This is a genomic window from Lysobacter sp. HA18, assembly GCF_054057595.1.
Genome location: NZ_JBSRZL010000001.1, coordinates 2959841 through 3015953, shown reverse-complemented (window position 1 = coordinate 3015953; position 56113 = coordinate 2959841). Strand labels below are relative to the sequence as shown.

At 67.2% G+C, this 56113-nt stretch carries 53 protein-coding genes and 2 pseudogenes (2 of these 55 cut by a window edge); 27 read left to right on the top strand and 28 right to left on the bottom strand.

Features of this window, described 5'->3' with window-relative positions; translation table 11 throughout:
- The 4 genes from ACVWWW_RS14690 to ACVWWW_RS14675 form a co-directional block, all read right to left on the bottom strand.
- On the bottom strand, positions 1 to 1578 hold the 5' portion of the coding sequence (locus tag ACVWWW_RS14690) for an EAL domain-containing protein (protein WP_051234641.1). Its footprint begins 669 nt before the window's first position; only the first 1578 of its 2247 coding nucleotides appear in the window; it begins with the start codon at positions 1576 to 1578; the stop codon falls past the left edge of the window.
- Positions 1579 to 1748: 170 nt separating this feature from the next.
- A complete protein-coding gene (locus tag ACVWWW_RS14685; protein ID WP_027081750.1) occupies positions 1749 to 2993 on the bottom strand; it encodes a multifunctional CCA addition/repair protein in 1245 nt (414 codons plus the stop codon).
- Between the two features lie 2 nt (positions 2994 to 2995).
- Complete coding sequence (locus ACVWWW_RS14680) at positions 2996 to 3370, bottom strand: PH domain-containing protein (RefSeq protein WP_027081751.1); 375 nt, start codon at positions 3368 to 3370, stop codon at positions 2996 to 2998.
- A 36-nt stretch (positions 3371 to 3406) separates the two neighbouring features.
- Complete coding sequence (locus tag ACVWWW_RS14675; RefSeq protein ID WP_051234744.1) at positions 3407 to 5413, bottom strand: lytic transglycosylase domain-containing protein; 2007 nt, start codon at positions 5411 to 5413, stop codon at positions 3407 to 3409.
- Positions 5414 to 5865: 452 nt separating this feature from the next.
- Here ACVWWW_RS14675 and ACVWWW_RS14670 point away from each other — a divergent pair.
- From ACVWWW_RS14670 to ACVWWW_RS14660, 3 genes and pseudogenes are all read left to right on the top strand, one after another.
- Positions 5866 to 6354 (top strand): annotated as a pseudogene (locus tag ACVWWW_RS14670) (TonB-dependent receptor plug domain-containing protein); the annotation flags it as partial.
- 253 nt (positions 6355 to 6607) lie between these two features.
- A complete protein-coding gene (locus tag ACVWWW_RS14665) occupies positions 6608 to 8767 on the top strand; it encodes a TonB-dependent receptor domain-containing protein (RefSeq protein WP_456998725.1) in 2160 nt (719 codons plus the stop codon).
- 272 nt (positions 8768 to 9039) lie between these two features.
- Complete coding sequence (locus ACVWWW_RS14660; RefSeq protein WP_155914084.1) at positions 9040 to 9837, top strand: hypothetical protein; 798 nt, start codon at positions 9040 to 9042, stop codon at positions 9835 to 9837.
- 9 nt (positions 9838 to 9846) lie between these two features.
- Here ACVWWW_RS14660 and ACVWWW_RS14655 read toward each other — a convergent pair whose 3' ends face one another.
- The 6 genes and pseudogenes from ACVWWW_RS14655 to ACVWWW_RS14630 form a co-directional block, all read right to left on the bottom strand.
- Positions 9847 to 10182, bottom strand: a complete 336-nt coding sequence (locus ACVWWW_RS14655; protein ID WP_027081753.1) for a zinc ribbon domain-containing protein YjdM — start codon at positions 10180 to 10182, stop codon at positions 9847 to 9849.
- Positions 10183 to 10231: 49 nt separating this feature from the next.
- Complete coding sequence (locus ACVWWW_RS14650; protein ID WP_027081754.1) at positions 10232 to 10969, bottom strand: endonuclease/exonuclease/phosphatase family protein; 738 nt, start codon at positions 10967 to 10969, stop codon at positions 10232 to 10234.
- Positions 10970 to 11000: 31 nt separating this feature from the next.
- Positions 11001 to 11864, bottom strand: a complete 864-nt coding sequence (locus ACVWWW_RS14645; RefSeq protein ID WP_155914086.1) for a thiol:disulfide interchange protein DsbA/DsbL — start codon at positions 11862 to 11864, stop codon at positions 11001 to 11003.
- A 98-nt stretch (positions 11865 to 11962) separates the two neighbouring features.
- Positions 11963 to 12670 (bottom strand): DsbA family protein, encoded by a 708-nt coding sequence (locus ACVWWW_RS14640; RefSeq protein ID WP_036140979.1) that lies wholly within the window; start codon positions 12668 to 12670, stop codon positions 11963 to 11965.
- Positions 12671 to 12694: 24 nt separating this feature from the next.
- Entirely contained in the window at positions 12695 to 13339 is a 645-nt protein-coding gene (locus ACVWWW_RS14635; RefSeq protein WP_027081756.1) for a thiol:disulfide interchange protein DsbA/DsbL, read from the bottom strand.
- Positions 13340 to 13603: 264 nt separating this feature from the next.
- A pseudogene (locus ACVWWW_RS14630) lies at positions 13604 to 14386 on the bottom strand (c-type cytochrome); the annotation flags it as partial.
- A gap of 164 nt (positions 14387 to 14550) precedes the next feature.
- Between ACVWWW_RS14630 and yihA the strand changes: the two are divergent.
- Complete coding sequence (gene yihA / locus ACVWWW_RS14625) at positions 14551 to 15180, top strand: ribosome biogenesis GTP-binding protein YihA/YsxC (RefSeq protein ID WP_027081757.1); 630 nt, start codon at positions 14551 to 14553, stop codon at positions 15178 to 15180.
- A gap of 6 nt (positions 15181 to 15186) precedes the next feature.
- Here the strand turns inward: yihA and ACVWWW_RS14620 are convergent, their stop codons facing one another.
- From ACVWWW_RS14620 to ACVWWW_RS14610, 3 genes are read right to left on the bottom strand one after another with little or no spacing between them, the layout of a single operon-like run.
- On the bottom strand, positions 15187 to 16107 hold the full coding sequence (locus tag ACVWWW_RS14620) for an ABC transporter permease subunit (protein ID WP_027081758.1): 921 nt from the start codon (positions 16105 to 16107) through the stop codon (positions 15187 to 15189).
- Positions 16104 to 16799 (bottom strand): VIT1/CCC1 transporter family protein, encoded by a 696-nt coding sequence (locus tag ACVWWW_RS14615; RefSeq protein ID WP_027081759.1) that lies wholly within the window; start codon positions 16797 to 16799, stop codon positions 16104 to 16106. Before ACVWWW_RS14615 ends, ACVWWW_RS14620 begins: the two co-directional genes overlap by 4 nt.
- A 5-nt stretch (positions 16800 to 16804) precedes the next feature.
- On the bottom strand, positions 16805 to 18478 hold the full coding sequence (locus ACVWWW_RS14610) for a peptide ABC transporter substrate-binding protein (RefSeq protein WP_036141202.1): 1674 nt from the start codon (positions 18476 to 18478) through the stop codon (positions 16805 to 16807).
- Positions 18479 to 18610: 132 nt separating this feature from the next.
- On the opposite strand from ACVWWW_RS14610, the gene ACVWWW_RS14605 reads away from it, so the two are divergent.
- Both ACVWWW_RS14605 and ACVWWW_RS14600 read left to right on the top strand, forming a co-directional pair.
- Positions 18611 to 19975 carry a glutamate--cysteine ligase gene (locus tag ACVWWW_RS14605; RefSeq protein ID WP_027081761.1) on the top strand — a complete coding sequence of 455 codons (1365 nt, stop codon included), beginning with the start codon at positions 18611 to 18613 and terminating at the stop codon, positions 19973 to 19975.
- Between the two features lie 42 nt (positions 19976 to 20017).
- Positions 20018 to 20743, top strand: a complete 726-nt coding sequence (locus tag ACVWWW_RS14600; RefSeq protein WP_027081762.1) for a hypothetical protein — start codon at positions 20018 to 20020, stop codon at positions 20741 to 20743.
- Between the two features lie 9 nt (positions 20744 to 20752).
- On the opposite strand, the gene ACVWWW_RS14595 is transcribed toward ACVWWW_RS14600, so the two are convergent.
- From ACVWWW_RS14595 to ACVWWW_RS14570, 6 genes are all read right to left on the bottom strand, one after another.
- Positions 20753 to 21139 carry a VOC family protein gene (locus tag ACVWWW_RS14595; protein WP_027081763.1) on the bottom strand — a complete coding sequence of 129 codons (387 nt, stop codon included), beginning with the start codon at positions 21137 to 21139 and terminating at the stop codon, positions 20753 to 20755.
- Positions 21140 to 21322: 183 nt separating this feature from the next.
- Entirely contained in the window at positions 21323 to 22768 is a 1446-nt protein-coding gene (locus ACVWWW_RS14590; RefSeq protein WP_027081764.1) for a dihydrolipoamide acetyltransferase family protein, read from the bottom strand.
- 25 nt (positions 22769 to 22793) lie between these two features.
- Complete coding sequence (locus ACVWWW_RS14585) at positions 22794 to 23168, bottom strand: cupin domain-containing protein (protein WP_027081765.1); 375 nt, start codon at positions 23166 to 23168, stop codon at positions 22794 to 22796.
- Positions 23168 to 24172, bottom strand: a complete 1005-nt coding sequence (locus tag ACVWWW_RS14580) for an alpha-ketoacid dehydrogenase subunit beta (RefSeq protein ID WP_027081766.1) — start codon at positions 24170 to 24172, stop codon at positions 23168 to 23170. The genes ACVWWW_RS14585 and ACVWWW_RS14580 overlap by 1 nt, the downstream gene beginning before the upstream one ends.
- Positions 24169 to 25242, bottom strand: coding sequence for a pyruvate dehydrogenase (acetyl-transferring) E1 component subunit alpha (gene pdhA / locus ACVWWW_RS14575; protein ID WP_027081767.1), 1074 nt, complete (start codon positions 25240 to 25242; stop codon positions 24169 to 24171). Before pdhA ends, ACVWWW_RS14580 begins: the two co-directional genes overlap by 4 nt.
- Before the next feature lie 136 nt (positions 25243 to 25378).
- A complete protein-coding gene (locus ACVWWW_RS14570) occupies positions 25379 to 28924 on the bottom strand; it encodes a lamin tail domain-containing protein (RefSeq protein WP_051234651.1) in 3546 nt (1181 codons plus the stop codon).
- 171 nt (positions 28925 to 29095) lie between these two features.
- On the opposite strand from ACVWWW_RS14570, the gene ACVWWW_RS14565 reads away from it, so the two are divergent.
- Both ACVWWW_RS14565 and ACVWWW_RS14560 read left to right on the top strand, forming a co-directional pair.
- Complete coding sequence (locus tag ACVWWW_RS14565) at positions 29096 to 29968, top strand: tryptophan 2,3-dioxygenase family protein (RefSeq protein ID WP_027081768.1); 873 nt, start codon at positions 29096 to 29098, stop codon at positions 29966 to 29968.
- A 260-nt stretch (positions 29969 to 30228) separates the two neighbouring features.
- Positions 30229 to 31740 (top strand): oligopeptide:H+ symporter, encoded by a 1512-nt coding sequence (locus ACVWWW_RS14560; protein ID WP_051234653.1) that lies wholly within the window; start codon positions 30229 to 30231, stop codon positions 31738 to 31740.
- A gap of 66 nt (positions 31741 to 31806) precedes the next feature.
- Here ACVWWW_RS14560 and ACVWWW_RS14555 read toward each other — a convergent pair whose 3' ends face one another.
- Positions 31807 to 32283, bottom strand: coding sequence for a MarR family transcriptional regulator (locus ACVWWW_RS14555; RefSeq protein WP_027081770.1), 477 nt, complete (start codon positions 32281 to 32283; stop codon positions 31807 to 31809).
- A gap of 96 nt (positions 32284 to 32379) precedes the next feature.
- On the opposite strand from ACVWWW_RS14555, the gene hppD reads away from it, so the two are divergent.
- The 6 genes from hppD to ACVWWW_RS14525 all read left to right on the top strand — a co-directional run bounded on the left by hppD (position 32380) and on the right by ACVWWW_RS14525 (position 38735).
- A complete protein-coding gene (gene hppD, locus ACVWWW_RS14550) occupies positions 32380 to 33453 on the top strand; it encodes a 4-hydroxyphenylpyruvate dioxygenase (protein ID WP_027081771.1) in 1074 nt (357 codons plus the stop codon).
- A gap of 61 nt (positions 33454 to 33514) precedes the next feature.
- On the top strand, positions 33515 to 34825 hold the full coding sequence (gene hmgA, locus ACVWWW_RS14545) for a homogentisate 1,2-dioxygenase (protein WP_027081772.1): 1311 nt from the start codon (positions 33515 to 33517) through the stop codon (positions 34823 to 34825).
- A gap of 61 nt (positions 34826 to 34886) precedes the next feature.
- Positions 34887 to 35642: a hypothetical protein gene (locus ACVWWW_RS14540; protein ID WP_081671912.1), complete on the top strand. Its 756-nt coding sequence runs from the start codon at positions 34887 to 34889 to the stop codon at positions 35640 to 35642.
- 9 nt (positions 35643 to 35651) lie between these two features.
- On the top strand, positions 35652 to 36617 hold the full coding sequence (locus ACVWWW_RS14535; RefSeq protein WP_027081773.1) for a sodium:calcium antiporter: 966 nt from the start codon (positions 35652 to 35654) through the stop codon (positions 36615 to 36617).
- Positions 36618 to 36648: 31 nt separating this feature from the next.
- Positions 36649 to 37872, top strand: a complete 1224-nt coding sequence (nhaA, locus tag ACVWWW_RS14530) for a Na+/H+ antiporter NhaA (RefSeq protein WP_051234655.1) — start codon at positions 36649 to 36651, stop codon at positions 37870 to 37872.
- Positions 37872 to 38735, top strand: a complete 864-nt coding sequence (locus tag ACVWWW_RS14525) for an NAD-dependent epimerase/dehydratase family protein (RefSeq protein ID WP_036141215.1) — start codon at positions 37872 to 37874, stop codon at positions 38733 to 38735. Before nhaA ends, ACVWWW_RS14525 begins: the two co-directional genes overlap by 1 nt.
- Here ACVWWW_RS14525 and ACVWWW_RS14520 read toward each other — a convergent pair whose 3' ends face one another.
- From ACVWWW_RS14520 to ACVWWW_RS14510, 3 genes are all read right to left on the bottom strand, one after another.
- Positions 38736 to 39644, bottom strand: a complete 909-nt coding sequence (locus tag ACVWWW_RS14520) for a DMT family transporter (RefSeq protein WP_051234657.1) — start codon at positions 39642 to 39644, stop codon at positions 38736 to 38738. It lies immediately after the preceding gene.
- Positions 39644 to 40120, bottom strand: coding sequence for an Mpo1-like protein (locus ACVWWW_RS14515; protein WP_027081775.1), 477 nt, complete (start codon positions 40118 to 40120; stop codon positions 39644 to 39646). The genes ACVWWW_RS14520 and ACVWWW_RS14515 overlap by 1 nt, the downstream gene beginning before the upstream one ends.
- A gap of 90 nt (positions 40121 to 40210) precedes the next feature.
- Positions 40211 to 41140 (bottom strand): phosphoribosylaminoimidazolesuccinocarboxamide synthase, encoded by a 930-nt coding sequence (locus ACVWWW_RS14510; protein WP_027081776.1) that lies wholly within the window; start codon positions 41138 to 41140, stop codon positions 40211 to 40213.
- A 115-nt stretch (positions 41141 to 41255) separates the two neighbouring features.
- Here ACVWWW_RS14510 and ACVWWW_RS14505 point away from each other — a divergent pair, with 115 nt between their 5' ends.
- The 7 genes from ACVWWW_RS14505 (at position 41256) to ACVWWW_RS14475 (ending at position 46927) form a co-directional block, all read left to right on the top strand.
- Positions 41256 to 41597 (top strand): J domain-containing protein, encoded by a 342-nt coding sequence (locus ACVWWW_RS14505; RefSeq protein ID WP_027081777.1) that lies wholly within the window; start codon positions 41256 to 41258, stop codon positions 41595 to 41597.
- Positions 41598 to 41611: 14 nt separating this feature from the next.
- Positions 41612 to 42289, top strand: a complete 678-nt coding sequence (gene rpe, locus ACVWWW_RS14500; RefSeq protein ID WP_027081778.1) for a ribulose-phosphate 3-epimerase — start codon at positions 41612 to 41614, stop codon at positions 42287 to 42289.
- A 289-nt stretch (positions 42290 to 42578) separates the two neighbouring features.
- Entirely contained in the window at positions 42579 to 44060 is a 1482-nt protein-coding gene (trpE, locus tag ACVWWW_RS14495; RefSeq protein ID WP_027081779.1) for an anthranilate synthase component I, read from the top strand.
- 117 nt (positions 44061 to 44177) lie between these two features.
- Positions 44178 to 44375, top strand: coding sequence for a hypothetical protein (locus ACVWWW_RS14490; protein ID WP_036140983.1), 198 nt, complete (start codon positions 44178 to 44180; stop codon positions 44373 to 44375).
- 177 nt (positions 44376 to 44552) lie between these two features.
- The gene (locus tag ACVWWW_RS14485) at positions 44553 to 44807 is read left to right on the top strand and encodes a hypothetical protein (protein WP_051234659.1); all 255 of its coding nucleotides are present in this window, start codon (positions 44553 to 44555) and stop codon (positions 44805 to 44807) included.
- 98 nt (positions 44808 to 44905) lie between these two features.
- Positions 44906 to 45580, top strand: coding sequence for a response regulator transcription factor (locus tag ACVWWW_RS14480; RefSeq protein WP_027081780.1), 675 nt, complete (start codon positions 44906 to 44908; stop codon positions 45578 to 45580).
- 3 nt (positions 45581 to 45583) lie between these two features.
- Positions 45584 to 46927 carry a sensor histidine kinase gene (locus tag ACVWWW_RS14475; RefSeq protein ID WP_051234662.1) on the top strand — a complete coding sequence of 448 codons (1344 nt, stop codon included), beginning with the start codon at positions 45584 to 45586 and terminating at the stop codon, positions 46925 to 46927.
- Positions 46928 to 46930: 3 nt separating this feature from the next.
- On the opposite strand, the gene fdhD is transcribed toward ACVWWW_RS14475, so the two are convergent.
- Both fdhD and ACVWWW_RS14465 read right to left on the bottom strand, forming a co-directional pair.
- Entirely contained in the window at positions 46931 to 47722 is a 792-nt protein-coding gene (gene fdhD / locus ACVWWW_RS14470; protein ID WP_036140985.1) for a formate dehydrogenase accessory sulfurtransferase FdhD, read from the bottom strand.
- A complete protein-coding gene (locus ACVWWW_RS14465) occupies positions 47719 to 49968 on the bottom strand; it encodes an FdhF/YdeP family oxidoreductase (RefSeq protein WP_027081781.1) in 2250 nt (749 codons plus the stop codon). Before ACVWWW_RS14465 ends, fdhD begins: the two co-directional genes overlap by 4 nt.
- Before the next feature lie 360 nt (positions 49969 to 50328).
- Between ACVWWW_RS14465 and ACVWWW_RS14460 the strand changes: the two genes are divergently transcribed.
- The 6 genes from ACVWWW_RS14460 to ACVWWW_RS14435 are packed head-to-tail and all read left to right on the top strand — an operon-like array spanning position 50329 to position 54577.
- Positions 50329 to 51108 carry an SIMPL domain-containing protein gene (locus ACVWWW_RS14460; protein WP_196804303.1) on the top strand — a complete coding sequence of 260 codons (780 nt, stop codon included), beginning with the start codon at positions 50329 to 50331 and terminating at the stop codon, positions 51106 to 51108.
- A 3-nt stretch (positions 51109 to 51111) separates the two neighbouring features.
- Positions 51112 to 51690: an aminodeoxychorismate/anthranilate synthase component II gene (locus ACVWWW_RS14455; RefSeq protein ID WP_027081783.1), complete on the top strand. Its 579-nt coding sequence runs from the start codon at positions 51112 to 51114 to the stop codon at positions 51688 to 51690.
- Position 51691: 1 nt separating this feature from the next.
- Complete coding sequence (gene trpD, locus ACVWWW_RS14450; RefSeq protein ID WP_027081784.1) at positions 51692 to 52723, top strand: anthranilate phosphoribosyltransferase; 1032 nt, start codon at positions 51692 to 51694, stop codon at positions 52721 to 52723.
- Positions 52720 to 53058 carry an antibiotic biosynthesis monooxygenase family protein gene (locus ACVWWW_RS14445; RefSeq protein WP_027081785.1) on the top strand — a complete coding sequence of 113 codons (339 nt, stop codon included), beginning with the start codon at positions 52720 to 52722 and terminating at the stop codon, positions 53056 to 53058. Before trpD ends, ACVWWW_RS14445 begins: the two co-directional genes overlap by 4 nt.
- A complete protein-coding gene (gene trpC / locus ACVWWW_RS14440; protein ID WP_027081786.1) occupies positions 53058 to 53846 on the top strand; it encodes an indole-3-glycerol phosphate synthase TrpC in 789 nt (262 codons plus the stop codon). The genes ACVWWW_RS14445 and trpC overlap by 1 nt, the downstream gene beginning before the upstream one ends.
- The gene (locus ACVWWW_RS14435) at positions 53843 to 54577 is read left to right on the top strand and encodes a haloacid dehalogenase-like hydrolase (protein ID WP_027081787.1); all 735 of its coding nucleotides are present in this window, start codon (positions 53843 to 53845) and stop codon (positions 54575 to 54577) included. Before trpC ends, ACVWWW_RS14435 begins: the two co-directional genes overlap by 4 nt.
- 6 nt (positions 54578 to 54583) lie before the next feature.
- Here the strand turns inward: ACVWWW_RS14435 and ACVWWW_RS14430 are convergent, their stop codons facing one another.
- The 3 genes in view from ACVWWW_RS14430 to crp are tightly spaced (at most 51 nt apart) and all read right to left on the bottom strand, a layout consistent with a single transcriptional unit that may run on beyond the window.
- Entirely contained in the window at positions 54584 to 54928 is a 345-nt protein-coding gene (locus ACVWWW_RS14430; RefSeq protein ID WP_027081788.1) for a GFA family protein, read from the bottom strand.
- A 51-nt stretch (positions 54929 to 54979) separates the two neighbouring features.
- Entirely contained in the window at positions 54980 to 55438 is a 459-nt protein-coding gene (locus ACVWWW_RS14425) for a GNAT family N-acetyltransferase (RefSeq protein ID WP_081671915.1), read from the bottom strand.
- 3 nt (positions 55439 to 55441) lie between these two features.
- Positions 55442 to 56113, bottom strand: partial view of a cAMP-activated global transcriptional regulator CRP gene (gene crp, locus ACVWWW_RS14420; protein ID WP_027081789.1) — the 3' portion only. 15 nt of this gene lie beyond the right edge of the window; only the last 672 of its 687 coding nucleotides appear in the window; the start codon falls outside the window, past its right edge; the stop codon is at positions 55442 to 55444.

The following is a 56113-nucleotide window of genomic DNA, read 5'->3' as shown; positions in this document are numbered from 1 at the left end:
TCGCGCGATCGCCAGCCTCAGATCGCCTTCGAGTGCGAGAAGTTCCAGCGCTTCGTGATGCAACTGTTCGTCGAACAGCTCGAACCCACCGCGCGCCTTTTCCTTGACGCGATACATGGCGATGTCGGCGTCGCGCAGCAGCTCCTCCGGCGACGTGTAAGCCTCACTGCTGACGGCAATGCCGACGCTCACGCCGCTGAAGAGCTCCTTGTCGGCAACACGCACCGGTTCGCGCAGTGCCTCGATGAGGCGTTGCGCAAGGCGCACCGGCGCTTCGTTTCCATCGATGCCATGCATGATCACAGCGAACTCGTCACCACCCAGGCGTGCGACGACGTCCGGCGGGCGCAGGCAGTCCGAGAAACGCTGCGCAACGATCTTCAGGAGCTCATCGCCGACCGCGTGGCCGACGCTGTCGTTGATGATCTTGAAGCGATCGAGGTCGAGGAACAGCACCGCGAAGCGCTGCGATGAATCGCGCACCTGCGTCGCCATCGCGCGGGCGAGGTGGTCGCGCAGATAGGCGCGGTTCGGCAGCCCGGTCAGCGGGTCGTGCAGCACCTCGTGCTGCAGTCGTTTTTCGATCGCCCGACGCACCGTGATCTGCTGCTCGAGCTCGGCGGTCTGGTGTTCCAGGCGCTCGAATGCGTGCTTGCGGTCGATCGCGGTCACGATGTGCGTGCCGACGTAGGCCAGCAGTTCGCGTTCGACCGCCGAATAAAGCCCGGCGGTTTCGTAGCTCTGCACCACCAGTGCGGCACGCACCTGACCGCCGCTGATGATCGGCACGCCGAGCCAGTCCTCCGCGCCCGGGCCAATCACTGCGAGTGGGCCGGACACGTCGCGATAGAGCTTCGACGTCGGACCCATCAACGGCTGCGCACCGCGGATGACGTGCCAGGTCAGGCTGCCTTCGACCTGCGACATCGGCTCGATCGCGTTCGGGTCCTGCCAGTCGTCATCGGCGACGTCGGCGAAATAGATGAAGCGGATGGTGTCGCTGTCGGCGTCGTACAGCGCGATGAAGAAATTCTCGGCGTACATCAGCCGGCCGACGATGCGATGCAGCCCGGCAAGCATCGTCGGCATGTCGAGGTCGGAGCTCGCCATGTCGGTGATTTCGTACAACGCGCGCTGCAGGCGCTCGGCCTGTTCCAGCCGCGTCACGGAGGCCTGCAGGTGTGCCTTGTCGAGGATGTTGGATATCAGCGGCTCGGCTGCAGTCGCCCATTGCATCAAGTCCGCGCGCACCGTGTCGCCATCGACGATGAGCGCCGCCCAGGGCGCTGCGTCATCGCCTGCCAGTTTCAGAACCGTGCCGCCCGATGAAAGGTTTGCGGTTTCACCGGGCCGGATCGCTTCGATGGCCGTGACGTCGTGCGTCAGCGACGGACGCGGTGGAACGCTTTCGACGTCAGCGGACACATCCAGTCGCCACACGAGCGTCGCAGTTGCGCCGGCGCGTGCACGAACGATTTCCGCCACAGCCTGCATGTCCGCCGCACGCAACAACGCCGGACCGTCTTGGCCCGGCGCCGGCAGGGACGCAGCTGACGCGCTGTCGATCGAAAGCTTCATGGATCGCGTGGATGACGCCCCGATGGGAAGACGAAATGCAGCCACGGCCGGAACCGGCGTGGATGGGCGTCCATTTCCCTGCATCAACCGTGCCGACGATAGGAGGCGGCGGGTCCGCTGTCCGTGACGCCGGCCTCCGTGCGCGCCGTGCCGGGCCGCGGACGGCTACTTCAGGGCTTCTTGCCGGTCGCCTGCACGATTGCGCGGATGCGCTCTCGACGCAGTGCTTCGCCCAAGGCAGGCCCGGTAATGCCACGCTCGGTCAGCGCATCCGTGCGTACCGCACGCGCGACCGCGAGTGCCTGAAGCAACCCCGCACGTGGCGGGTAGGGTTCGTTCTCGAGGCCCAGCCGCCCGCGCTTGTCGGCCTCGCACGCGATGCCGAGCTGTTCGATGCGCTGTGGATTGCGGAACCCGTCGCAGCGTTGCAGCAGGTCGTGCACGGTGCTCGCGCGCAGGTCGGCGAAGCGGTGTACGTTGAGATGTTCGCGACAGACGAGTGTTGCGAGCTGCCGATGCGCGGTCGGCACTTTCAGGCGGTCGCACAACTCGCGCAGTGGTGCGACGCCCGCCTGTTCGTGGCCGATGTGTTTGGGCAGCACGTCGTCGGGCGTCAGCGCCTTGCCGAGGTCGTGCGTCAATGCGGCAAAGCCGATGACGTCGTCGCCGGGCGCGAGCGTCGCCGCCATGTCGCAGACCATTTCTACATGTACGCCGGTGTCGACTTCCGGATGGTATTCGGCGCGTTGCGGCACGCCGTAAAGTGCTTCGACTTCGGGAAGAATCACCGCGAGCGCGCCGGCATCGTGCAGCGTGCGCAGGAACGCCGACGGCTTCGCGCTCGCCACCGAGCGCCGCAACTCCTGCCAGACGCGCTCGGGTGTGAGGTCGGCGAGTTCGCCCGATGCCGCCATCTCACGCATCAGCGCCATCGTTTCCGGCGCGACGGTAAAGCCGAGTGGCGCAAGCCGTGCCATGAAGCGCGCTGCACGCAATACGCGCAATGGATCTTCGACGAAGGCCTCGCCGACATGACGCAGCACGCGTCGCTCGAGATCGACCACGCCGCCGATGGGATCGACGATGTCACCCTCGCTGCCGTCGTCGCGAATCTCGCGTGCGATCGCATTGATGGTGAAGTCGCGACGTTGCAGGTCTTCTTCCAGCGTCACCGAAGGATCGGCGTCGACGACGAAGCCGCGATAGCCGCGTCCCGATTTGCGTTCGGTGCGTGCGAGCGCGTACTCCTCGCCGGTCTGCGGATGCAGGAACACCGGGAAGTCGCGGCCGACCGGCTTGTAGCCGGCGTCGAGCATCTGCTGCGGCGTGGCGCCGACGACGACGAAGTCGCGGTCGCCGGGCGTCGCGCCCAGCAACGGATCGCGCACCGCGCCGCCGACGAGGTAGACCTTCATGCTCAGCGCGTGGCCTGGGCGAGGATGGCGACGATGTCGCGCGCGCCGGTGCCGCGATCCAGTGCGCGCTTGATCGGTTCGGCTTGCCCCGACACCCAGATCGACAGGTCGCTCTCGAGGTCGAAGTGGCCGGCGGTCTCGACCGAGTACATCACGATCGCGCGATACGGAATGCTGAGGTAGCGCGTCTTCTTGCCGGTCACGCCTTCCTTGTCGACGATGATCATGCGTCGATCGGTGAACACGATCAGGTCGCGCACGAAGGCGAAGGCGCGCTGCAGAACTTCACCGCTGGCGAGCAGGGGGCCGAATTCTTCCTGCAGATCCGCGACGTCCTTTTCGCCGGCGCGGCCGAGCAATGTGTCGAGCAGTCCCATGGCGGTCTCCGTGCGTGGGGAACGCCTAAGGATGCCTCAGCCGCGACGCGATTTCGGCGGCAATGCCTGCGGCGCGGCCGGCGTGATCGCCAGCGGGCACGAGAACGAGGTGCGCTGCCCGCCGAAATTGCCGCGCATGCGGTCGCTGATGCGCAGCGCGTCGCCGGTCATGCGCCAGTCGTAGAGCACGCTGAAGGCGAGCACGCGCGCGACGTAATCGCGCGTTTCCTTGTAGGTGATCGTCTCGATCCAGAAGTCCGGATCCATGCCCGGATGCTGCGACTTCCAGCGCGCGAGCGGCGCGGGCCCGGCGTTGTAGCCGGCCAGCGTGTAGTACGGCTTGCCTTCGCCGTAGCCGTCGAGCAACTGGCGTAGGTAGGCGCTGCCGAGAATGATCGAGGTGTCGGGGTCGTACAGGCTCGATTCCCCCGACCACGGCATGCCGACGCGCGATGCGGTGGCCGCGCCGGTCGACGGAATCAGCTGCATCAGGCCGATCGCGTTCGCGCCCGATCGCGCCTTGGGATTGAACACGCTCTCGGCGCGGATCTCGGCGGCGACCCACGCCGGATCCAGGCCGTTCTTCTGCGCCTCGCGACGGATCGTCGCCTCGTGGTGGATCGGGAAGCGCAGCGTGTACAGGCGCAGCTCTTCCGCGTCCGGCTTGCCGAGCGAGAACACCGCGCGGTCATACCAGCCATGCTGCTGCGCGAGCTCGACCGCGGTGATACGACGCGACGCATCGAAGCGCGTCAGCGCGTCATTCCATTCGGCGGTCGCCCAGCCGGGGCGATCGATGTCCCACAAGGCGAGCGAACGCTGCAGCGCCGGATCCGCTGCGACGGCGGAGCGCACCGACGGCGAATCGCCCGGAATCCACGGGCACAGCGTGTACGACTGGCCGAGTCGATCGGCGGCGAGGAAGCCGTGGAATTCCGGCTTCGACGCGGCTGCGCGATACAGGCGCTGCGCGTTCGCACGATCGCCCTGCATCTCCGAAAGCCGCGCCTCGAAGTACTGCCAACGCGAATCGTCGCGCTGCGGCGACGGCATGGAACGGATCGCCGCGAGCGCGGCCGGCCAATCCGAACGCGACATCGCTTCACGCGCGCGCCATTCACGCAGGCGGTCGTCATATGCGGACGCCGGTACCGCGGCGAGCTTCTGCGCGGCGCCGGGCTCGAACGACGACGCGGTCCACAGCGCGGCCTGGTACAGCACGCGGCCACGCTCGACATCGGTGAAGCCCAGCGTCGGGCCGAACTTGTCGAGTTGCGCCTGCGCGTCCTGCGGCACCGACTTGGCGTAACGCGCAAGCCCGTACGACGCGATGCGACGGCTGCGGTCGGTCTTCGGCCATTGCAACGCGCGATTGTTGAGCGCTTCGACGAAGGACGCGTAGTCGTTGCCGAGCGCCGCCTCATCCGCGGGCAGACCGCGGGCGGCGGTGCGCATGACCGCCGGCTGCCACGCTTCCGCGGCCTTTTCGAGACGTTCCCAACGCAGTGCGGGCGTCAGGCCGCCACGCGCATCGAGCGCGGTGAACACCGGATCGCATTGCGACGGCAGCGACTCGGCGGCTTCGCGCCAGATCGTCTGCGCCTGCTGTGTCCATTCCGGCGTGGTGCGACCCAGCGCGGCCTGCGCCTGCAATCCGCTGCAGCGAAGGCCGACATCCTTGATCGTCGGTTTCCACGCGGCATCAACGGCCGCCCAGTCCTGACGACGCGTTGCCTCGGCGATCCAAACCGAACGAAAGGTTTCGCCGACCGCCTGGCCGCCGTAGCGGCTCAGGAAACTGTCGGCGCGCGCGCGGTCGAGCGAGCTCAGGTCGCGTCGCAGCGTCGCGTATTCGATCCAGCCGTACAGCGGATGACGCACGAGATCCGCATACGCAGCGGCGTCGAACGTGCCGGCTTCCGCGGCGGCAAGCGCTTCGCGCACGCGACCCAGCTGCGGGTCGATTCGCGGCGCGGGCAGTGAAGGCGAAACGGGCGCGATCGGCGTCGCCGTGCCCGCGGCTTTCGCGTCAGGCGGCGGCATTTGCGCGCAGGCCGGCATGGTCGCGGCCAGCACGCAGGCGAGGATCGATGACGTCGGCAGCAGGCGGAAATAGCGCATCGCCCGACTATAGCGATGCATTCTGAATTGGCCGTGCGCATCGGCTTCACGTAGCGCGGATCGATGAGCGAAGTCGCGGACGGCCGGTGCGCGAAGAGTGCATGCATCGACGCACGCATCCGGGAGCTTTCTGGCCGCATCGACGCAGCAAGAGACACGCAACGAACTCGCTAAACGCGCATCGCCAGCCGCGGCGGCCACAGCCGCTGCCGATCTGCACGGCCGCTCGCGAAACGCGCCGCTTATCGGCCGAACAGGGCAATGCTGAAGTTTGGCGCTTGTCGCAGGTTCACGAAACCTTTACAAGCACGTGACGTCGCAGGAACGAAGCGACGTAGCCCTGCTTTGTGCATTTCTTACGGAGAGAGAGATCGATGAAAGCGTTGCGGCGTCACTCATTGGCAAAAGCCATCCAGTTGTCCATCCTCGTCGCGCTGCCCGGCTTCGCCGCCGCCCAGACCGCGACGCCCCCGGCGACATCCCAGTCGCCCCAGCAGCTCGATACGGTAACGATCACCGGTTCGCGCATCCGCCAGACGGAAAAGGTCACCAGTCAGCCGGTCGCGGTCATCACCCGCCAGCAGATCGACCAGAGCGGCGCGACCTCGATCGGTGACTTCCTGCAGACGCTCACCGCCAGCGGTAAGGCGCTGAACGCCAAGTTCAATTCGTCCGGCAACTTCGGTTATCCGGCCAGCGGCGGCGGCATCGGCGCCGGTTCGGCGCAGGTCGACCTTCGCAACCTCGGCAGCCAGCGCGTGCTGGTGCTGGTCGACGGCATCCGCTGGGTCAACGAGTCCTCCGCCTCGGGCGTGAGCGGTTCGGCCGACCTCAACACCATTCCGCTCGCCATCGTCGAGCGCATCGAAGTGCTGGAAGACGGCGCGTCGGCGATCTACGGTTCCGACGCGATCGCGGGCGTGGTGAACATCATCACCCGCAAGAAGTTCGACGGCGTGCAGTTTCACCTGAAGGAAGGCAGCTACGGCCACGGTGGCGACGACACCGAAGCGGACATCACCGTCGGTGGCAGCAGCGACAACTTCAGCGGCGGTGCTGAGCGCGTCGTTCGTCGACCAGCGCGGCATCAGCTCGAGCGAGTGGGACCAGTCGTCGATGCCCGTTCCCGGCGCAGGCCTAGGCGCCGGCAGCTCGGCCGTACCGCAGGGTCGCTTCACGTTCTGCGATCCGCGCATCGCGACGCCGGGCACGCCGGGCTATTGCGACGCGGCAGGCGACGACTGGTTCGACCTGTCGCTCAACGGCGGCGCGCTGCCGAACTACAACGGCGGCAACCCGACCACCGCGCCGGGCACGTTCCACAACTTCACCAGCGCGGATCGCTTCAACTTCGCGCCGTACAACCTGTTGCTGACGCCGTCCAAGCGCAAGTCGCTGTTCGGTAGCGCGCGTTACGACATCAACGATTCGCTGTCGTTCCACGCCAAGGCGCTCTACAACAATCGCGTGTCGACCAACCAGGCTGCGCCGGAGCCGATCTTCGTCGGTCCGTTCACCGGGAGCGGCGGCATCGCGGATGGCATCTCCATCGCCGCGAACAACCCGTATAACCCGACCGGCATAACGCTGGATCCTGCCACGAACTTCGGCTGGGTGACCAAGCGTCCGCTCGAACTCGGGCCGCGCATCTTCCGCCAGGACGTCGACACCTGGTACGTGGGCCTGGGCTTCGACGGTGCGTTCCAGGCGGGTGGCCACAACTTCAACTGGAACTTCGACTACGCGCACTCGGAGAACAAGGCCGAGCAGCAGTTCCTCAACGGCTTCAACGTCGCCAAGCTCAAGCTCGCACTGGGCGACGTGAACGTCTGCGCGGCCGTGCCAGGCTGCGTGCCGCTCGACCTGTTCGGCGGCCAGACGCGTCCGATGACGCAGGCGATGCTCAATTACATCACCACCGATCAGCGCGATTCGTCCAAGCAGGTGCTCGACCTGTTCACGGCGAACATCACCGGCGATCTGTGGCAGATGGGCGATCGCAGCGCGGGCTTCGCGCTCGGCGCGGAACACCGCAAATACCAAGGTGAATTCAATCCCGATCCGCTGCGCCAGAGCGGCGAGTCTCAGGATTCGTTCGCGTCGCCGATCACTGCCGAATACACGGTCAACGAGATCTACGGCGAGTTGCAGGTGCCGTGGGCGGACGTGTTCAGCACCGACTTCGCGCTGCGCTATTCGGACTACTCGACCTTTGGCGGCGTAACGACGGGCAAGGTCGGCTTCAAGTGGCAGCCAATCAAAGACCTCGTCCTGCGCGGCACCTACTCGACCGGCTTCCGCGCACCGAACCTCGGTGAGCTCTACGGCCTGACGCAGTTCGGCGCGACGCTGGTCGACCCCTGCGGCCCGACCGGCAACCCGGGCGGCGAAGCGCAGTACCGCGCGGCGTGTACGGCGGCCGGCGTCTCGCCGAGCTTCGAGCAGGCGAACACGCAGATCACGACCTACACCGGCGGTAACAAGGCACTGCAGCCGGAGAAGTCGAAGAACTACAACCTAGGCTTCGTGTGGTCGCCCGCGTTCGCCAGCGAGTGGTCGTCGCGTTTCGACCTCGAGTCGAGCTACTTCCACTACACGGTTGACGATGGCATCCAGGCGCCGGACATCCAGGCCCTGCTCAACGGCTGTTACAGCGGCAAGATCAGCGGCGCCGCGTGCTCGGGCTTCACGCGCGGCGCGGGCGGGAACCTGAATCCGCCGACCGACTTCTTGTCCAACCTGGGCTCCATCACCACCAGCGGCGTCGACATCAAGGCGAACTGGGTCGGCCACGACATGAGCTGGGGCACGCCGAGCATCTCGCTGCAGGCGACCCACACCATCGGCTTCAGCGCGGTCGACAAGGACGGCAACAAGACGCAGCAGGAAGTGGGCATCGAGGTCAGCGACAGCGCGATTCCGTCGTGGCAGGCCAATACCCAGTTCGGCTGGAAGATGGGCGACTGGGACGTCAACTGGGCGGTGCGCTACATCAGTGACGTCGAGGAAGCCTGCGCCAACGCGGCGAAGACGCCGGCATCGGGTTGCCCCAGCGCGGCGGGCTTCAACCACCTCGGCGCGACGACGTACCACGACGTCCAGGCCGCGTGGAACCACGCGTTCGGTGCGGATGGCCTGAAGCTGACGTTCGGCATCAACAACCTGTTCAACAAGAGCGCGCCGATCTGCGTGACGTGCTCGCTGAACGGCTACGACGCTGGTACGTACGACCTGCCGTGGCGCTTCTGGTACCTGGATCTGGTCTACAAGTTCTGATCGAACGGGACCCGTTTCCCGCGGGATCGACGGCCGGTGGCTCGCCCACCGGCCGTTTTTTTATGCGCGTGATGCGCACGGCGGTGGTACCGGCCGACGACATTGCTGCCTTGGGAAAACGGTGTGCGACGCTGGCGTCGCACACCACGCCTTCCTGCTGCCGCTCGCACCCGCCGACGCACCGGTGGCGACGATCGCCTGATCGTTACCGTCGCGCGGATTGAGACGCGCGACGACGACACTGGCTCGACACTCCGAAGGTCGAGATACGCGTGTCCGCCGCTCCCGCCGAAGCCTCGCCGATGAGCGACGCGAAGATCACCGCCCACGACCTCTGCGTCGCCCTCAAGCTCGCGCATCCGGCCGACGAGTTCGTCACCGTATTCGAAGTGCGTGAGGCGACCGGCACCGTGCACGGTTCGCGCGCCGATGCGGTGGTGATGTCGCTGCATGCGTCGCGCGGGTTCGAACTCACCGGTTTCGAGTTCAAGTGCGCGCGCGGCGACTGGCTGGCCGAGCTGAAGAACCCGACCAAGGCCGATCGCATCGCGCGTTACTGCGATCGCTGGTGCGTGTTCGCGGCGCCGGGCGTGGTCAAGGAAGGCGAATTGCCGGTCGGCTGGGGCCTTTGGGAGCTGCGCACGGGCGGCGTCATCCATCGCCGCGTGGTGCCGGCCACGCGCGAACCCGAACCGATGCCACGCCCGTTCCTCGCGTCGTTCATGCGCGCACGTGCGAAGTTCGATACCGATGAACTCGCCGCGCTCGCCTCGCATTATCGTCGCGAGTTCGAACGTCAGCAGCGTGCGCGCGAAGAGGCCGCGGATGGCGATCCGGTGCTGCGTCGCGAGCGCGAGCGGCTGAGTGAAGGGCTGCGCAAGCTCGACGAAATCCGGCGCGCGACGGGCATCGATCTCGGCGACTACACGCCATCGCGGCGCTGGATCGAACGCATGCGCCTAGCCGACAGCCCGCGGCTGGAGCACGCGTTGAAGTTGTTGCGCGATGTCTTCGCGGACGACGAGCTGCGCAAGCGTGTCGACATCGCGATGCGTCGCGACGACGACTGAAGTCGCGCGTTACGCCTTTCGCACGAACTCCGACTTCAGCTTCATCGGGCCGAAGCCGTCGATCTTGCAGTCGATGTCGTGGTCTTCGTCGACCAAGCGGATGTTACGCACCTTGGTGCCGGCCTTGAGCGCGCTGCTCGCGCCCTTGACCTTCAGGTCCTTGATCACGGTGACCGAGTCGCCGTCGGCGAGGACGTTGCCGACCGCGTCGCGGTGCACGCGCGCTTCGTCCGACGCCTCCGCGGACAGAGTCCATTCGTGCCCGCATTCCGGGCAGACGTGCATCGCGCCGTCGACGTAGGTCAGCGCGGAGCCGCAGGCGGGGCAGTTCGGAAGGTCGGTCATCAGCGGCTCGTGTTGCGACATCACGATGGACGCCGCGGGTTCGCCTGCATCACTGCAGGCAGCGCTCCGGCACGTCGAGTTCGACGGACAGCGCGAGGTGATCAGAAAACGCGGCCGGCATCGCGCGCCGCTCGTGCTGGCGCAAGCCGTTGCCGACCAGGATGTGGTCGATCGCGCGTGCCGGCGCCCAGCTCGGGAACGTCGGAATCTCCTGCGGCGACGGCTGCAGCCGCGTGCGCTTGAACAGCACTTCCATTTCGGGCTGTTCGACCGTGCAGTTGAAGTCGCCCATCAGCACGGCGTGCGGATCGTCGGCGAGCAGCTCGGCGATGAAACCGAGCTGCGCGATCCGCGACGATGCGCCGAGCGAAAGATGCGCGACCGCGATCGTCAACGGCGTATCGCAACGGCCGAAACGCGCGAGCATCACTCCACGGCCTTTGACGCGGCCGGGCAACGAATGCACGACGACTTCGGTCGGCTCGAGCTTGCTCAGCAAGCCATTCGCGCTCGACGCCACGCCGCCGACGCGCCGGTTCGGCTGGTGGCTCCAGTAGGCGAAGCCGGCGCGCTGCGCGAGGTAATGCGTCTGGTTGGTGAAACCCGAGCGCAGGCTGCCCGGGTCGCTTTCCTGCAGGCCGACGATGTCGTGGCCTGCAGCAAGCTGCGCGATGGTGTCGAGCGCGGCGCGCTTGTCGCCCATCGGCAATACATGCGACCAGCTGCGGGCGACGTAGTCGTGGTAGCCGCGCGTGCTCGACCCGGCCTGGATGTTCGCACTCAGCAACTTGATCCGACGATCGCCCACGTCCTGTCCGTCAGCCGCCGGTGGCGGGCGCGGCGGGTGCAGCAGGCGCTGTGGCAGCGCCACCGCCCGACATCGCGGCGCGTTCCATCGCGATCAGGTGGTCGGCGATGCGCAACACGTCGTCGTAGCTCTTGCCGCCGGTGACGCGGTACTTGCCGTCGATCACGATGGTGGGCGTACCGGACACGCCGGCCTTGGTCATCCACTGACGGCCCTGGTTGACCTTCGTCGACACCGCGAAGCTGTGCATCATGTCGAGGAACTGCTTCGGGTTCGCGCCGTACTGCGCATAGAAGTTCGCGATCTTCTGCTCGTCCGGCGGGTCGCCTTCACCCGGCATGCTGTCCTTGACGTGGATCGCGTCGATCAGCGCCATGTGCGTCTTCTCGACCAGACCGAGCTGCTCCGACACGTAGTACGCCTTCGCGTACGGATCCCATTCCGGGCCGAACGGTGCGGGCACGTAATGGAAGTTGACGTCGGCCGGAAGCTTCATGTGCCACGGCTCGACGGTCGGCGCGAAGCGCGCGCAGGCCGGGCAGACGTAGCCGAACACTTCGACCACCTCGATCTTGCCCGGCTCGGGCTGCCAGGGCTGGCCGCCGGCGATCTCTTCGTAATCGGTGCCGAGCACCGGCGGCGGACCCTGCGGCGGCACGATCGGGCCGGGCTGGCGCGTCGGCGCGGGCGTAGCCGTGGTGGGTGTCGTCGTGGTGTTCGATGCGGTGGCGCTCGTCGCGGCCGAGTCCGCCGGGGTCGACGGCGTGGCCTGCGTCGCATCGCCGCCCTTGCCGCAGGCGGTGGCCATCAGCGCGACGGCGAGCACCAGCGGGTAGCGCAGCATCGCCAGGCGCGGAAGGGAACGGATGAGCATCGGGACGATCTCCTTGCGGAAGCGGCGGCCAAGGCGCGCCGGTCGAGGGGAACAGCATAGCCGCGGGCTCCGCGGCGATTGATTACGCGGCGACGACGTCAGTGCGCGGCGCGTTCGCGCGCGACGAGGGCGTCGGTGATGCGAAGCGCGTCTTCCTGCGAAGCGCCGAGCACGCGGTACTTGCCGTCGACGACGAGATTCGGCGTGCCATCGACGCCCGTGCGATCGATGAAGGCTTCGGCATTGCGCAGACGCAGCGCGACCGGCGCGCTTTCCATGCGGCGCATGAAATCGGCGGGATCCGCGCCGAAACGCGCATAGAACTGCGCGATCTGCGCATCGGTCGCGATGTTCGGCGCGCCCGGCAACGTCTTTTCTTCGTGGATCGCATTGAACATCGCGACGTGCGTCTTGTCGGCGAGGTCGAGTTCCTGCGCGGCGTAGTACGCCTTCGCGTACGGGATCCACCAGTTACCGAACGGCGCCGGCATCGCGACGAACTTGACGTCGTCCTGCTGCTTCGCGCGCCATGCATCGAGCATCGGCTCGAAGTGCGCGCAGTGCGGGCAGGTGTAGCCGAACACTTCGACCACCTCGATCTTTCCGGGCGTCGCCTCGAACGGCGCGCTGTCCTTGACCGTGACGAAGTCGCGCCCTTCCACGAGGTCGGTGGGCAAGCCGGGTGCTGCAGCCTGCTGCGCGCTCGGCGCAGCCGCGGGCTTCGCAGCCTTCGGCGGCACCTTCTCGCAACCGGTCAACGCGAACATGCCGACGAGGGCGAGGACAACAACGGAACGACGGATCATGCGCAGGCTCCGGATCGGAAAGGGTTATCGACGCGCGGACGCGGCGATCTCGCGATCGACCAGCCAGCGCGCAGTAGCGAGCTGGCCGTCGCGCGAGTTCGTGGTCACCCGGTAGCGGCCGGCGACGATCAGCGTCGGCGTGCCGTCGACCTGGCTGCGCACGATGAAGTCATGCGCCTGCGCCATCGCGGCGTCGACGGGACGCGAGTTGTAGGTGGCGAGGAAACGCGCCGGCGCGATGCCGTAGCGCTGGTAGAAGGTGGCGATCTCGTCCGGCGACGCGTCGCTCAACGGCACCGTCTGCTCGACATGCAGCGCGTTGTACATGTCGGCGTGCGAGCGCTCTGCGACGCCGAGGATCTGCGCGGCGAAATAGGCACGCGCGAACGGAATCCAGTCGCCGCGGAAGTCGGCCGGCACGGCGACGAAGTGCGCCTGCTTCGGCAGCGTGCGCACCCACGACTCGACCGCCGGCTCGAAATGCGCGCAGTGCGGGCACGGGTAGCCGAAGACCTCGGCGACCTCGACCTGGCCTTTGACGGCGTGGTACGGCGCGCCGCCGTCGATGACCTCGTAGTCCTCACCCTGCACCGGCGCTTTCGGTGCGGCGACGGTGGCCAGCGGAAGGGCGAGCAGCAGGGTGGCGGCGACGCGGAGCAGCAGATTCATCGGAAGCCCTGGAGTGCGGATACGAAAACGCCGACCGCGCAATGCACGGCCGGCGTCGAGGGTACGGTCAGCCGGTCACATCGGACCGTCGGGCCGGCGCGAAGTTCAGCCCTGCTTCGGCGTCGCGGCCGGCGTGGCGGCCTTCGAAGCCGGCTGCACCGGCGCGGTGGTCTGCGCCGGAACGCTGGTCGGCGCGACAGGCGTGGCGGCAGGCGCTGCCGGAGCCGAAGCCGCCGGAGCGGCCGGCGAGGCGTTCATCGCGACCGGCGCGGCGGCGCCCGACTGCGCACCGGCATCGTTGCCGCGGTTGTGCAGGCCCTGGATGTAGCTGGCGAGCGAACCGATCTCGTCGTCGGTCAGCTTGCCGGCGATCGTCGCCATGATGTGGAAGTTCTTGTACGTCGGCGGCGCGCCGGTGCCCGTGCGGTATTCCTCGAGGCGACGCTTGGCGTACTCGGCCTGCTGGCCGGCGAGTGCGGGGTAAGCCGGGCCCGGATTGCCCTGGCCGGCGCCACCGTGGCAGGCCATGCACGCAGGGATGCCGCGCGACTTGTCGCCGCCGCGGAACAGCGTCTCGCCGACCTCGTAGAACTTCTTGCCGGCGTTGGGGCCGGCCGCGATCGCGGTGTCGTCGGCGATGCCCGAACCGGCCTTCTGCGTCTGGAACCAGGCGCCGAGGTCGCGCATGTCCTGTGCGTTGAGCACGGCGGCGATCGGGTACATGACGGAGGCCATGCCGGTGGTGCGCTGCTGGCTCTTGAACAGGCCGAGCTGCTGGGCGACGTAGCGCTCGGGCATGCCGGCAAGGCGCGGATAGGTTGCGACCGACGGATTGCCATCCAGGCCGTGGCAGGCGGCGCAGGCGCCGGCCTTCTGCTGGCCGCGCTTGGGATCGCCCCACGTGGCGTGCTCTTCGGCCCCGGCCAGCGGCGCGACCTGCACGGGCGCCTTGTCCGGAACCGGGGTCACCGTGGTCTGGGCGACGGCAGCGGCGGCAACCGCGAGAGCGGCGAGGCCGACAAGGCCGTAGACGCGGGCATGGCGCATGCGAGGAAGCTCCGGAGTAACGCGAGGATGGCGCCGCGAACAGGCGCCGGAACCGCGGAATTATCGGCGCCGGCCGGGTAGCGGGTCAACGCGCGCGGCTGCGGTCCGGGTCGCCCGTCACCGCCGGAAGCGGCTCGAAGGGGCCGGCATGCGATCCTTGTCGCATGTCGAACCCCTTCCAGCGCGCCCGCTACATGCTGTCGGCGCACAACATGGCCCAGCTGCCGCCCGACGGCGGCTACGAGGTCGCCTTCGCCGGCCGCTCGAACGCCGGCAAGTCCACTGCGCTCAACGCCCTCTGCCAGCAGGGCAGCCTGGCGCGCGTCTCCAAGACCCCCGGCCGCACCCAGCAGCTGGTCTTCTTCGACTTCGAGCCCAAGCGCGACCAGCCGCCGTCGAACCGCTACCTGGTCGACCTGCCCGGCTACGGCTACGCGAAGGTGCCCAAGGACCTGCAGGCGCACTGGCAGGCCTTCATCGACCGCTACTTCACGACGCGCGAAGCGCTGAAGGGCCTGATGGTGATCATGGACATCCGCCATCCGCTCAAGGACTACGACCTGCAGATGCTCGGCTACGCGGTCAACCGCGGCCTGCCGGCGCATGCGCTGCTGACCAAGGCCGACAAGCTCGGTCGCGGCCAGCAGATGCAGTCGCTGCAGGCGGTGAAGCGCGAACTGACGAGTCGCTTCGGCGATACCGTCGGCGCGCAGGTGTATTCGGGCGAGTCGAAGCAGGGCGTTGACGAAGCGCGCGCAGTGGTCGCCAACTGGCTGCAGTTCGACGCCGGCTGATCCGCGTCAGTGTTCCGCAGCGAGCCGTGGATCGATCCACGCGCGTAGCGCATCGACTAGCGCATTGATCAGCACGATTGACGCACCGACCACCAGCACCACGCCGAGCACCAGCGTGTAGTCGCGGTTGAGCGCGCCCTGCACGAAGTAGCGGCCCATGCCGGGAATGCCGAACACCTGTTCGACCACCGCCGAGCCGGTGACGATGTTGATCAGTGCCGGCGACAACCACGCGACGACCGGCAGCAGCGCCGGTGGCATCGCATGCATCAGCAGCACGCGCGACCGTGAAAGCCCGCGCGAACCTGCCGCGCGCAGGTAGTCGGCCGATAGCGTTTCCAGAAGCGATGCACGCATGAGTCGCGCGCAGTACGCGATGTTCGGCAAGGCGAGCGCGATGACCGGTAACACGATGTTGCGCGTATCGCCCCAGCCACCCGCCGGCAGCCAGTGCAGCGTCACCGCGAACAGCAGCACCAGCATCGGTGCGACGACGAACTTCGGTACGGCAAGTCCCAAGCCCGCGACTGCCATCACCGAGCGATCGACGACGCCGCCCGCGCGCGTCGCCGCCAGCGTTCCCAGCGGAATGCCGAACGCCAATGCGAGCAACAATGCGAGCCCGCCGTTGAGCGCCGATACCGGCAACGCCTGCGCGACGAGTTGCGAGACGCGGTAGTCGGGGTACTGGAACGAGGGACCGAGATCGCCACGCACGACATCGCCCAGCCATGCGCCGTACTGCGCAATGGCGGGACGATCGAGCCGGTATTGCGCGGCGAGCGCGGCCTGCACTTCGGGCGGTGCGGATTTCTCGGTGTCGAACGGCCCGCCTGGCGCCGCATGCAGCAGCACGAAGCACAGCGTCGCCAGCAGCCACAGCGTGAGCAGTGCTTCGGTGAGCGCGCCCAGCAGGCGTCGTATCATGCGAAGTGCCCGGCGATTCGACCGATGAGCGACGCCGCGATCATCGCGACCGCGCCCCAGCCGACCACACGCAACGCGCCACGCAACGTCGATGCACCGCCGGCCGATGCCGCGAGCGCGCCTGAAAGCGTGAGCGCGAGCAGCGTCACCACGATCGTCACCACTTCGACCTGCGACGCCGGCGCGAACACGGTCGCGAGGATAGGCAATATCGCGCCGCTGATGAAGGCCGCGCCGGAGGCCAGCGCCGCCTGCAACGGACGCGCACGCAGCGTGTCGGTGATACCGAGCTCGTCGCGCGCATGGCTCGCGAGCGCATCGTGCGCCGTGAGTTGTTCGGCGACTTCGCGCGCGAGATCCGCCTCCAGCCCGCGACGTTCCCAGATCATCGCGAGTTCGCGCAGTTCGCTTTCCGGTTGCTCGTCGAGTTCGCGTCGTTCCTTGGCGAGATCCGCCGCTTCGGTGTCGGCCTGCGACTGCACGGACACGTACTCGCCGGCCGCCATCGACATCGCACCGGCAACGACGCCCGCGATGCCGCTCGCGAGAACCGTGTGCGGTGATGCACCGCTCGCGGCGACGCCCACGACGAGGCCCGAGATCGACACGATGCCGTCGTTTGCGCCGAGTACGGCGGCACGCAGCCAGCCGGCGCGGTGACTGCGATGGGATTCCGGATGTCGCGGTCGCATCGGCATCACTCCTGAAGTCGCATCCAGCGCGACGCGTGGTGGTCGAGCGCGTTCGCTTCGAAGCCGCGCACGTGCGAATCGACGAGGTGCTTCGACGTATAGAAGTACAGCGGAATCACGGCGTCGGCCTGTAGCAAGCGCGTCTCGGCAGCGTGCAGCCATGCATTGCGTGCGACTTCGCTGCGGGCGGTGTCTGCATGCGCGAGGCGATCAACGACGCCGGCATCCATGTAGCCCGTCCAGTTGAGCGGGCCATTGCTGCCGAACGCGGCGAGGAAGTTGCGCGCGTCGGGCACGTCGGCGATCCAGCCGCCGCGAAAGACCTGCGTGATCACGTGCTGCTTGCGATTGCCCACGAAGACCTTCCATTCCTCGTTGCGCAAACGCACATGCGCGCCGAGCACCTGTCGCCACATCGCGGCGACGGCAAGCGCGAGCCGGCGATGCGGCGTCGACGTGTTGTAGCGCAGTTCGATTTCCAGCGGATGCGCATCGCTGTAGCCGGCGGCGCGATACAGCAGGCGCGCCTGCCGCTCGCGTTCGGCCTGCGTCAATGTGGACCATGTGGTTGTAGCGGGCGTGTAGCCGGCGATGCCAGGCGGCACCACGCCATATGCCGCGCGCTCGCCAAAACCCGTGACGTGACGCACCAGCAGGTCGCGATCGACGGCCAGCGACAGTGCCCGTCGCAACGCATGGCCACGATCGAGACAGCCGTCGCGCAAGGGCGACAGTCCGCGCGACGCGTCGATACCGCGCGGCGTGTTGACGCGCACGCAGTCGCCATCCTTGAACGGCGCGACCGTCGTATTGATGCCCAGCCAGAACGCACCGAGATAAGGCGAAAGGCGCAGCTGCGATCCGAACCTTTTCTGCAGCGACGCCGTCGGCTGCGGCGGCACGACTTCGGTGATGTGCAGGTCGCCCGCCGCAAAGCGTTGCAGCTCGGCGGCGGCGTCTTCCGTCACCTGGAACCGCACGCGATCGATGGCGACGTTCGCGGCGTCATGGAAGCGCGCATTGCGTTCGACAACGAGGTTGGCCTGCGGCGTCCACGACGTGAGCACGTAGGCGCCATTGCTGACCAGCGCGCCGGGCCGCGTGTGCTGCGCACCGAGACGTTCAACCGCCGGCAGATACACCGGAAACGCGATCGGAAGCGTCAGCAGTGCCGGCAGCGGTGCGCTGCGGTCGAGATGGAAGACGACGGTGCGAGCGTCCGGCGCGTCGACACCCAGCGCTGTCGGCGCAACATCGCCCGCCTGCACCGCCTTCGCGTTATGTAGCGCGTCGAACAGCTCGCCGAACGGCGCCGCGGTCATCGGGGCGAACGCACGTCGGAAGCTCGCCACGATCTGCTTCGCGTCCAGCGCCTCGCCGTTGCTCCAGCGCAGGCCGTCGCGCAGCACGAAGGTCCAGGTGCGGCCGTCGGGTGATACCGACCAGCGCTGCGCCATGCCTGGCACCAGCCGGCCGGCGGCGTCTTCGGTGACCAGCCCTTCGTAGAGGTCGCGCAGCACATTGCCGCAGGCGACCTCCTGGCATTTGTGCGCGTCCAGCGTCGACGGCTCGGGGCCGTTGCCGCGTTCCAGCGTCGCGGCATGCACACCGCCCGCGACCAGCAGGGCGAGCAGCGCAGCCCACGGTCGGCATGGGCGAAGGAGAGACGGGCAGGGCATCACGGCCATTCTAGGCGGGGCGGCCGCCGCTCCATGCGCGCAACGCAGACGCCCTGCCGGCGCGACGTCGTCCGTCACCGCCCGCGGCTAGACTGGCCGCCCTCCCGCGCCGCGGGACGCGTCGAGGTGCATGTGTCCGGTCCCAGCCAGGTTGCCGATCTCGAGATCGAATCCCGCGCGCAGCTCGTGGATTTCCTCGCGTCCGGCGTGCGCCCGCGCGAGGCCTGGCGCATCGGCACCGAGCACGAGAAATTCGGCTTCCGAACCGACGACCTGCGCGCGCCCACGTTCGACGGCGATCGCGGCATCGAAGCGCTGCTGAAGGGTTTGACGCGCTTCGGCTGGGCGCCGGTCGAAGAGAGCGGCCGCGTGATCGCATTGATGCGCGATGGTGCGTCGGTGTCGCTGGAACCCGCAGGTCAGCTCGAACTGTCGGGGGCGGAACTCGAAACGCTGCACGACACCTGTCGCGAAACCGGCACGCATCTTCGTGAAGTGCGCGAAGTCGCCGAGCCGATGGGCCTCGGGTTCCTCGGCATGGGCTTCCAGCCGAAGTGGCGTCGCGACGAAATGCCGTGGATGCCGAAGGGCCGCTACAAGATCATGCGCGACTACATGCCGAAGGTCGGATCGCTCGGCCTCGACATGATGACGCGCACCTGCACCGTGCAGGTCAACCTCGACGTCGGCAGCGAAGCCGACATGGTGAAGAAGTTCCGCGTGTCACTCGCGTTGCAACCGATCGCGACCGCGCTATTCGCGGACTCGCCGTTCACCGAAGGCAAGCCGAACGGTTTCCTGTCGTATCGCTCGCACATCTGGACCGATACTGACGCCGAGCGCACTGGCCTGCTCGATTTCGTGTTCGAGGACGGTTTCGGCTACGAACGCTACGTCGACTACCTGCTCGACGTGCCGATGTACTTCGTCTACCGCGACGGCACCTACATCGACGCGAGCGGGCAGTCGTTCCGCGATTACATGGACGGCAAGTTGCCCGTTCGCCCGGGTTATCGCCCGACGATGAAGGACTGGGCCGACCACTCGACCACCGCGTTCCCGGAAGTGCGGCTCAAGAAGTACCTCGAGATGCGCGGTGCGGACTCCGGCCCGTGGAGCCGCATCTGTGCGCTGCCGGCGTTCTGGGTCGGCCTGCTGTACGACGATGCCGCGCTCGATGCCGCGTGGGATCTCGTCAAGGATTTCTCACTCGAAGAGCGTCATGCACTGCGTGACGGCGTGACACGCGACGCGTTGAAGCTGCCGTTCCGTGGTGGCACGGTGCTCGATCTCGCACGCGAAGCCGTGAAGATCTCCGCCGCGGGTCTGCGTCGTCGCGCGCGAACGAACGCAGAAGGTGCCGACGAATCGATGTTCCTCGCGCCGCTGGTGGAGATCGTCGAATCCGGCGTCACCGCGGCGGAGCGCAAGCTCGAGCTATTCCACAGCGAGTGGAATACGAGCGTGGATCCGGCGTTCCGGGAGTTTGCGTACTGACGTCGCTCGCGTGACGATGCGCGCTTCGTCAGGGGGAATGCGATGGATCCAATCAACTCGGCCGAGCCGCACGAAGGCGTCGTTGTCGACGCGCGCGGCCCTACGACCACAGGTGTGGTGCTGGCGATACTTGTGATTGTCGTCGTGCTCGGCGGCGGCGGTTACTGGCTGATCCGCGCAGGAAGTCAGCTCGACGCCGCGTCGCTCCCGCTAGCCCACGCGCCGACGAACAAGGCAACGCGCGAACTGCCGAGCGTGCCCGTGCAGGTAGACGCTGTCGCTCCTGTCGCGCCTTTATCCGCCGCGCCCAGGATGACGGCGGATGCGCCTTCTGTGATGCAGCCCGTGGTTGTGCCCGCGGTCGACGACATCGCGACTAAGCGCAAGCCGAGTCCCGTGGTAGCACCGGTCGCGCACGATCTGATTGCCATTGCATCGGAAACGCCACCCGCCGCCGGCCAGCAAGGCCTGGTCGACGCGATGCGAGCAGGCCGTCTTCGCCTTGCGTCCGATGCCGACATCCAGCAGTGGATCGCGCGCAGCAGCCGGCCGGTGTCAGTCGATCGAATGCATTTCATGGGTCGCTCGGGTACTTACGTAGTGACCGGCGACTTCGTCATGCCATCCGGCCTGACCGGCGCGCATTCGGCAGTTTTCCTGCTGCCGCAAGGTGTTCCGTTTCCGAAGGGCGACCCGGGGCATTCGATCATCCTCGACATGTCGTCCGGTGCATGCGCCGGTGTGACATGCGCGATGTTGCGCGACTGACCGTCGAGCTCACGCCCACTCGTTAGGTGCGCTGCGACCTTCGACTTCGCGCATCCGCACCACGCAGAATCGCTGCCCCGTCGGCGACTCCATCACCCACCAGCGTTTGACGAACGCGATCTTCTTCGCGCCCAGCGATTCGAGACGTGCGGCTTCAGCGTCGATGTCGTCCGACTCGATGTCGAGGTGCACGCGCGACGGATGATCGACCTTCTGCACTTCGATGTGCAGGCCGCCGGGCGTGTCGTTGAAGTTGACGTATTCGGACGTGGCGTCGCTGGCTTCTTCGGGATCGATCGCGCAACCAAGCGCCGCGCTCCAGAACTTCGCGGCGGCATCGAGATCGGGCGTGTTGCAGTCGATGATGAAACCGGCGAGGCGGCTGCGATGGGCCATGGCGGCGCTCCGTTGGGGGAATGCGGAGCGTAAGCGCGTCGATGCGGATCCTGCGTGTCGCTCGTCGTCCCAACGTGCTGCGATACGACGCGTGGCAAGCGTTCGATGCGCGGACGTTCCGCTGCGACTTCTTCAATGAAAACGGGCACCCGAAGGCGCCCGTCGATCGCGTTATCGATGCGATTACTGCGGCACGGACAGATCGTCCAGCAGCGCCTTGAGGAAACGCGCCGCTTCGCCGCCGGTGCAGGCGCGGTGGTCGAAGGTCAGCGAGATCGGCATGCGGCGGTGGACTTCGATGCCGCCCATCACCGCGACCACGTCGTGGCAGAGCTTGCCCGCGCCAACGATCGCGACGCACGGCGGCACCACGACCGGCGTCGCGTAGCGGCCGGCGAACATGCCGAAGTTCGACAGCGAAATCGTGTAGCCCGACAACTCGCTCGGCGGAATCGAACGATCGCCGACCTGCGCGCGAAGGCGCTGGATCGCGGTACGGATGCCGCCACCGTCGAGCATGTCGGCATTGCGCAGCGCGGGCACGAACAGGCCGTCGTCGGTGTCGACCGCGATGCCGATGTCGACGTGCGGATGCAGCGTGCGCGTCAGGCTCTCACCGTCGAACCAGGCATTGAGCGCCGGCACGGCCTTGCACGCGGCGACGATCGAACGCACCAGGCGTGCGGTGATGTCCTGCTTGCCGATCCACGCGTGCAGGTCGGCGTCGTCGACCAGCGTGGTCGGCACGACCTTGCTGTGCGCATCGGCCATGACGCGCGCCATGTTGCGGCGCACGCCCTTGAGCTGTTCCGGCTGGCCCGTCGCCGCGACGCCCGGCGGCTGCGTGCGCATCGGCTTGCCCGACTGCGACATCGTGCTGCGCTGCGCCTGCTGCTGCGGCGCCTGCATCTGCTGCGGCGACGTCGCGGCCGCGCGATCGGCTGCACGCGGTGCAGCACCACCTTGTCCCGCACGCGCCGAACCATCGGCCGCCGCGCGCTTCACGTCGTCCATGGTGACGACGCCTTCGGCGCCGCTCGCACGAACGCGGGAGAGATCGACGCCCATCTTGCGCGCGAGCGCACGCACCGCTGGCATCGCCTTGACGCCACCGACCGCGACCGCCGATTCACTGCGCACCGCATCCGAACTCTGCATCGCACCGACCACGGTGCCCGCGTCCGCGCGCTCGCTGCCGGCCTCGCCCTTCGCCGCCGGCTTGGCGTCGTCGCGCAGCACGCCGCCTTCGTCGGACGCGATGACCTTGTGGCCCGGGCCCGGCTCGGCCGTTTCGGTACCGGCGCCGCCGTGCGTCTGCGTCGCTGCGTGACCGCCGCCGTGGTGATGGCCGGTGTCTTGGCCTTCGGCGCGCTGCGGCATCGACGGATCGATTTCGAACACCGCCAGCATCGTGCCGGTGACGACGACATCGCCCGCGCCGCCCGAGAGCTTCACGACCTTGCCGGAGACGGGCGAGGGCACGTCGACGACGGCTTTCGCGGTTTCCATCGACACGAGGTTGTCGTCGAGGCGGATCACGTCGCCTTCCTTGACGTACCACTCGACGATGGTCGCGTCCGGCAGGCCTTCGCCGAGGTCGGGGAGCAGGAAGATCTTCTGATTGCTCATGGCGTTGCTCGTTCCGTAAGTAGGTTCAGACCCAGACGTCGTTCTGCGCCGTCAGGTCGCTGTCCGCGTCGCCGGTGTTCACGACGCCACGCGGCTCGATGATGAGCGCATGGCATTCGCGCGCGGCGCGGGTGATGTGTTCGACGCCGCGCGGGATGACGATCATCTCGCCCGCGCGCAGCGTCACCTCATGGTCGCGATAGCCGACCTGCATCTCGCCGTCGATCACGATGAACGTTTCGTCCGTCGCGTCGTGCGCATGCCAGACGAACTCGCCCTCGAGCTTCACGACCTTGAACTGCACGTCGTTCATTTCCGCAACGACGCGTGGCGACCAGTGCTCGCCGAATGCGGCGAGCTTGGCCTGCAGATCGATCGCTTCGCCCTTGGGCGTCGGCATCAGCCGGCGGCCATCGCGCGCTTGGCGGCGGTGACGATGCGATCCACGCTCGGCAGGTACTTCATCTCCAGCCGGAACAGCGGGATGTGCGTGTCGTAGCCGGTGACGCGCTCGACCGGCGCAAGCAGGTCGAACATCGACTCTTCCGCGAGGCGCGCTGCGATTTCCGCGCCGAAACCCGCCGTCTTCGGTGCCTCGTGCACGATCACGCAGCGGCCGGTCTTGGCAACCGACTCGGCGATGGTCGCGAAGTCCAGCGGGCGCAACGTAGCGACGTCGATCACTTCGCAGTTGATGCCTTCGCCGGCGAGTTTCTCCGCGGCTTCGAGCGTTTCCTTGACCTGCGCGCCCCACGTCACCAGCGTCAGGTCGGTGCCGTCGCGGAGCACGTAGCAGACGTCGAGCGGCAGCGCTTCGCCATCGTCGGCGACCACTTCCTTGTACTGGCGATAGATGCGCTTGGGTTCGAAGAAGATGACCGGGTCCGGATCGCGGATCGCCGACAGCAACATGCCGTACGCGCGCTGCGGCGACGACGGCATCACCACGCGCAGGCCCGGCACGTTGGTGAAGATCGCTTCGTTCGCTTCGGAGTGATGCTCCGGTGCGCGGATGCCACCGCCCCACGGCACGCGAAGCACCATCGGGCAGGTCAGGCGGCCGCGCGTGCGATAGCGCATGCGAGCGGCGTGGCAGACGATGAAGTCGACCATCGGATACATGAACCCGTCGAACTGCGCTTCGGCAACGGGCTTCATGCCCTGCGATGCGAGGCCGACGGTGAGGCCAGCGATCGTCGTTTCGTCGAGCGGCGTATCAATCACGCGCTGCGAACCGAACTGCGCATGCAGGCCGGCCGTGGCGCGGAACACGCCGCCGTTGACGCCGACGTCTTCGCCGAGCACCAGCACCGAGGGGTCGTTGCGCATCTCGTAGGCGAGCGCCTGCGTGATCGCTTCGATCAGGGTAATGGCGTTTTCGGTGGGTTTGATCTGTGCGTTCATCGACGGCCCTCCAGGCTCAGCGCGTATTCGCGTTGCGCGCGAAGGTCCTCGGGCATGTCGGCGTAGAGGTAGTCGAACATCGCTTCAACCGGTTGCACCGGGCATTCGAGGTAAGCATTGATCTCGACGTCGATGAGCTTGCCGCATTCCTCGATCCATTCCTTTTCCTGCGCCTCGTCCCACAGCTTCTGCGCGACGAGGTAATTGCGCAGGCGGATGAAGGGCTCGCGCGTCCAGGCGTCCTTCACTTCCTGCTCGCCGCGGTAGCGACGCGCGTCGTCGGCGGTGGTGTGGTCGTGCAGGCGGTAGGTCATGAACTCGATGACGCTGCCGCCCTGGCCGCTGCGTGCGCGCTCGGTGGCGCGGCGCATGGCTTCGAGCACGGCGATGAGATCGTTGCCGTCGACCTGCAGGCAGTACAGCCCGCCGGCCAGACCCTTCTGCGCAAGCGTCTTGGCACCGGTCTGCGCGCCGCGCGGCACGCTGATCGCCCAGCCGTTGTTGATGACGCAGAGCACCAGCGGCGAGGTGAACGCGCCCGATGCATTGAGGCCGGCATAGAAGTCGGTCTTGGACGAGCCGCCGTCGCCGCAGCAGGCCACCGCGACGCGCGGTTCGTTGCGCAGCTTGAACGCAAGCGCCGCGCCGGACGCCATCAGGCACTGCGTCGAAATTGGCACGCACCACGGGTAGTCGTTCTTCGGGCCTTCGAAGTCGTTGCCGCGTTCGTCGCCGCCCCAGTACATGAGGACGTCGCGCGGCTTCACTCCGCGCATGAACTGCGCGCCGTATTCGCGATAGCTCGGCGCGAACACGTCCTCGGGGCGCATAGCTGCGCCGATGCCGACGTGCGTGGCCTCGTGGCCGAGGCAGGCTGCGTACGTGCCGAGCTTGCCGGTGCGTTGCAGCGCGATCGCCTTGGTGTCGAACGTGCGCACGAACAGCATCTGCTTGAACAGCGGGACCAGCTGCGAGGCGTCGCGGAACGCCTCGGGAAGTTCGGCGACGGTCGAGCCGTCGGGGCCGATGTACTGCAGGTATTCGATTTCGAAACTCGCGGCGAGCGTCATCCGTGGGGTCCGGTGCGTCGGAAAGCGCCTGATTCTACCGGCGGGGTCGTTAAGCGGCATGGCGCGCTGCGTCACGCAGATGCGCGAAAGGCGCGACCTGGGCCGCGCCTTTCGGCAAAACCACCGCGGTGGCGGATCAGCGCGGCGAGCCGACCACCTTCACCGTCGCGGTCGACGCATCGTTGCCGGCGACCGGATCCAGGCTGGCCGCGGTGACCTGCGCGCGCAGCACGATCTGCGTCTGGTCGGCACGGGTCGGCGCCACCAGCCGCAGGGCGAAGCCGCGCATCGAGCGCGCGACCTGCGTGCCGGCCGAGCAGGTGGCGCGGAAGCCGGCGTCGGCGTCCACCACGTTGCAGGTCCAGCCGGCGGCCGGAGTCATCGTCGCCGACGCGGCCGGCACGTTGCCGGTGACCGTCAGTGTCGGCGCGATCGCGATGTCCGGGCCGAGGTTGACCACGCTCACCGCATACAGCGTCGGGCGGCCGCCGACCGCGACCGGCAGGCCGGACACCGTCGCGGCGAGGTCCGCCTTCTGCGTGATCGACAGCTGCGCGGACGCGGCGTTGTTCGACGTGTCCGGATCCAGCGAACGCGCGTCGGCCGAGGCGACCAGCAGCAGCGGTCGGCCACGAAGCGCCGGCGTGGGCTGCGCGGTGATCGCGAAGTCCGCATCGGCGTTGGCGGCGAGCGCATCGGCGCGGCAGTCGACAGACGTATGGCCCGACGCGATCACGTTCGGCGCGCAGGTCCAGCCCGCCGGGGCGGCGACCGCGAGGTCCGGCAGCTCGGCATCGAGCTCGAAGCCGATTTCCGGGAAGTCGGCCTGCTCCGGGCCGTTGTCGTGCAGGCGCACGTCGAAGCGCAGCGGCTGGCCGGGCACCACGGCGGCGGCGTGTGCGCTCACTACGAGATCCGCGCGACGACGCGGTACGAAGTAGGCGACGACCGGGTCGTGGTCGGACAGGCGCGACGGCGAGTTCGCATCGTTGCGGTTGGTTTCCGGGAAGTCCGCATTGATGCGCGCGTGGTCGACCTGCAGGTCGCGCGTGGCGACGACGAGGTCTTCGTTGACCAGCACGTGGTCCAGGCTCTGCGCGTTGCCGTCAAACGAGAACGAATAGCGCTCGTCCTGCGGCTCGACCGTGGTCAGGTTGACGAAGTCCGGATCGACCAGATCGTTGCCATCGCCATAGACCGCGGTTTCCGCGTCCGGTGCCGGCTTGCCGATGGTGGTGCCCATCGAATCGGTGAAGCCGTCGTTGAACTCGAACGCGTTGAAGTCGCCGAGCACCACCACGCGCGTGTCCGGTGCTTCGTGCTGCCGCGCGTTGAGATAGGCCGCGAGGAATTCGGCCTGGCGCTGGCGCTTGCTGCGGATGCGGTCGCCTTCGTCGTCGGCCGTTTCCGCACCGCTGAGCGAACGCTGGTGCGCGATCACGACGTTGATCGGGAACGCGCGGCCGTCGGCGTAATGCACCACGGCCTTCAGCGCGAGCGGCGGACGATCGTTGAGTAGGCTGGTCGAACCGTTCGGCGCAGTGAACGTCGTGTCCTTGCCGATCTGCTGGACGTCGACGACTTCCACGCGCGGCGTACCGCCGGCGACTTCCACCGTCTTGATCAGGAAGCCGACGTCGATGCCGCCGACGTCATTGCCTTCGACCAGATACGGCACGTAGTTCGGATTCGGCTGGCCCGCGGCGACCGCATCGTTGTTCACGCGATCGGCGATGCGCTGCAGCACCGACAGGTTTTCCATCTCGACCACGCCGAGGATGTCCGGCGCGCGCAGCGATTCGCGGATGCCGATCGAGGCCTTCGACAGGCGACGCTCCAGCGCGGCGGCGCTGAGGCGCACGTCGCTCTTGCCCGGGTCGTCGACGTCGTCGAAGAAGCGCTCCATGTTGTAACCGGCGACCGAGAACGCATCGGCCGGTGCTTCCTTCGCGGCGCGCGGCGCCGGACCCGGCGTCAGCGTGCCGGTCGAATCCGGCAGGATCTGCCAGCGACGGAAGCTGTAGTTCAGCGGGCCGGTGAGGTCGGCGATGTGCGCGCCGGCGGCAACGTCGAGCATCGCGCCACCGAGCGCATCGCTGTCGACCGACATCACTTCCGGGTTGAAGTCCCACTGCGGGATCGGCGGAATCGTGCCGGCGGGCGGCGCGTCCGGCGCCTGGATGCCGGGCTCGCGGAACGGACGTGGCACGCCGGCGACGGTGCCGTAGAACAGGCCGTTGCTCGCGCTCGTGGCCTGCGCTTCGTTGACGAAGCCGTCGGTGGGTGCGGTGGCGACGAAGTCATGCACGATCACGCGCATCGACTCGACGCGCTCGAGCTGCTCGAGACCGCCGTGCGGGTCGGGGAACGTCGCGGTCAGTTCGACCGGCGCGGGTAGCGGATACGTCGCGTCGTCGACCGGAGCGACGACGATCGCGCCGCCCATTTCGGTCAGCGGCTGCTGGCCGGGATCGGTGGACGGAACGAACTCGGAGATCGTGCCGCGCGTGACCACCCAGCGGCCCACCTGCGCGGACGCCGGCGGCGCGCTGCTGGTGAACACGAAGATGCCTTCCGACGTCGACGCATCGGCGTCGGCATCGACGTCGCGACTCTGCAGGAAGAAGCCCTTCGACGTGCGCCCGGTGACGATGCCGCGCGTCGCGACCACCTGGCCCGCCAGCGGCGAACGCGCGCCCGAGCCCTGGATCTGCGAGATCGGGATGATCTGGAAATCGTCGTTGACGATCGTGCCGAGGCCGTCGACGTCGCCGGCTTCCGCGCCGACGAGGTTCGACACGACGACATGCAACGTCTCGTCGTTCTCGATCGCGTCGTCGCCATTGACGGTGACGGTGATCTGGGTGCGGTCGCTGCCCGCGGGGATGGTCGCGGTCGCGTCGGTCACGCCGACGAAATCGCTGCCCGCGGTCGCGGTGCCGTCGACGGTCGACCAGCGAAACGTCACGCCGCTCGCGCCTGCGGGCTGGGTGAGCTTGACGGTGAACACCAGCGACGCCGTGCCCGCATTGCCTTCGTTGACCGACACGTCGTCGATGCTGGCGAGGGTCTGCGTGGCGCCGCAGAGGTGCGCTGCGCTCGAACGGTTGCGCGGGTTCGGCGCGGCGACGCTGAAGTCGCCCGCGTTGTTGTTGCCGTCCACGCAGTCATTCGTGCGGATCGCGGCGGTGGTATTGCTCAGCGTTGCAGTGGGGCCGGTGCCTTCGGCGCAGGTGCTGCCGCTGCCGTACGCGACCACGTCGACCGCGGCGCCCGGGCAGCCGGCGGGCAAGGTGGTGTTGCCGGCGACCAGCGCGATCTTGCCGGCGGTGCCCGACATCGCGAGCGTGCCGGTCGCATCGGGCGTGGGGAGTGCGGCCTGCGTGCCAGCGCCGTCAGCTTCCTTGACCAGGTAGTACGCGCCCGCCGGGATCGAGCCGGACAGGTTCGTCTTCTGCCAGCTGGTGCCGGTGCTGGACGCGTACTGCACCGACCAGGTCGAGACGTCCACCGCGGACGTGCCGGTGTTGTGCAGCTCGATGAAGTCGCTCTTGAACGGCGCGCCGGAATTGCCGCCGCCGCCGTAGACCTGGCTGATGACGACCTGCGCCTGGGCAGGCGCGACGATGAGCACGCCGAGGGCGAAGCCGAGCGCCGCCAGACGTCGAAATGACCGATCCATGTTCTTTCCCCATGTGCCCGGGAGGCGACGCCTCCCGCATCCCGCGCACCGGCGCGGCCCCGGCCCCGCAGGCATGCCCGCGAAGCGGCCGGAATTGTGGCGCGAATACGTTGCCAAAGCGTGACGGCGGTCGCCTGCGCTACGCTGCCGGCCCGCACGGGGCCCCGACCGATGAGCATCGAGAACAACGAGCGTCCGCTGGAAAGCGGCGTCCACACCGACCTTGCCGGTCGACTGACCTACGGCGGCTACCTGCGCCTGGATCGCCTGCTGTCCGCGCAGGAGCCGCTGTCGGATCCGCCGCAGCACGACGAGCTGCTCTTCATCTGCCAGCACCAGGTCAGCGAGCTGTGGATGAAGCTGATGATCCACGAGCTGCGCGCGGCGGTCGGTTTCCTGCGCGCGGACGACGTCGGCGCCTGCCAGAAGGTGTTCGCGCGCTGCAAGGCGATCCTGCGCCAGCTCACCGAGATGTGGACGGTGCTGGAGACGCTCACGCCGGCCGACTACATGAAGTTCCGCGACATCCTCGGGCCGTCGTCCGGCTTCCAGTCCTTGCAGTACCGCGCGATCGAATTCCTGCTCGGCAACAAGAACGCGCGGATGCTCGAGGTGTTCGCACATGACGCCGACGCGCACGCGATGCTCGACGAACTGCTCCGCGCGCCCAGCCTGTACGACGAAGCGCTGCGCTACCTCGCCCGACATGGCCATCCGGTGCCGCCGCGCCTGCTCGAGCGCGACTGGACGGTCACGCACGTGTCCGATCCGGAGCTGCTTCCGGTGCTCGAAGCGATCTACGAGGACTCGACCACGCACTGGGTCGCGTACCAGTTGTGCGAAGACCTGGTCGACCTCGAGACGCAGTTCCAGCTCTGGCGCTTCCGCCACATGCGCACGGTGATGCGCATCATCGGTTTCAAGCGCGGCACGGGCGGTTCGTCGGGCGTGGGCTTCCTCAAGCAGGCGCTGGAACTCTCGTTCTTCCCGGAGCTGTTCGAGGTGCGTACGCGGATCGGCGTCGACCTCGCGCCATCGCCCTAAGCACGTCGCGTCGCCTCGCCGCTGGACGGATGCGCGGTGCTCACCCGTCAGGCGGAAGACTTCGCGCCGATCGCACCGGCCGCGAAGCCCTGTTCAGCCCATTAACGCTGCTGCATTGCAGCAACATGTCCGGTTTGACGCGTTGCGCGCCGTTCGGACATTCTCGGCCGGTTGCTCGCGCCCGCGAATTTCCGTGGGCGTCTCTTTTACGAAGCAGGAATCATCGAATGAGTGCGCAAGTACCCGACGCCGCAGAACCGATGGGCCCGCCGCTGCATGCGCCGGGCGGCCCGAACATCACGCCGCCCGAGTTCAACCAGGTCATGGGGCATCCGAAGCCGTTGTGGATGCTCTTCATGTCGGAGTTCTTCGAACGCTTCGCGTTCTACGGCATCCGCTGGGCGCTGGTGCTGTACATCGTCGCGCAGTTCCACGGCGGCAACGCCACCGGCGAGAAGCCGGCGAGCGAGCTGTACGGCGCGTACCTCGCACTCGTGTATGCCGGCGCGATCTTCGGCGGCTGGATCGCCGACAAGCTGGTCGGCTACCAGCGCTCGATCCTGCTGGGCGCGGCAATCATGGCGCTCGGCCTGTTCATGATCGCGGTGCCGAACGAGCAGATCTTCAAGCTCGGCCTCGCCACCGTCATCGTGGGCAATGGCCTGTTCAAGCCGATCATTTCGACGATGGTTGGCAAGCTCTATCGCGCTGAGGATCAGCGTCGCGATTCGGGCTTCACCATCTTCTACATGGGCATCAACCTCGGCGCGATGATCTCGCCGCTGATTACTGATGCGCTGGCGAAGCAGGTCTTCGGCACGACAGGCATGCCGTCCTACAAGGTCGTGTTCATCGCCGCGGGCGTGGGCATGATCCTGTCGCTGCTGTGGTTCTGGATTGGGCGTAGCCAGCTCAAGGGCATCGGTCTTCCACCTGCGGGCAAGGAGAGCATGAGTCGCACTGCGATGGTCGCGGTCGGCGGCCTGGTCATCGGCGTGCCGGCGTTCTACTTCCTGTTGACCATCAGCGCGCATGCGCTGCAGTACATCCTGATGGCGCTGATCATCGTGCCGGCGATCATGCTGCTGGTCGAAGGCATTCGCGAAGGCAAGGTCGCGCGCGACAAGGTGATCGCGATGCTGATCATCTTCGTGTTCAACGTGCTGTTCTGGGCGTTCTTCGAACAGGCCGGCAGCTCGTTCAACTTCCTCGCCGACAAGATCGTCAACCGCCAGTTCGGCAGCTGGGAATTCCCGGTCGCGTGGTTCCAGTCGGTGAACTCCGTTGCGATCATCACCCTGGCGCCGCTGATGGCGTGGATGTGGGTGGCGATGGGCCGCGCAAATCCGTCGATCCCGCGCAAGTTCGGCCTGGGCCTGATCTTCAACGGCCTCGCGTTCCTGCTGCTGATGTTCGCGCTGACCAAGCTGGTCGATCCGCAGAGCCTGAAGATCCCGTTCTGGACGCTGTTCGCGGTGTACGTGATCCAGTCGATCGGCGAGCTCTGCCTGTCGCCGATCGGCCTGTCGATGACGACCAAGCTCGCACCGGCACGTTCGGCCGGCTTCGCGATGGGCTGCTGGTTCCTGTCGATCGCGATCGGCAACAACCTGGCCGGCATCTTCGCGGGCGAGGCCAGCGGCGAAGGCGGCATGACCACCGCGTCCGCGCTGACGGCCTACACGACCGGCTTCTGGCTGCTCGCCGGCTCCGGCGTGCTGCTGTTCCTCATCGCGCCGCTGGTGCAGCGCCTGATGCACGGCATCAAGTAACTCGATCGTTCGATACGAAAAAGGCGGCCTCCGGGCCGCCTTTTTCTTTGCACGCTCGATGCGACGTCAGCGCGTACCGAGATCGGCTTCCGCGCGCAGTTCGAGTTCGTCCAGGCGATCGAGCAGGCGGAACAGCACGTCGCGTTCGTCCGCGGCCATGCCGTCGAGCAGGCGCTTCTCGAACGCGATGGCAAGCGGCGCGACCTGGTCGTGGATGTCGCGCCCCGCATCACTCAGCCGCAGCACCGACCGACGGCGATCGTCGTCGTGCGTCTCGCGCTCCACGCGTCCGGCTTCGACCAGCCCGGCGACGGCGCGGCTCACCGCCACCTTGTCCATCGCCGTGCGCTGCGCGACCTCGCCGGCCGACAGCTCCGGATAGCGGCCGAGCACGGCCATCACCCGCCATTCGGTGACGCCGAGATCGAAGCGCTCGGAGTACATCTGCGCGATCGCGCCGCTGACGCGGTTGCTCAGCACCGACAGCCGGTAGGGCAGGAAATGCTCGAGATCGAGGGTGGCGGCGTCACGGTTCAGGCTCATGCTGCGTCGCGCCTTGCAAGTAGTTTCATCTGAAACTATAAAGCTTCGACCCTGCGCCGCAAGCCCGGCGCGACTTCCACCTTCGAGGACTCCCCCATGAGCGCGCAACCGAATCTCGGCATGCAGGTCACCACGTTCGAGAACCCGATGGGGATCAACGGCTTCGAATTCGTCGAATTCGCCGCGCCCCAAGGCGAGGGCGAGGCCATGCGCGACTACCTGCGCCGCCTCGGCTTCAGCCCGGTCGCCAAGCACAAGAGCCGCGCGATCACGCTGTTCCGCCAGGGCGGCGTCAACTTCCTGCTCAACGAAGAGCCCGACTCGTTCGCGTCGAAGTTCGCGGCCGAGCACGGCCCGTCCGCCTGCGGCTTCGCGATCCGCTTTACGAAGCCGACCACCGAAGTGCTGCGCCACGTCACCGCGAACGGCGGCGAGGAAATCGACGGCGACGGCGCGGTCGGCGCGCTGAAGATCAAGGGCATCGGTGACTGCATGCTCTATCTCGTCGACGACGGCGCGAACGTCTACGAAGACTACGAAGCGATTCCCGGCGCCGACCAGAACCCGCGCGGTTTCGGCCTGACCTTCATCGACCACCTCACGCACAACCTGTTCCTCGGGAACATGCAGAAGTGGTCGGACTACTACGAGCGTCTGTTCAACTTCCGCGAGATCCGCTACTTCGACATCAAGGGCGCGAAGACCGGCCTGCTGTCGAAGGCGATGACCGCGCCGGACGGCATCGTGCGTATTCCGCTCAACGAGTCGAACGACGAGCGCAGCCAGATCAACGAATACCTGCGCGCCTACAAGGGTGAGGGCATCCAGCACATCGCGCTGTTCACCGACGACATCTACGAATCGATCGAAGCGATGCGCGAAGCGGGCGTCGCCTTCCTCGACACGCCGGATACCTATTTCGACGTGATCGACCAGCGCGTTCCGAACCATGGCGAGGATGTCGAGCGCCTGCGTCGCAATGCGATCCTGATCGACGCCGACCTCGAGACGAAGGAACGCAAGCTGCTGCAGATCTTCACCCAGAACGCGTTCGGCCCGATCTTCTTCGAGATCATCCAGCGCAAGGGCAACGAAGGCTTCGGCGAAGGCAACTTCCAGGCGCTGTTCGAATCGATCGAACGCGACCAGATGAAGCGCGGCGTGCTCTGACGCACCGATCCACCGGCCCCTGTTCGCAGGGGCCTTTCGCATCCGCGACAGGAACCCTGCGATGACGATCGAAAGCACCGGCTATCAGTCCGGCTTCGGCAACGAGTTCGCCACCGAAGCGCGCGCCGGCACGCTGCCGGAAGGCCGCAATTCGCCGCAGCGCGTCGCGCACGGCCTGTACGCGGAACAGATCTCCGGCACCGCGTTCACCGCGCCGCGCCATGCGAACCGTCGCAGCTGGCTGTATCGCATCCGTCCCGCGGCGATGCATGGCCCGTTCGCGCGCTACGAAGGCCCGGCGTCGACCACGTTCCACAATGATTTCGACACCGGCCCGGTCAGCCCCGACCAGATGCGCTGGAGCGCGATGCCGTTGCCGGGCGACGATGCGTCCGTCGATTTCCTCGATGGCCTGTTCACCATGGCCGGCAACGGCTGCGCGGCCTCGCAGTCGGGTATCGGCGTGCATCTCTACGCCGCTAATCGCGACATGCAGGGCCGCTGGTTCTACGACGCCGACGGCGAGCTGCTGATCGTTCCGCAGCAAGGCCGCCTGCACATCGAAACCGAACTCGGCGTGCTCGACGTCGAGCCGCAGCAGATTGCGGTGATTCCGCGCGGCATCCGCTTCGCGGTGAAGCTGCCCGACGGTGCATCGCGCGGCTACATCTGCGAGAACTTCGGTGCGTTCATGCGGCTGCCGGACCTCGGCCCGATCGGTTCGAATGGCCTCGCCAATCCGCGTGACTTCATGACGCCGAACGCCGCGTACGAGGATGTCGAAGGCGACTTCGAACTCGTCGCGAAATTCCAGGGCCATCTGTGGCGTGCGGACATCGGCCATTCGCCGATCGACGTCGTCGGCTGGCACGGCAACCACGCGCCGTACGTGTACGACCTTCGCCGCTTCAACGCGATCGGTTCGATCTCGTTCGACCATCCCGATCCGTCGATCTTCCTGGTGCTCACCAGCCCGAGCGACACGCCCGGCGTCGGCAACATGGATTTCGTGATCTTCCCGCCGCGCTGGCTCGTCGCGCAGGACACGTTCCGCCCGCCGTGGTTCCACCGCAACATCGCGAGCGAGTTCATGGGCCTGATCCACGGTGCGTACGACGCGAAAGCCGAAGGTTTCTCTCCGGGCGGTTGTTCGCTGCACAACTGCATGACGGGGCACGGGCCGGATGCGACGACGTTCGACAAGGCATCGAACGCGGACCTGTCGAAGCCCGACTTCATCAAGGACACGATGGCCTTCATGTTCGAAGCGCGCTTCGTGATCCGCCCGACGCAGCAGGCGATCGACGCGGCGCATCGCCAGCGCGACTACCAGGCCTGCTGGGCGGGGCTGAAGAAGAACTTCGCCGGCTGACGTTTCGCGACGGGTTCACGGCCGCCGGCTAGGCTGCCGCGAACCGACCGTGGAGCGCCCCATGAAGCACGTTGCATCGCTGATCCTCGTGGCCGGGCTGTGCGCCTGCTCCGGCCGACCCGCCAGTGATGCCACGTCTGCGACCTCGGATTCCGCAGCGTCGGCGCCTGCGGCATCGGGTACCGCACCAACTTCTGCAGACGCAGCGACGGCGGCGACGCCCGCATCGACCGACACGCCGGCCACCGCTGACGCATCGACAGGCGCGACCGCATCGACGCCGCCACCCGGCGCGCAGGGCATCGCCGTCGGCGAACCGAACCCGAGTGCACCCGGTGGCCTGCACACGCCGGCGAATGATCCCGCGCCGTCGACCGCCAACAGCCCGGCGCACTTCGACGGCTACGGCGACATGAAGTTCGGCATGACGGTCGACCAGGCCAAGAAGGCGTTCAACCGCGAACTCGGTGGCACTGTGAAAGCCGGCGAGTGCGGCTATCTCAATCCGGTCGGCGAACTCGGCGCCGCGGGACTTCGTTTCATGTTCGACGGCGGCAAGTTCGCGCGCTACGACGTCAGCAACGATCGCGCGGTCGCGCCGGGCGGCGGGCGCCGTGGCATGAGCATCGACGACATCCGTCGCCTGTACGCAGGTCGCGTGACCGAAACGCCGCACAAGTACGTCGACGGCGGCAAATACCTAAAGGTGTCGGGCAACGGCGGCGCGGTGGTGTTCGAAACCGATGCCGCGGGCAAGGTCACCGCATGGCATGCGGGTGTTGCGCCGCAGGTCGACTACATTGAAGGCTGTTCCTGAGGATCGACCATGCCCGACGTCACCGCTTCCGCGCTGTGGTTCCTGCTCGCCCTCGTGCTGCTCGCGCTGGGCGGCGATTCGATCGTTAGAGGCGCAGCAGGACTTGCGCGACGCTTCGGCTGGCCGCCGTTCGCGGTCGGTCTGGTGCTGGTCGCGTTGGCGACGTCCATCCCCGAGCTGGTCGTCAACTTCTATGCGGTCGCGAAAGGCGACGGTGAACTCGCGCTCGGCAACGCCGTCGGCAGTAACGTCGTCAATGTCGGCCTGACGCTCGCGCTCGCCGCGATCGCGGCTCCCGTGTTGGTGCGCTGGCGTTCGCTGTCGCATCTGCTGATCGCGTTGCTAGCGGCGACGGCGCTGGTGCTGGTGATGTCGCTCGACGGCCAGCTGTCGATGCTCGACGGCGCGATCCTTGTCATCGCATTCGTCGCGATCATCGCCTTCAAGGTCACGCGCAGCGCGGATGAATCGCCGGAAGTGCGCGCGGAGATCGAAGGCTTCACGCGCACCAGCGACATGCTCGCGCAGAACCTCGTGCGCATCGTGCTGGCGGCGGTGTTCCTCGGCTACGGCGCGCGGCTCATCGTGCAGCACGCGCCGGTGGTCGGCGAAGCGATGGGCCTGACGCCGCTGCTCACCGGCCTGCTGCCGGTCGCGATCGCGACCGCGCTGCCCGAAGCTGCGGGCGCGATCGGCGCGGCACGACGCGGGCAGGGCGACCTGGTCGCGGGCCACGTGATCGGATCGAGCCTGGTCAACATCCTGCTTGTGCTCGGTGGCATGGCGCTGCTCGCGCACGGGCTGGCGATCCCGGCATCGTTCGTGCGCTACGAGCTGCCGGCCGCATTCGTGTTCGGCGCGCTGATGCTGCCGGTGCTGCGTGGCGACATGCGCGTCTCGCGCAACGAAGGCATCGTGCTGTTCGTCGCGATGCTCGCCTGGATCGCCTTCGAGATCGTCCGCCTGCACCGCTGAGTCGCAGGACGCGGCCGATATACTCGGCCGCATGGATGGAATCCGCAGTCATTCGGCCATCGGGCTGCGCGCCGTGCGTGCACTGGCCGACTTCTTCCGGCTGGAGGCGGCCGGCGGCATCGTGCTGATCGCGGCCGCAGTGGTCGCGATGATCTGCGCGAATTCACCACTGTCGGGCGCATACGAAGCATTCCGCGAGATGCCGTTCGCCGTGCGCATCGGCGATGCGGAACTCGCGAAGCCGCTGCTGCTGTGGATCAACGACGGCCTGATGGCCATCTTCTTCCTGCTGGTCGCGCTGGAGATCAAGCGCGAGGCCACCAGCGGGCAACTCGCCGAACGCAGCCAGCTGGTGCTCCCGCTCGCATGTGCGATCGCGGGCGTCGCGCTGCCTGCGCTGATCTTCGTCGCGTTCAATCGCGGCGATGCCGGCGCACTGCGTGGCTGGGCGGTGCCGACCGCCACGGACATCGCATTCGCGCTCGGCGTACTCGCGCTGCTCGGCCCGCGCGTGCCGGTCGGCATGAAGCTGCTGCTGTCGACGATCGCGGTGGTCGACGACCTGATCGCCATCCTCATCATCGCGGTCTTCTACTCGCACGGCATGTCCCTGTTCGCGCTCGGGCTCGCGGCCATCGCGCTCATCGCGATGTTCGTGCTCAACCGCATGCACGTCACCGCGCTGACGCCGTACCTCGTGCTGGGCGCGGTGCTGTGGCTGTGCGTCTTGAAGTCGGGCGTGCACGCGACGCTGGCGGGCGTCGCCACAGGCCTGATGATTCCGCACGTCGACAAGCGCAACGACATCGACGACGAGATCGAGCATTCGGCACTCGAGACGCTCGAACACGCGCTGCATCCATGGGTCGCCTACGCGATCCTGCCGCTTTTCGCGTTTGCGAATGCTGGGCTCGCGGTGCGCGGAATGGCAGCCGGTGACATGTTCGATGCGCTACCGCTCGGTATCGCGCTGGGACTGGTGCTCGGCAAGCCGATCGGCATCGCCGGTGCGGCGCTCGGTCTGCGTGCGCTCGGCCTTGTACGCCTGCCCGAAGGCATGAATACGCGCTCAACGCTGGGGCTGGGTCTGCTGTGCGGCATCGGCTTCACCATGAGCCTGTTCATCGCCTCGCTCGCGTACGAAGACGTGCATCGTTACGAGGAAGCGGTGCTCGGCGTGCTGGCTGCGTCGGTGTTGTCGGCCGTGCTCGGCTACGCGTGGCTGCGGCCGGCACTCGCACGGAACGCTGCCTGATGCGTCATGCACTGGTGTTCGGCGGAACCGGGCAGATCGGCGAGCCGCTGATCGATCGCCTGCGCAATGCCGGCTGGCGCGTCACCGCGTTGTCGCGCAATGCGCAGCGCGACGAGCCCGGCCTCACCTGGTTGCAGGGTGCGTTCGATTCGATGCCGCCGCTGCCGGCGGAGGTCGATGCGATCGTGAGCTGCGGACCGCTCGATGCGTTCTCGCACTGGTATGCGCGCACTCCGCCGAAGACGGCTCGCTTGATCGCATTCGGATCGACCAGCGTGATGGTGAAGCAGCATTCGGTCGATCCCGAGGAACGCGACGTCGCGCAGCGCCTGCAACTCGCCGAAGATCGTTTGATGACGGCTGCGCGCGAACGCGGTGCCGCAACCACGATCCTGCGCCCGACGCTGGTCTACGGCGCCGCACGCGACGCCACGCTGAGCCGCATCGCCCGCATCGCGCATCGCATGCGCTGGTTTCCATTGCCGCGTCGTGCGACGGGCCTGCGCCAGCCGGTGCATGTCGTCGACCTCGCAGCTGCAGCGGTGGATAGCATCGGCGCGACCGCCGCGCACGATCGCGCCTTTGATCTGCCCGGCGGCGAAACACTGATGTATCGCGACATGGTGCGCCGCGTGCTGCGCGTGCTGGAACCGCCGGCGCACCTGATCGAACTTCCCTTGCCGGTATTCGAATTTGCGGTGCGCATGGCGCAGTCGCGTGGCATCGCGACCGGTTTCGGCGACGCCGCGATCGAACGTATGCGTCGCGACCTCGTATTCGACGCAGCGCCCGCACGCGAAGCGTTCGGTTACGGGCCGCGCGCGTTCACGCCCAAGGCGTCGATGTTTCCACGCTCGGGCTGATCAGATCTCGGCGGGTTCGCGCACGACGTCGCGCGATTTAGCGAGCGCGCGCAAGGCGATGATCAGCACGCCGCCCAGCACCATCGCGCCGCCGACCAGCAGTCGCGGCCCCGGGCGGTCGCCCCAGAACACGATGCCGAGGATCACCGCCAGCACCGGCGAGATGAGCAGCCACGGCGTGACCTGCGCGATCGGATGTCGCTTCACCAGCACGTAGTACAGACCGTGGCCGAGCAGAGACGACAGGAACGCTGCATACGCCGCGCCGACCCAGCCGACCCACGACACCTGCGGTAGTTTCGCGATCGCACCGGGCTCGATGAAGTAGCTTACGGCTAGCAGCGGCAACATACTGATCAACGCGATCCAGCCCTGCTGGCTGAAGACGTCGAGCCCCTTGAGGCGCTTCATCAGCACCGTCGCGAGCGCGAGGAATACCGCGGAGATCAGCATCGAAATCAGCGAGGCCGGATGGTCGAGCACGATGGGATCGAAGCCCAGCACCAGCACGCCGCCGAAGCTCACCGCGATCGCGAGTCCTGTCCGCCATCCGAAGCGTTCGCCCAATACGAACCAGCCGAGCAGTGCCGTGATCGGCACGTAGCTCTGCATGACGATCGCCGGCGACGACAGATCACCCGCGAGCTTGAGCGAGGTGAAACTGAGCCCGAAGTGCAGGACGCCGAGGCAGATCGCGACCGCGAACAGTCGCGGCCACTGACCGCGCGCCGGACGCTTCATGAAAGGCAGCAGCGCGCCGCCGAGAATCGCGAAGCGCAATGCGGTGAACAGGAACGGCGGAATCTCGCGCAGTGCGAGTGCGGACGTCAGGAAGTTGCCCGCCCACGCGAGGCAGATCAGCAGCACCAGTACGAGATCGCGGCCGCCGAGGCCGGCGTTGCGCGTCATCAGTAACCGATGCCCATGCGACGGAACAGCTTGGCCATCACCCAGGCCGGGCCGATCAGCAGGTAGGTGAGGTCGGTGAAGAAGCTCGGTTTGCGACCTTCGATCTTGTGGCCGACGAACTGCCCGATCCATGCGATGACGAACACCGCGACCGCGAGCGTCAGCAGACCCTTCGCGCCGAGCACGGCGAACAGCACGCGCGTCACCAGCCCGAGCACGACGAACAGGATCGCCATGCCGAGCCCGAGGCTGCGCGAGTGGCGGTAGTAGAACAGCGCCGCGAGCAGCATGGCCGCGCCAGCGAACACGCCATCGTTGAACATCGTCGTCGGCGACGGGATGCACCATAGCAGCGCGATCACGCTCCACAGGATCGCCGGCACGCACCACACGTGGATGTGCTGGTTGGTGTCGTTGCGATGGTCGTCGCTGTAGCTCGCGAACCAGCGGTCGATGGGACGGACGTCGGCGTTCATGGTCGCTCTCCGGCGAAGGCGATCATCATGCCGCAGCGTGTGCGCGCCCGGCGTTGCAACGGTGGGACGGCCGGTAGGCAGTCCGATGCCTCAGTCGACCGAAATGCCAGCCAGGCGATCGAGTGCTTCGGCGTACTTCGCCCGCGTCCGCTCGATGACCTCGTGCGGCAGCACCGGGCCGGGCGGTGTCTTGTCCCAGTCGATCGCTTCCAGGTAGTCGCGGACGAACTGCTTGTCGTAGCTCGGCGGGCTGGTGCCGACCTGGTACGAATCGGCCGGCCAGTAGCGCGACGAATCCGGCGTCAGCATTTCGTCCATGACGTAGAGGCGGCCGTCGGCATCGGTGCCGAACTCGAACTTGGTGTCGGCGAGCAGGATGCCGCGCTGCGCGGCGTAATCCGCGGCGTAGGCGTAGAGGCGCAGCGTCGCGTCGCGCACGGCTTCGGCCAGTTCGGCACCGCACAGGCGCACCGCGGCGTCGAAGTCGATGTTCTCGTCGTGGTCGCCGACCGCGGCCTTGGTCGACGGGGTGAAGATCGGCTCCGGCAGCTTCTCGGCCTGACGCAGGCCGTCGGGCAGGGCGATGCCGGAGACGCGGCCGGTGCGCTGGTAATCCTTCCAGCCGCTGCCGATCAGGTAGCCGCGCGCGATGCATTCGATCGGCACCGGCTTGAGGCGACGCGTGACCACCGCGCGCTTCGCGTACAGCGCGGCGTCGACGCCGGCGGGCAGCACGCTCCCGACGTCGATACCGGTGAGATGGTTCGGCACGATGTGCGCGGTCTTGCCGAACCAGAAATTGCTGATCTGGCAGAGCATCTCGCCCTTGCCGGGAATCGGGTCGGGCAGCACGACGTCGAACGCGCTGAGGCGATCGGTCGCGACCATGAGCAGATGGTCACCATCGTGTGCGACTTCGGGCGGCAGGCGATCGGCCGGCACGTCGAACACGTCGCGGACCTTGCCGCGGTGACGCAGGTGGAGCCCGGGCAGTTCGGACGTCAGCAGCGAAGGTCGCATGGGCCTGTCGAACACGGCCGCCGGAGGCGGCGGGCCGGGCAGTGTACGCCGGCCGCCGTCGTGCTGCAGGTACACTGCCGGCCCGATCTCCGACCCCGCAGGCAGGGCCCGCCGCGTGCGAACGACCCGGTGGTACGGCAAATTGCTGGGCTTCTTCGCGGGTGCCGCGCTGCTGCGCGCCGAGCCGCCGCTGGGCGCGCTGCTCGGGCTGCTGATCGGGCATGCGTTCGACGCCGACTGGTTCCGCCTGCGCGACGATCCCTACCGCATCCTCAAGGTGCCGGACGACGCCAGCGATGCGGACATCGACCAGGCCTACCGCCGGATGATGTCGCAGTACCACCCCGACAAGTTCGCGACCGCCGCACCCGAGCTGCGTCGTCGCGCCGAGATCAAGGCGCGCGACATCAACGGCGCCTACGACCGCATCCAGGCGCTGCGCAAGCCGCGTCGCTGACTTCAGAGACCGCCATGCAATCGACCGTCATCGCACCGTCCATCCTGTCCGCGAACTTCGCCAAGCTGGGTGAGGAAGTCGACAACGTGCTGAAGGCGGGCGCCGACTGGGTGCACTTCGACGTGATGGACAACCATTACGTGCCCAACCTCACCATCGGCCCGATGATCTGCGAGGCGCTGCGCAAGCACGGCGTCACCGCACCGATCGACGTGCACCTGATGGTGGAGCCGGTCGATCGCATCGTTCCGGATTTCGCGAAAGCCGGCGCGTCGATGATCACGTTCCACCCGGAAGCGAGCCGGCACGTGCATCGCACCGTGCAGCTGATCAAGTCGCTCGGTTGCCAGGCGGGCATCGTGCTCAATCCGGCAACGCCCGTCGACGTGCTCGACTACGTGCTGTCGGACATCGACATGGTGCTGCTGATGTCGGTGAACCCCGGCTTCGGCGGGCAGGCCTTCATTCCGTCCGCGCTCGACAAGCTGCGCCGCGTGCGGTCGATGATCGATGCGAGCGGCCGCGACGTGCGGCTGGAGATCGATGGAGGCGTCAAGGCCGACAACATCGCGGAGATCGCAGCGGCGGGCGCGGATACGTTCGTCGCGGGCTCGGCGATCTTCAACGCGCCGGGCTACGCCGACGTGATCGCGCACATGAAGTCCGCGGTGGACGACGCGCGCCGTCGCTGAAAAAGAAAAGCCGGTGTCCGAAGGCACCGGCTGGGGAATCAAGGAGGCATCCTGCCTCGCCAGTCGTCCCTGCGATGGCCTCCCATATTCCGGATGCGCGGTGACAGGTCGATGACACCGGGCGCGCTCATGCATGAATGCACCGCCGTTTCGCCCGCGACGCGCAAGCCGCTATAGTCCGGCCCCATGACTCCGCACACGCAATCGCATCGCCTCGCCACGGGTTGGCGATGGTGGCCCTGAGCCGCCGTCGTCCATCGCACCCGTCGTTCTTCCGAGGAGATTCCGCGTGACATCGTTCGAGTCGTTCCAGCAGCAGGCCGATGCCGGCCACAACCGCATTCCCGTCGTCCGCGAAGTGCTGTCGGATCTCGACACGCCGCTGTCGGTGTATCTGAAGCTCGCCGACGGCCCGCATACGTACCTGTTCGAGTCGGTCGAAGGCGGCGAGCGCTTCGGTCGCTATTCGATCATCGGGCTGCCGGCGCGTCGGGTGTACGCGTTCGCCGGCCACACGCTGTTCGTCACCGAGGACGGCGAGCTCGTCGAATCGCGCGACGTCGAGGATCCGTTCGCGGAAGTCGAGCGTTTGCGCACCGCGCATTCGGTGCCGCGCCTCGAAGGCCTGCCGGGCTTCACCGGTGGACTGGTCGGCTGGTTCGGTTTCGAGTGCATCGACTACATCGAGCCGCGACTCGCCGCCGGCGGACGCGGCAAGCGCGACGAACTTGGCACGCCCGACATCCTGCTGATGCTCAGCGAGGAAGTCGCCGTGTTCGACAATCTCAAGGGTCGGCTGTATCTCATCGTGCATGCCGATCCGTCGCAGCCGCATGCGTTCGCGCGCGCGAACCGTCGTCTCGACGAACTCACGCATCGGCTGCGCCAGGGCGGGCCGGGCTATCCGGAAACGCTGCACGCTGCCGCGCTCGACGAAGGCGACTTCGTATCGGGTTTCACCCGCGACGGCTTCATCGCCGCGGTCGAGAAGTCCAAGGACTACATCCGCGCCGGCGACATCTTCCAGGTGGTGCTGAGCCAGCGCCTGTCGGTGCCGTTCACTGCGCGGCCGGTCGACGTCTACCGCGCGCTGCGTGCGCTCAACCCGTCGCCGTACATGTACTTCCTCGACGTCGGCGACATGCAGGTGGTCGGCAGTTCGCCGGAAATCCTGGTGCGGCTGGAAGACGGCGAAGTCACCGTGCGACCGATCGCCGGCACGCGCCGTCGCGGTGCGACGCCCGAGGAAGATGCAGCGCTCGAAGTCGAGCTGCTGGCCGATCCCAAGGAACGCGCCGAACACCTGATGCTGATCGACCTCGGTCGCAACGATGTCGGCCGCGTCAGCGAAGCGGGCACCGTCGAAGTCGGCGAGCAGTTCGTGATCGAGCGCTACAGCCACGTCATGCACATCGTCAGCGAAGTGACGGGGCGCCTGAAGGACGGGCTGAGCTATGCCGACGTGCTGCGCGCGACGTTCCCGGCCGGCACGGTCAGCGGCGCGCCGAAGATCCGCGCGCTGGAAGTGATCCGCGAACTCGAACCGATCAAGCGCAACGTGTATGCCGGCAGCATCGGCTACATCGGCTGGCATGGCGATGCGGACACCGCGATCGCGATCCGCACCGCCGTCATCCAGGACGGTCGCCTGTACGTGCAGGCCGGCGCGGGCATCGTGTACGACTCCGACCCCGCCGCCGAGTGGGAAGAGACGATGAGCAAGGGACGCGCGCTGTTCCGCGCCGTCGCGCAGGCCGCCAAGGGCCTTTGACGGATTAAAAAAAATTCATGGACGGGCCACCTCCCGCGCAAGTGCGGCGAGGCACCGTGGGTTCGCGGACGGATTTGTCCGCCCGGTCGAACCCATCCCCTGTTCCAGGAGCTCACCATGAAGCTGCGCACCGCTCTGCTCGCCGTCGCCCTCACCGCCGTTGCCGGCGCCGCGTTCGCCCAGGACGCCACCCCGGCCACGCCGGCGACCCCGGCCGCCCCGATGAAGTCGGCCACGCACCATTCGAAGCACCACGCCAAGCATCACGCGAAGCACCACGCCGCGAAGAAGACCGAGACCGCGAACAAGGGCTGATCGCCCCCGCGATGTCGTGAAAAAGCCCCGCCAAGCGCGGGGCTTTTTCTTTGGCCGCTTCATTACCGAACTTTCATGACGCGGCCATCGCTGCGCCAAGCGGCGCGGCGCACTGTGGTCATCAAGGCGGCACCGCACCGCCGGCACTCCGCACCATCACTCGAGAGGAATACCGCCATGAACTTCCGCACCGCTCTGATCGCTGTCGCCGCCATCGCGTTCGCCGGTTCCGCGTTCGCCGGCACCACCGCGCCGGCCAAGGCCGAAGCGCCGAAGGCTGCCGCTGCCGCACCGGCCAAGACCGCCGCCGCTGCTCCGAAGGCCACCACCGCCAAGGCTGCTCCGGCCAAGGCGGCACCGGCGAAGTCGACCACCGCGTCCAAGGACGCGAAGAAGCCGGCCGCCAAGAAGGACGAGCCGAAGAAGGGCTGAGCACGACGTCCCCCGGGCCCGTAACCCCCGGGCCCGCGATACCCCGCCGGTCCCCGCCGGCGGGGTATCTTTTTTCACCGACGCCAGTCGTACCGCACATGCGCATCCTTCTCGTCGAAGACGACCTGCACACCGCCGCGTTCATCGCGAAAGGCCTCCGCGAGGACGGCCATGCCGTCGACCAGGCGGACAACGGTCGCGACGGCCTGTTCATGGCCACGACCGAGCCCTACGACGCGCTGGTGCTCGACCGCATGCTGCCGGGTGTCGACGGCCTGACCGTGCTCAAGACCATTCGCGGCGCCGGAAGCAAAGTGCCCGTGCTGCTGCTCACCGCACTGGGCGACGTCGACAATCGTGTCGAAGGCCTGCGTGCAGGCGCCGACGACTACCTCGTCAAACCCTTCGCGTATTCCGAACTGAGTGCGCGCCTGGATTCCATTGCGCGACGCGGCGGCGCGGGCGGCAGCGAGCCGACCAAGCTGCGCGTCGCCGATCTCGAACTGGACCTGCTGAGCCGCGAAGCGCGCCGTGGCGACAAACGCATCGAACTGCAGCCACGCGAATTCCGGTTGCTCGAATACCTGATGAAGCAGGCCGAGCGCGTCGTCACCCGCACCATGCTGCTGGAAGCGGTGTGGGACTATCATTTCGATCCGCAGACCAACGTCATCGACGTGCACATCAGCCGACTGCGCCAGAAGATCGACGCCGGGTTTCCAAAGCCGCTGCTGCATACCGTGCGCGGCGCGGGTTATCGGCTGGGCACCTGACGCGTGATCCTGCTGCTGCGATCGACCAGTGCCCGGCTCGCGATCGCGGTCACGCTGTCGTTCTTTGTGGCATTCGTGGTGCTCGGCGTCGGCGTGCGTTTCACGGTGTCGACGCTGCTCGACGGCGACACCCGCGACGTAGTGCGGGCCGACGAAGCGGGCCTGCTCGAAATCGCACGCGACGATGGTCGCAAGGATTTCATCGAGGAAGTGCGCAACCGCGTCGACTCCGACGACGATGCGGCCGTCTACGCACTGTTCGATCGCGCAGGGCGTCGCATCGACGGGCCACTCGCGCGCGTACCCGGTCCGCGCGATCCGCGCGGCTGGGTCGAGTTCGCACAGAACGACGACAGTGGCCCCGTGCGCGTGATCGCCCGCGTGCATCGCTTCAACGACGGCTGGACGCTGGTCACCGGCCAGCGCACGCGCTCGCAGGACCGCTTCCTCGCACTGATGCTGCGCACCGCGCTCGCCGCCGCGCTGGTCGCGCTCACGCTCGGTGCGCTTACCGGTGCGCTTACGTCACGCTGGGTATCGCGTCGCCTGCGTGATCTCGACGACACCGCTGCGCGCGTAGGCGACGGGCAACTCGGCCTGCGTGCGCCGGTCGACGGCAGCGACGACGCGTTCGATCGTCTGTCGCGACGCTTCAACGCGATGCTCGACCGCATCGAGGATCTTCTCGGCGGCGTGCGCCACGCTACCGACCACATCGCCCACGATCTGCGCACGCCGCTGACGCGCTTGCGCAATCGTCTGGAAGAGGCGCGCCATCGCGACGAGGAAGCACGCAGTCGTGCGCTCGATGCCGCGCTCGTCGAGACCGATCAGTTGCTGCAGGCGTTCGGCGCACTGCTGCGCTTGGCGCGGATCGAAGCACAGCCGGCCGTGGCGGACGAGCCTGTTCTCGACCTCGCCGAACTCGTCGCCGACGCCGCCGAGCTCTACACCCCGAGCGCGATGGAACGCGGACTCGAACTCGAATCGCGCGCGTCGTCATGCCTGGTGCGTGGCGATCGCGACCAGTTGTTTCAGGTCATCGTCAACCTGCTCGACAACGCGCTGAAGTACGCGCCGCAGCCGTCCTGTGTGCGCATCAGCCTTGCGCACGAAGACGGCGCTGCGCTGCTGTCGGTCGACGACGAAGGCCCGGGCGTGCCCGATACCGAACGCGAGCGCGTGTTCGATCGTTTCCAGCGCTTGGAAACCCACCGCGGTTCGCCGGGAATAGGGCTGGGCCTGAGCCTCGTCCGTGCGATCGTGCTGCGCCACGGCGGGCATGTGCGGCTGGCCGATCGTGGCCCTGGGCTGGGCGTGCGCGTAGTGCTGCCGCTCGCGGAGTAACCGTCAGCCGTCGATGCGCCAGCTGTGCGAGTAAACGTTCATCTGCTCGCCGCGTGCGAAGGCGATCAGCGTGATGTTGCTGCGCTCGGCGAGTTCGATGGCGAGCGTCGTCGGCGCGGAGATCACCGCGACGATGCCGATGCTCGCGCACGCGGCTTTGTGCACCAGCTCGTACGACGCGCGCGAACTCAGTGCGAGGAAACCGTCGTCGCGTGACGTGCGCGCCATCGCGCCGACCAGCTTGTCGAGCGCGTTGTGTCGGCCAACGTCCTCGCGAATGCACAGCGAACCGTGCGTCACCCAAGCCGCCGCATGCACGCCGCCGCTCTTGCGATTCAGCGGCTGCGCATCGTGCAGGCGGCGCATGCCTTCGACGATGTCGCCGATGCGGACGCGGTGTTCGTCAGTGACGACCGGTGCGGGGCGCAGCGTCTGTTCCAGCGATCCCAGCCCGCACAGTCCACATCCGCTCGCGCCGACGAATTGCCGATTGCGCGACGCGAGCCGGTCGAAACAGTGCTGCGGCACCGCCAGTTCCAGAGCGATGCCCTGCGCGTTGCGACGAATCTCGACGAGTTGCAGCTGCGACGCCTCGTCGACAATCCCTTCGCTCAACGAAAACCCGAGTGCGAAATCGTCGAGGTCCGTCGGTGTCGCCAGCATCACCGCATGCGCGATGCCGTTGTAGGTGAACGCGATCGGCGCCTCGACGATGACGCTGTCGTCGAACTCGCGTCGCTCGCCGCCGTCGATGCGCAGCGCGGCGATTCGTTGCAACCCGTCGGTGTCGCTCACGACGCCACGATGTCCGGTGCGCTCGGCGTCAGTCGCACATCGATCGATTTCGACGTCGGCGTACCGGCGCGTTCGGCCACGCTGCCCAGCGGCACTAGCGGGTTGGTCTCCGGGAAGTAACTGGCGAGGCAGCCATCAGGAATGTCGTACTCGACCAGCGTGAAGCCGTGCACCCTGCGTTCGCCGTCGTGCCAGACCGAGGTGATATCGACCAGCTGCCCCGCGCGCAGGCCGTGCCGCGCGAGGTCCGCCGCGTTGATGAAACAGACGCGACGCAGGCCAAGCACGCCGCGATAGCGGTCATCGAGCCCGTAGATCGTCGTGTTGTATTGATCATGCGAACGCACCGTCATCAGCTTGAACGGCGCGACCGTCGCGTCGTCCTGCAGTGCATGCACAAAGAAGCCTGCGCGGCCGGTCGCCGTCGGAAACACGCGATCGCGTGCCGGATGATGCAGGTGGAAACCACCGGGATGGCGCACTCGCTCGTTGAAGTCTTCGAAGCCCGGCACCACGCGGGCGATGCGTTCGCGGATGCCGTCGTAGTGCGAGACCAGCTCCATCCACGGCACGCGGGTGGACGGTAACGTCGCCACCGCGAGCCGTGCAACGATCGCCGGCTCCGACAGCAGATGTTCCGACGCCGGCGCCTTCATGCCGGACGACAGATGCACCATGCTCATCGAATCCTCGACGCTCACAGCCTGCCGCCCGCCCGCCTGTTCGTCGATCTCGCTACGGCCCAGGCACGGCAGCATCAGCGCGTCGCGGCCGTGCACCAGGTGCGAGCGATTGAGCTTGGTCGACACGTGCACCGTGAGCGCGCAATTGCGCAGCGCTTCTGCGGTACGCGCGGTATCCGGCGTCGCCGCGGCGAAGTTGCCGCCCATCGCGAAGAGCACCTTGGCGCGCCCGTCGAGCATCGCCTCGATACCGGTCACGGCGTCATGTCCATGCGCGCGTGGCGGCTCGAAGCCGAACTCGCTGGCGATCGCATCGAGGAATGCCGTCGACGGTTTCTCGTAGATGCCCATCGTGCGGTCGCCCTGCACGTTGGAATGCCCGCGTACGGGGCAGGGGCCCGCACCGGGTCGACCGATGTTGCCCTTGAGCAGCAGCAGCGCCATCAACATCTGGATCGTCGCCACGCTGCGGCGGTGCTGGGTGATGCCCATGCCCCAGCACACGATGCTCGCGCGGCTCGCGTCGTAGATCGCGGCGGCTTCTTCGAGCTGCGCGCGTGTCAGGCCCGACTGCGCTTCGATCGTGGCCCAGTCCTGCGCAGCGAGGTGCGCCGCGAACTCATCGAAACCGATCGTGTATGCATCGATGAATGCGGTATCGAGCGTGCCGCGTTCGATCAGCGCCTTTGCGATGCCGGTCAGCGCGGCGAGGTCGCCACCGATTCGCGGCGTGTAGTAGTCCGTCGCGATCTTCGTGCTGCCGCCGGTGAGCATCTCCGTCGGGCTCTGCGGATGCGCGAAGCGTTCCAGCCCGCGCTCGCGCAGCGGATTGAACACGACGATGCGGCATCCGCGCTTCGCCGCCGCACGCAACTCGCCGAGCATGCGCGGATGGTTGGTGCCCGGGTTCTGGCCGAAGATGAAGATCGCATCGGCGTGTTCGAAATCGTCGAGCGTCACCGAGCCCTTGCCGCTGCCGATCTGCTCGGTCATCGCGACGCCCGAGGCCTCGTGGCAGAGGTTGGAGCAGTCCGGCAGGTTATTGGTGCCGAACTCGCGCACAAACAACTGGTAGAGGAAGGCGGCCTCGTTCGACGTGCGGCCGGATGTGTAGAACAACGCTTCGTCGGGGCTCGCCAACCCGTTGAGATGGTGCGCGACCAACGCGAACGCATCGTCCCAACCGATCGGTATGTAGCGGCCGGTCGCGGCGTCGTAACGCATCGGTTCCGTCAGCCGACCCTGCGCCTCCAGCCAGTGATCGGTCTGCGCGGCGAGGTCGGTGACGGTGTGCTGCGCGAAGAATTCGCGCGTCACGCGATGCGAGGTCGCCTCCGCCGCGACCGCCTTGACCCCGTTCTCGCAGAATTCGAACGTTGAGTTTGGATTGCGGTCGGGCCACGCGCAGCCCGGGCAGTCGAAGCCGTGGTCCTGGTTGGTGCGGAGCAGCGCGCGGGCGCCGCCGGTGACGATGCCTTCGTCGCGCAACGCCTGCCACGAGCGCCGAAGCGAATCCCAGCCGCCGGCCGGGCGCGTATACGGTTTGAAGGTCGGGTCGGTCATGGAGGAAGGCGACGGAACGGATGGTGATTTAAGCACCGCGGGCCGTTGCGGATGCAGTCAGCGCGCCCGATGCGGCCCGGACCGTGGTCGCACCGCGGGGCTTGAGCCGCTACAGTAGGGCCATGCACCGCACCGCGCCTGTTCAGTTCCCGCATGCCGACGCCGGCTGGCGATGGTGGCCCCGCGCCATCGTCCGTCCTGCCCCGTCGCCGTCCGAGGAACCCGCGCGTGCCGTCCGCCCCACGTCCTGATCCAAATCCGAACCGCCATGTCATGACCGACCGCCTCGCAGCAGTCGGCTTCGCCGTGTCTGCCCGTCCGCGTTCGACCGCCGTCGTCCCGTCATTCAAGGAGAGATCGATGCGCCGCATGTTCGCCACGCTCGCCCTGCTGTTCGCCGCAACCGTCGCGCAGGCGCAGGTCAATGCGCTGCCGCCGACGCGCCACATCCTGGTTTATGGGGATGCGCAGGCGAGGGCGATTCCGGATCGCTACCGAATCAGCGTGAACTTCACGGCGCTCGACATGGATGCCGGGGCGGCACGCAAACGTGTCGAAGACGCGCTGACCGCGACGGTCGCGCGGCTGCGCAAGGCAGACGTCGCCGAACGCGAGATCGTGGCGACGTCGCTGTCCATCAATCCCGAGCAGCGCTACGACGACAAATTGCGTACGTCCGTGTTCGCCGGCACACGCGTACGCCGCTCCTTGAACGCACGCTTCAATGACAAGAGCGCGCTTGAGAACTTCCTGTCGGGCCTGCAGACGTCCGACGAGCTTTCGGTTTCCGACATACGCACTGAGCTGTCGGACGAGCCGAAGCTGCGCGAAGCCCTGCGCATGCGCGCGATCGAAGCCACGCGCGAAAAGGCGAGCACGATCGCAAAGTCGTACGGTGCACGGCTCGGCGGTGTGTATAGCGTGTCGGATGTTGCGCCGCAGTTCGAATACGGCATCCATGAAGGCAACTGGCCGTCGCTGTACGAATGGAATTCGACCAGCCAGTCGCTCGATCGCGTCGAGGTGACGGGGTCGCGTATTGCATCGCCCGCATCTCCGGCGCCGGGGGCGACCTCGCTTCAAACCGGCTACGTCACCTACACCGACCGCATCTACGCGGTCTTCCTGCTGGCGGATTGACCCATGCTGTTGATGATCGACAACTACGACAGCTTTACCTGGAACCTCGTGCAATACCTGCAGTCGCTCGGGGCCGAGGTAAACGTGGTGCGCAACGATGAGCTCAACGTCGCGCAGATCGACGCGCTTGCGCCGGAGCGCATCGTGATCTCGCCGGGACCGTGCACGCCGAACGAAGCAGGCGTCTGCGTCGACGTGATCCGCGAGCTCGGCCCGCACGTTCCGCTGCTCGGCGTCTGCCTCGGCCACCAGTCGATCGGGCAGGCCTACGGAGGCGACGTGGTGCGTGCGAAGACGATCATGCACGGCAAGACCTCGCGCATCCGCCATGAAGGGCAGGGCGTGTTCGCCGGACTGCCGGACGCATACGAAGCGACGCGCTATCACTCGCTCGTCGTCGCGCGCGACACCTTGCCCGCATCGCTGGAAATGACGGCATGGACGGAAGACGCGGACGGCGGCTTCGACGAGATCATGGGCCTGCGCCATCGCGAGCATCCGGTCGAAGGCGTGCAGTTCCATCCCGAATCCATCCTCACCCAGCACGGCCACGCGCTGCTGAAGAACTTCCTGGAGCGCTGACATGCCGCTGACACCGCAGCAGGCGCTGCAGCGCACGATCGAGCACCGCGAGATCTTCCACGACGAGATGGTCGACCTCATGCGCATGATCATGCGCGGCGAAGTCAGCCCGACCATGACCGCCGCGATCCTCACCGGACTGCGCGTCAAGAAGGAAACCGTCGGGGAGATCGCAGGCGCGGCGCAGGTGATGCGCGAGTTCGCGATGCCGGTCGAGGTCGCCGATCGCACGCACATGATCGACATCGTCGGCACCGGAGGCGACGGCGCCAGCACGTTCAACATTTCGACGGCGAGCATGTTCGTCGTTGCCGCGGCGGGCGCGAAGGTCGCCAAGCACGGTGGGCGCAGCGTGTCGTCGAGCTCGGGCAGCGCCGACGTGCTCGAATCACTGGGTGCGCACATCGAACTGCAACCGACACAGGTCGCGCAGTGCATCGAACGCACCGGCATCGGCTTCATGTTCGCGCCGCTGCATCATCCCGCGATGAAAGTCGTGGCGCCGGTGCGTCGCGAGATGGGCGTGCGCACGCTGTTCAACATCCTGGGCCCGCTGACCAACCCCGCCAGCGCACCGAACATCCTGATGGGCGTGTTCCATCCGGATCTCGTCGGCATCCAGGTGCGCGTGCTGCAGGAGCTCGGCGCGGAACGCGCGATGGTGGTCTGGGGTCGTGACGGCATGGACGAACTGTCGCTTGGCGCCGCCACTCTAGTCGGCGAACTGCGCGATGGCGTGGTTCGCGAATACGAAGTGCATCCCGAGGACTTCGGCATCTCTATGGCGGCGAGTCGCAACCTGAAAGTCGCGGATGCCGCGGAATCGCGCGCCATGCTGATGCTTGCGCTCGACGACACGCCCGGCCTGCCGCGCGAGATCGTCGCACTCAACGCCGGCGCGGCGCTTTACGTTGCGGGCATTGCGGAATCCATCGCCGAAGGCATCGTGCTCGCGCGGCGCACCATCGCGTCGGGTGCTGCACGCGACAAGCTGCACGCGTTCGTCAAGGCGACGAAAGAGCTTTCCGCATGAGCGCCGGATTCGCGAAGACGCCCGCGCAGCCGTACTGGATCGTGACGTTCACCTCTCAGCGCAACGATGTCGGCATGCAGGACTACGCCGACGCGGCCGACCGCATGATCGAACTCGCCGCCACGCAGCCGGGTTTTCTCGGCGTCGAATCGGTACGCGACGACGACGGCTTCGGTATCACGCTGTCGTACTGGAGCGACGAGGCGTCGATCGCCGCATGGCGCGATCATGCCGAACACAGGGCGACACGCGAGTTCGGTCGCGCCCATTGGTACGACCATTTCGAAGTGCGCGTCGCCAAGGTCGAGCGCGCTTATGGCCTGAGAAAGAATTGATGAGCGACATCCTCAACACCATCCTCGCGCGCAAGGTCGAGGAGATCGAACAGCGCAGCCGCGTTCGCTCGCTGGCCGACCTGAAGTCGCGCGCGCTCGACACGCCGCCGTCGCGCGGCTTCGTCGACGCGATCCGCGCGAAGCATGCCGCTGGGCTGCCGGCGGTGATCGCCGAAGTGAAGAAGGCGAGCCCATCGAAGGGCGTCATCCGGCCGGATTTCGATCCGTCCGAGATCGCGCGCAGCTATGAAGCAGGCGGCGCGACCTGTCTGTCGGTGCTCACCGACGTCGACTTCTTCCAGGGCAGCAACCTTTACCTCGGGCTCGCGCATCGCGCGTGCTCGCTGCCGATCATCCGCAAGGATTTCACCATCGACCCGTACCAGGTCTACGAGGCGCGCATGATCGGCGCCGACGCGATCCTGCTGATCGTCGCGGCGCTCGAAGACGGCCCGCTGGTGGAGATGGCGAACCTGGCGAGCGAGCTCGGCATGGACGTGCTGGTCGAAGTGCACGACATCGACGAACTCGAGCGCGCGCTGCAGACCGACTCGCCACTGGTCGGTGTCAACAACCGCAACCTGCGCACGTTCGAGGTGTCGCTCGATACCACGATCGACCTCAAGCAGGCGGTGCCGACAGATCGAATTCTTGTGACCGAAAGCGGCATCGCCACGCAGGCGGACGTCGCGAAGATGCGCGGTGCAGGCATCGAAACCTTCCTCGTCGGCGAGAGCTTCATGCGCGAGAAGGATCCGGGCGCAGCACTGCAGCGATTGTTCGCATGACGCTGGACGGTCCGCGCTATCCGCCAGCAGCAGAGTCCGCGCCGCTGGTGGTCTTCGATTTCGACCACACGCTGTACGACGGCGATTCGGGCAGTCACCTGTTCGCATGGCTGATCCGCCGCAGTGCCTGGCGCATGTTGCTCGCGCTGCTGATCGCGCCGATCGCTGGTCCGATGATCGCGTTCCTGCCGACGCGTCGTCACGGCATCGGTGCGTTCGTCTGGGCCGGCACGGTGTTCGAGCGCGAGTCGTTCGACGTGCTGATCGATCGCTACGTCGCGCAGAACGTCGACGGCATTCGCGCGCGGCTATTGCCGGTCGCGCTCGAGGTATTCCATCGTCATCGTCTCGCTGGCGATCGCGTGGTCGTCGCCACCGGTGCGCCGCCGCGGCTTGCACGCGCGATCCTTGCGTTCGTGGCGCATGACGATGTGCCGGTGATCGGTACCGAGGTCGAGCGCGTGTTCGGCGGCATCCGCGCATCGCGCCACTGCCACCACGCGATGAAGATGACGATGCTGCGCGACGCCGGATTCACCGGCGACATCGAAGCCGCCTATTCCGACAGCACGGCCGACCTGCCGCTGCTGCAGGTCGCGAAGCATCCGGTCGTGGTCAATCCCAAAGAGAAGGGCATCGCGTTCTTCCACGAGCGCCTGCCGGCCGGCACGCCGATGCTCAACTGGGGTTGCCCCGGGCGCGCGGGCGAACCGGTAAGCGCCGACGCCTGAGTTGCGTCAGCGCGAGCGTCCGTCGAACGGCACGCGCTCGATCGACGCCAGGTCGACATCGTCGAGGCAGCGCACGTTGATCGCGGCCATCGCATTGCCGTCGGGGCTGGTGCCGAAGCCGAACGCCTGGCAGCCGCAGGTCGCGCAGAAGCGGTGTTCGATGGCGTGCTTGTTGAAGCGGTACTCGGTCGACGCGTCTTCACCGCGCTCGATATGCAGCGCGTCGCGCGGCACGAACGTCAGCAGCAGGCCCTTGCGGCTGCAGTAGGAGCAGTTGCATTCGATGACGCGTTCGATCGCGCCGTCGACTCGATAGGCGATGGCGCCGCAGTGGCAGCTTCCGGTGTGCATGAGCTCTCCTGATTGCGTGCGTGGCGCCACCCGACGATTCGAAGACGCGGCTCAGTCGCCCAGCAGCTTGGCGAAATGCAGCGACGCATCGGTATAGCCGCAGCCGCGGTAGAACGAATGCGCGCTGTCGCGGCTGCCCGCCGCGGTGACTTCGATGCGCGCGGCACCGGCCTGGCGTGCGATCGCTTCCACCTCACGCAGCAGCCGGCGACCGACGCCCTGCCGCTCGCATTCGGGCAGCACCACCAGCGCGGTGATGCGCCCCTGTTCGGCGCCGCGGGCGAGCGAATAGCGCAGCTCCATGCCGGCCAACCCGCAGGCATGGCCACCGATCTCGGCCAGCAGCAGCCGTTGGCGCGAATCGGACAGCACGACCGCAATGCGCTCGGCGGCGTCGTCGCGGGTGCAGGGATAACCGAGGACTTCGAGGAGATGGGCGACGTCGCTCGCGTCGCCGGTCCGCGCGTCACGCACGCGGATGCCGTCCGGCGTCTCCTCCATACGGGTCATCGCTTAGCGCGTGCCGTAGAGGACGACCGTCTTGCCGCGTGCGTGGAGCAGGCCGTCGGCCTGGAGCTTCTTGAGGACGCGGCCGGCCATCTCGCGCGAGCAACCGACCAGGCGCGACAGCTCCTGGCGCGACACCCGGATCTGGGTGCCCTGCGGATGGCTCATCGCCTCCGGTTCCTTCGCGAGGTCGTGCAGCGTGCGCACGATGCGGTCGGTGACGTCGAGGAAGGCCAGGCGGCCGGCCTTGCGCGAGGTATCCAGCAGGCGGCGGGAGATCTGCGCGCCGATCGAATAGAGAAGCTTGGGCGCGTCGGTCGACAGCCGGGTCATCAGCAGGTCGTAGAAGCGCTCGTGGCCGATCTCGGCGAGCTCGGTCGCGGTGCGGGTGCGCAGGGTCACCTCGCGACGGTCGCTTTCGATGAACAGGCCCATCTCGCCGACGAACTGGCCCGGGCCGAAGTAACCGAGCACCAGCTCGCGACCGTCCTCTTCCTCGTTGATGATGCTCACCGAGCCGGAGATGACGAAGTACAGCGTGGTGGCCGAGTCACCCGGTCGGAACACGTCCGTGCGGGACGGGTAGCGACGGCGGTGGCAGTGGGCGAGGAACCGGTCGATCGCCGCGTTATCGGGCATCAACGGGCTCTGGGCGCGGCGCGGCGCGTGCGGGGTTGC

Coding starts and splice junctions, on each gene's coding strand:
- ACVWWW_RS14685 (WP_027081750.1), bottom strand. CDS start 2,993: ATGAAGGTCTACCTCGTCGGCGGCGCGGTGCGCGATCCGTTGCTGGGC.
- ACVWWW_RS14680 (WP_027081751.1), bottom strand. CDS start 3,370: ATGGGACTGCTCGACACATTGCTCGGCCGCGCCGGCGAAAAGGACGTC.
- ACVWWW_RS14675 (WP_051234744.1), bottom strand. CDS start 5,413: ATGCCGCCGCCTGACGCGAAAGCCGCGGGCACGGCGACGCCGATCGCG.
- ACVWWW_RS14665 (WP_456998725.1), top strand. CDS start 6,608: ATGCCCGTTCCCGGCGCAGGCCTAGGCGCCGGCAGCTCGGCCGTACCG.
- ACVWWW_RS14655 (WP_027081753.1), bottom strand. CDS start 10,182: ATGACCGACCTTCCGAACTGCCCCGCCTGCGGCTCCGCGCTGACCTAC.
- ACVWWW_RS14645 (WP_155914086.1), bottom strand. CDS start 11,864: ATGCTCATCCGTTCCCTTCCGCGCCTGGCGATGCTGCGCTACCCGCTG.
- ACVWWW_RS14640 (WP_036140979.1), bottom strand. CDS start 12,670: ATGATCCGTCGTTCCGTTGTTGTCCTCGCCCTCGTCGGCATGTTCGCG.
- ACVWWW_RS14635 (WP_027081756.1), bottom strand. CDS start 13,339: ATGAATCTGCTGCTCCGCGTCGCCGCCACCCTGCTGCTCGCCCTTCCG.
- yihA (WP_027081757.1), top strand. CDS start 14,551: ATGTCGAACCCCTTCCAGCGCGCCCGCTACATGCTGTCGGCGCACAAC.
- ACVWWW_RS14620 (WP_027081758.1), bottom strand. CDS start 16,107: ATGATACGACGCCTGCTGGGCGCGCTCACCGAAGCACTGCTCACGCTG.
- ACVWWW_RS14615 (WP_027081759.1), bottom strand. CDS start 16,799: ATGCGACCGCGACATCCGGAATCCCATCGCAGTCACCGCGCCGGCTGG.
- ACVWWW_RS14610 (WP_036141202.1), bottom strand. CDS start 18,478: ATGCCCTGCCCGTCTCTCCTTCGCCCATGCCGACCGTGGGCTGCGCTG.
- ACVWWW_RS14600 (WP_027081762.1), top strand. CDS start 20,018: ATGGATCCAATCAACTCGGCCGAGCCGCACGAAGGCGTCGTTGTCGAC.
- ACVWWW_RS14595 (WP_027081763.1), bottom strand. CDS start 21,139: ATGGCCCATCGCAGCCGCCTCGCCGGTTTCATCATCGACTGCAACACG.
- ACVWWW_RS14590 (WP_027081764.1), bottom strand. CDS start 22,768: ATGAGCAATCAGAAGATCTTCCTGCTCCCCGACCTCGGCGAAGGCCTG.
- ACVWWW_RS14585 (WP_027081765.1), bottom strand. CDS start 23,168: ATGCCGACGCCCAAGGGCGAAGCGATCGATCTGCAGGCCAAGCTCGCC.
- ACVWWW_RS14580 (WP_027081766.1), bottom strand. CDS start 24,172: ATGAACGCACAGATCAAACCCACCGAAAACGCCATTACCCTGATCGAA.
- pdhA (WP_027081767.1), bottom strand. CDS start 25,242: ATGACGCTCGCCGCGAGTTTCGAAATCGAATACCTGCAGTACATCGGC.
- ACVWWW_RS14570 (WP_051234651.1), bottom strand. CDS start 28,924: ATGGATCGGTCATTTCGACGTCTGGCGGCGCTCGGCTTCGCCCTCGGC.
- ACVWWW_RS14565 (WP_027081768.1), top strand. CDS start 29,096: ATGAGCATCGAGAACAACGAGCGTCCGCTGGAAAGCGGCGTCCACACC.
- ACVWWW_RS14560 (WP_051234653.1), top strand. CDS start 30,229: ATGGGCCCGCCGCTGCATGCGCCGGGCGGCCCGAACATCACGCCGCCC.
- ACVWWW_RS14555 (WP_027081770.1), bottom strand. CDS start 32,283: ATGAGCCTGAACCGTGACGCCGCCACCCTCGATCTCGAGCATTTCCTG.
- hppD (WP_027081771.1), top strand. CDS start 32,380: ATGAGCGCGCAACCGAATCTCGGCATGCAGGTCACCACGTTCGAGAAC.
- hmgA (WP_027081772.1), top strand. CDS start 33,515: ATGACGATCGAAAGCACCGGCTATCAGTCCGGCTTCGGCAACGAGTTC.
- ACVWWW_RS14540 (WP_081671912.1), top strand. CDS start 34,887: ATGAAGCACGTTGCATCGCTGATCCTCGTGGCCGGGCTGTGCGCCTGC.
- ACVWWW_RS14535 (WP_027081773.1), top strand. CDS start 35,652: ATGCCCGACGTCACCGCTTCCGCGCTGTGGTTCCTGCTCGCCCTCGTG.
- nhaA (WP_051234655.1), top strand. CDS start 36,649: ATGGATGGAATCCGCAGTCATTCGGCCATCGGGCTGCGCGCCGTGCGT.
- ACVWWW_RS14525 (WP_036141215.1), top strand. CDS start 37,872: ATGCGTCATGCACTGGTGTTCGGCGGAACCGGGCAGATCGGCGAGCCG.
- ACVWWW_RS14520 (WP_051234657.1), bottom strand. CDS start 39,644: ATGACGCGCAACGCCGGCCTCGGCGGCCGCGATCTCGTACTGGTGCTG.
- ACVWWW_RS14515 (WP_027081775.1), bottom strand. CDS start 40,120: ATGAACGCCGACGTCCGTCCCATCGACCGCTGGTTCGCGAGCTACAGC.
- ACVWWW_RS14510 (WP_027081776.1), bottom strand. CDS start 41,140: ATGCGACCTTCGCTGCTGACGTCCGAACTGCCCGGGCTCCACCTGCGT.
- rpe (WP_027081778.1), top strand. CDS start 41,612: ATGCAATCGACCGTCATCGCACCGTCCATCCTGTCCGCGAACTTCGCC.
- ACVWWW_RS14490 (WP_036140983.1), top strand. CDS start 44,178: ATGAAGCTGCGCACCGCTCTGCTCGCCGTCGCCCTCACCGCCGTTGCC.
- ACVWWW_RS14485 (WP_051234659.1), top strand. CDS start 44,553: ATGAACTTCCGCACCGCTCTGATCGCTGTCGCCGCCATCGCGTTCGCC.
- ACVWWW_RS14480 (WP_027081780.1), top strand. CDS start 44,906: ATGCGCATCCTTCTCGTCGAAGACGACCTGCACACCGCCGCGTTCATC.
- ACVWWW_RS14465 (WP_027081781.1), bottom strand. CDS start 49,968: ATGACCGACCCGACCTTCAAACCGTATACGCGCCCGGCCGGCGGCTGG.
- ACVWWW_RS14460 (WP_196804303.1), top strand. CDS start 50,329: ATGCGCCGCATGTTCGCCACGCTCGCCCTGCTGTTCGCCGCAACCGTC.
- ACVWWW_RS14455 (WP_027081783.1), top strand. CDS start 51,112: ATGCTGTTGATGATCGACAACTACGACAGCTTTACCTGGAACCTCGTG.
- trpD (WP_027081784.1), top strand. CDS start 51,692: ATGCCGCTGACACCGCAGCAGGCGCTGCAGCGCACGATCGAGCACCGC.
- ACVWWW_RS14445 (WP_027081785.1), top strand. CDS start 52,720: ATGAGCGCCGGATTCGCGAAGACGCCCGCGCAGCCGTACTGGATCGTG.
- trpC (WP_027081786.1), top strand. CDS start 53,058: ATGAGCGACATCCTCAACACCATCCTCGCGCGCAAGGTCGAGGAGATC.
- ACVWWW_RS14435 (WP_027081787.1), top strand. CDS start 53,843: ATGACGCTGGACGGTCCGCGCTATCCGCCAGCAGCAGAGTCCGCGCCG.
- ACVWWW_RS14430 (WP_027081788.1), bottom strand. CDS start 54,928: ATGCACACCGGAAGCTGCCACTGCGGCGCCATCGCCTATCGAGTCGAC.
- ACVWWW_RS14425 (WP_081671915.1), bottom strand. CDS start 55,438: ATGACCCGTATGGAGGAGACGCCGGACGGCATCCGCGTGCGTGACGCG.